Genomic DNA, 56445 nt, shown 5'->3' on the forward strand with positions numbered 1-56445 from the left:
TGAAACAGACAGCGGAAGACACCGCCGTGATCCTGTTTACGTCGGGTTCGGAAGGTGCACCAAAGGGTGTGGTGCTGACTCACAGCAACATCCTGTCAAATGCAGCCCAGGCAGCATCGCGTATTGACTTCCACTCGGGCGACAAGGTGTTCAATATTCTGCCAGTCTTCCATTCTTTCGGCCTGACGGCGGGAACCGTCCTGCCGCTGGTCGCCGGTGTCCCGGTCTATTTCTATCCGTCGCCGCTGCATTACCGCATCGTGCCGGAGCTGATCTACACGTCCAATGCCACCATCATTTTTGGCACCGACACTTTCCTCAACGGTTACGCGCGCACCGCACATCCCTATGACTTCCGTTCAATTCGCTACATCTTTTCCGGTGCTGAACCGGTCAAGGCATCGACCCGCGAAACCTATATGGAAAAATTCGGTCTGCGCATTCTGGAAGGTTACGGCGTCACTGAAACGGCGCCAGTCATTTCGCTCAACACACCAATGTTCAATCGTTCCGGCACCGTCGGCAAGATCATGCCGGGCATGGAATGGAAACTGGAACAGGTGCCCGGCATTGATGAAGGTGGTCGTCTGTTCATCCGTGGCGCCAATGTCATGGCCGGTTATCTGAGGGCCGAAAACCCCGGTGTGATCGAACCGCTGGTAGACGGCTGGCACGATACGGGCGATATCGTCACCATTGATGAGGACGGTTTTGTCACCATTCGCGGCCGTGCCAAGCGCTTTGCCAAGATAGGGGGTGAGATGGTGTCGCAGGCAGCGGTGGAAGCACTGGCAGGCCAGTTGTGGCCGGGCAGTCTTTCGGTCGTCTCATCCGTGCCGGACGCCAAAAAGGGTGAGCGTCTCATCCTGCTGACGGATGCCCCCAGTGCGACGCGTGCAGCCTTTGCAAGCTTTGCGAAGTCGAAGGGCGCTATGGATATGATGGTACCCGCCGAAGTGACTATTGGCGCCGTGCCGGTCCTTGGTTCGGGCAAGGTCGACTTTGTTGCAGCGAGAAAACTTGCTTTGTCGTCGCAGCCGGGTAGCAACGCGGCCTAATGTTTCAAACCCTGCGGACGGCAAGCAATATTTGGCCGTCCGTATCCATGTCTCATCGCACATGAAGGGGGAAGTGGGCGCTCGCTTAAAGCGTGCTCGGCCACTTCCGCGATGAATGCATCAAACACCGGCCGATTTAATGCCGCCGTCTCTTACCGCGGCGGCATCCTGAAACATCTGACGACGCGATCAGATTTCCTTGATTAGCTGCTCGGCAATCCGCACGCTGAGTGCTGCGCCTGTCAGCGTCGGGTTCATGCACGATGCAGATGGCATGACGCTTGTCCCGGCAATGAACATGTTTGGATGGTCGTGTGTACGACAGTCACGATCAACAACGGAATCTGTCGGGTCATCACCCATGCGGGTCGTGCCCATGACGTGCTGGCGGTTCTGCCATTTCACATCAGTGGACAGCACTTCGGCATCCAGCAGTTCGGCTATCTTGTTGAGATCCTGCAATCCGCGATCACGACCCGCATTCCAGTAGTCGGTCACGCTGTAATAGAGGACCGGGACAGGAATGCCGAGTGCATCGAACTTTGTTTTCGATGGCGTGACGCGGTTTTCGGCCAGCGGCAGCGGTTCGAAATCAATCGCCCAGTTCAAGGAACGTGCCGAATATTTGCGGATCTGTTCATCCAGCTTGGAGCCGAGAATACCCTTTTTGATAAAACCTTCAGTCATCTGCGCGGTCGGAACAGTGTTGCGCACCTTGATCTTGTAACTGGGGTAGTCCTTGCGGAATTCGCCATCACGCTGGTTGAGATACACCAGCAGTTCGGTTGGGCCTTCACCCGGCCACATATCTTCCTTGGTCAGCATGTTCATGCTGATACCGGTATGGTCCATCAGGTTGCGACCAACCTGATCCGAGGAGTTGGCGATACCGTTTGGATATTTTTCTGATGTCGAAATCAGCAACAGCTTGGCGGATTCAATGCCATAGGCAGCCAGCACGAAATATTTTGCCGTCAGACGATGCTCGGAATTGTCGGGCTTCTTGTACCAGATGGCGGTGATCTTGCCGTCGTCACCCGCTTCGATCTTGTAGACCGGCGAGTTGTCGAGCAATTTGGCGCCGTGACGTTCCGCCTCGTCGATATGCATCGAACCATCGTATTTTGCGCCGATCGGACAGACCGGATTGCAATTGTTGTTGCCGGCGCATATCGGACGATTGCCGTAAGGACGCGAAGCGCGACCATGGGGCTCCAGAACCGGGTTGAAGCCACCGACCAGCAGCTTTTCCGCCAACGTGTCGAACATATAAGTGGAGTTCAACTGCTTCATCGGGAACGGCATGGAGCGTGGTGGCATAGGGCCACCGCCCTGACCGCTTTCGTCCTGTCCGTCGGTGCCGGTGACGCCCAGTTCCAGTTCGGCCTTGTTGTAATATTGTTCTAGATCGTCGTAGGCAATCGGCCAGTCACGACCGCGGCCGTAAAGGCTCTGGATCTTGAAGTCGTTGGGTATCATGCGCCACAGCGCCGAGCCGAAATGCCAGGTCGTGCCACCGACCACACGCAGATAGGAGGTGTTGTATTTGACCGGCCCCTCATACTGCAGATAGTCACCATAGGTGGATGGCGCCCATGGCATACTTGGAAAGGGAGAGCCCGCACCTTGCAGCTTGGCGTTGGCGAGCGACAGTTTGACCGGTGCATTACGGTAGGTCTCGACGATTTCGCGGCGGTTGACGCGGGGACCAGCCTCCAGCACGATCACCTTCTTGCCTGCCTTGGCGAGATTGGCGGCGACAATGCCGCCCATTACGCCAGAGCCGATAACGATCAGGTCGGCATCATAAGATGTGTTTGCCATTTCAAGTGTTCCTGTCAAATCTTGCTGCCGGGCTTAGGTCCCCAGGCATTGGGGCCTGGACCATAAGACGGAATGGTGAGAAGGCCCTTGGTCGGGCGGTACATCAGGGAATCGGCATATGTGATAAGCTCGGCATCTTCCGGCTCGCCAACCACACCGAGATACCAGGCGGAAACGATCTTGGTTGCAGTCTTCATCAACGCGGGGTCGGTGCCGGAAAGGGCGAGAAAACCATCCATATTCGACACGCCGGATTGTTTGATGAGGTTTGACAATGCCGCCATGCTTGCATCCAGCTCGGCATCACGTTTTTTCAGTGCGGCCAGAAAACGGCCGCCGATGACCGGATCGAGTGTGTAGCCGGTCAGGAACTCTGACAGCTGTGTAAAGGACGTGACAGCGTCATCTGTGGCAGCGGCCGAAAGTGGGCCAGTCAGGTCGGCAAATACCGCCAGACCGGCAATTGCGACAGTGGTACGCAGGAAGCCGCGACGCGAGACATGTCCTGTGGCAGACGGGGAAAAATTATCGAGAGGCATCAGGATCTCCGAGGGAGCTGTAATGCAAAAAGGAAGGGAGGGTCTTAAGCCTTAAGAGGCAGGCGAACGACGACGTCGGATCAACAGCCAGGAGATCAACCCGACCACAAAGACACCACCGGCAATTGCTACCGGAGCAGCAAGCGGCGCGAGCCTGACAATCAACGGCTTTTCGCCCCCCTCACGAACAAGAGCGACATCTGCAGCACTGACCTTGATGGCGGGATTACCGTAATTGGTCAGAACATAATTGCTGACATCGGCAATATCTTCGTCAGACAGACGATCCGTGTAGGAGGCATCAGGTCCAAAAGCCGGCATGAAGGCAACGTTGTCGCCAACTGTGCGATGGACGCCGTAAAGGACTGTTGCAATCAGATTGTCGGCTCGGTGCGCAGCAGTTGCGGTATTTTTAAACAGCGATGGGTAGTGCAGGTTACCCTGGCCTTCCGGCTGATGGCAGGAAGCGCAGCTGCCACTGAAAATATGGAAACCGTTTTCGTTCGGCTCCTGTCCAGGCAGTCCACGCAGCGATGCTTCGATTTCTGTCGACGGCTTGCCGAGATCGGCACGCGATTGTTCGTCGCCGGACGCACTGGCGGGCACATCCCTCAGATAGGTGACGATGGCCTTAAGGTCTTCGTCAGGCAGGTGCTGCAGGCTGTTCTCAACAGCTTCGGCCATAGGCCCGGCGGCCTGTGCCTTGCCGGGGACATTGCCGGTCTTGAGATACTGTAAAAGGTCGGCATCCGACCAGCCGCCAATGCCGGCCACCTTGTCAGAGGTGATGTTTGGCGCAAACCACGGACCGATCGCTCCGCCAGCCAAAGGCAGGCTGCCGTCTTCGGCCATAAAACCATTTCGCGGTGTATGGCAGGTTCCACAGTGCTCAAGTGCCTCGGCGAGATAGGCGCCGTGGTTCCATTCCGCTGACTTAGCCGGGTTAGGTTCAAACCGCGTCTTGTCGAGGAACAACATGTTCCACACGGCCATCGATGTGCGGATGGAGAACGGGAAGGGCAGTTCGGTCTGCTGCGGCCTATGGTCGTCCGCTTTCACCTCATTCATGAAATAAGCGTAGAGCGCCTTCATGTCTTCATCGGTGATCTTGGCATAGGCCGTATAGGGCATGGCCGGATAAAGATGGCTGCCATCCTTGGCGACACCGTCACGCACGGCGCGCGCGAATTCCTCCTCGCTGTAATTGCCGATGCCATCCGCTTTTGACGGTGTGATATTGGTCGAGAAAATCTTGCCAAGCGGTGTGTCGATGCCATAGCCACCGGCAAAAGGCGTTCCGCCATGCGGTCCGGTATGACAGGCAGCACAGTCGGCAGCAGTCGCCAGATAACGACCACGCGCAATGAGGTCGGAAGAGGCGCTGTTGGTGTCTTCCGCAAGCGCTAGACCGGACGTAGCGGCCAGCGCGGTCAGACAGAGAAATATGGGTGACAAGGCGGGAAGAAGCTTGGGCATAAACAACGTGCTTTCATCAAGCATGAACGATAAGTGCCAAACCGTGCTTCTCCTCCCACGAGCAAGGCCGATACGTGTCGCCGCGGCCCAGATAGCAACATCGCGGAAAACACCAGTCTTTCCGAAGCAATTCTTGCGCGAAAACGCTTAATTGGATAATTCCTTACGGAAATATCAGCGTGTCGATGTGTCGCGGGTACGACTTGACGAGTGTCATAACGCCGCCCTCGCCATCTTGACTAGGCAGTTTTTTCTATAATCAGATTTCACAATACGTGAAAGGTTGGATGCGATGAAATTTGATCTGACGGACCTTCGTATCTTCCTGTCAGCAGTTGAAGGCGGTAGCCTGACAGCTGCGGCAGCGAAGAACAATATTGTTGTGGCAGCGGTGAGTGCCCGGCTAAAAAAGCTGGAAGAATCATTCGACCTGCCCCTGTTAGAACGCACGGGAAGAGGTATTCGCCCGACACTTGCCGGAGACATGCTGACGCGGCATGCCCGACAGGTTTTAAGCAGCGCACAGCGCATCGAAATCGAACTGAGCAATTTCTCGCACGGGCGCAGCGGTAATATCCGTTTTCTCTCCAACACAAATATGCTGGCAGAACATCTGCCAGCAGTCATGGGGCGATTTCTGGCCGAACATCCTGACATCAGCATCTCAGTTGCCGATAAACCAAGCCTCGAAGTGGTGGCGCTGCTGAGAAACGGTGAGGCTGATATTGGCATCGTTGCGGCATCTGCCGACATGAGCGGTTTGGAGCGATGGCGTTTTGTGCCCGACAGACTGGTGCTGGTTGTGCCAAAGGATCACGCGCTGCTGGACGCCACCGATTTTTCACGCGTACTCAGCGAGCGTATGATTACCCTGCAACAGAAGGTCGCCTTGTCACAGTTCCTGCGAAGGCGAGCCGTCGAGCTTGGACGAGATGTCGATATTCGCATGCGCATGGATGGGTTTGAGGGCGTCTGCGCCATGGTCGCGCAAGGGGCAGGCGTTGCAATCGTGCCGGAAAGCGCTGCCCTCCGTTATGGTCGCTTCATGGATTTTCGCATGGTGCAAATCCTCGACGATTGGTCCGACCGCGAACTTTATCTATGCGTTCGAAGGGAAGAACATCTTCCCCACCATGGAAAGAAGTTTCTTGCCCATTTGCTGTCTTATGTCAGCGAAGCATCCGCAACTGCTTGAACAGTGCCCTGTCCTGATCTGATGTAAATAGACGAGGTTCCAGCCATATGAGTGGCACAATCATATACCGCAGTTAGGTAGCGCAGTAGTTGAGCTTTTCAGCATGCACGCGTAAAAATCTCTACATCCGTGTTATACAGAATCGCGCATAGGAAGAACAGCGATGACCGAGATTTCTCCATTGCCCGTGAGCACCTTGCGTCTTGTGCTTGCCTATCTGGCAGCCTTCGTCGGCGCGACGGTCCTGTTTTACATCATCATCGTGGTAATGGCAGAGCTGTTCAATATTGAGTTTCAAAAAAGTGCAATGGGCTTCATTGTCGCCTTTGTCTCGGCAAATTATGTCGGCCAGTTCTGGTATTCGCGTGAGGCAAACCTGCCTGTTAAAGCCCGAATCTGGAAGATCACATTGCTTTGCGCATTGATCACCCTTGCCCTGTCAGGATTGATATTCTGGGGTGTCTATCACCTGATAGGCCTCGATAGTCAGGGAAGCCCTTTCTCGTTGAGTGGCGATGACGCAACGATCATCGGCGGGTTTGTCGTAGGGCTGGTTCTGCTGCAGGTACTTGTTATTCGTTTCGGCATTGGTATGGGGCTGAAACAGGCTGCCAAACCGCAGGCGCAGAAACTTGCCAAAAGCGGGTCCTGACAGCCTCATAAGGAACTCGGCTGTCAGGCGTTGATAATGCCTATCAGTTATAGACCGCCGTGATACGGGCGCTTTCAATGCTGTTGGCGTGAACCATAAATCCGGTCAACGCATTGCTTGTATTCTCCGGCAGATCAAGCTTGTAGACCGACAGGGCGTGGACCGTGAAAATGTAGCGGTGCACTTCACCCGGTGGCGGGCAAGCGCCGCCGAAACCGGCAACGCCGTAATCATTGCTGATCTGCGTGGCACCCGCTGGCATCTTGCCGTTCGCGCTGGCATTGAGCTCAAGGGAAGTTGCCGTGGCCACGACATTCCAGTGCCACCAGCCTGAGCCGGTTGGCGCATCCGGATCATAAGCCGTGATCGCAAAGCTTTTTGTACCTTGGGGTTTGTCGTAACTGCAATGACAGCGGGACAGACCGTGTCTGGCGTCATCCAAAGACAAAGCGTTGCATTAAGAAATCTGGCCGGGCGGAGTGTTTTTCCGAGATCGCATTCAATTCAGGTTCGGTACTGCGCTCCAATATGCCGGTTCGTACAAGGCAGGAACTCAGGCCTGCGCCGGTAGCACCTGCAATGTCATGCTCGATACTGTCGCCAATACAGATGATGCGATCTGAGGCGACACCGCCCAACAGAGATTGCGCCTTCTGGTAGATTGCCGGATAGGGTTTTCCAAACCAGCGCACGACACCGCCAAGCTCCTGATAGGTTAGCGCAATACTGCCAGCACCGGGTGCCGTAACACCGCCCTTGGCAAGCTTGTGCCGGTCAGGATTGGTGCAATAGCAAGGGACACCTCGGCGGGCTGCCGGTTCCAGCTGCAGGCGGTAAGTGGACAGGGGGATTTTTTCCGCCTCGCTACCGGAGATGATCACCACATCGGCCAGCGCCGCATCGTCAACGCTTCTAAAACCGAGGGAATCAGCCAGATTGCGATCGTCGCCGCTCGATATCGTCAGGCAACGCGTCGTGCTTTTCCCTGCCGTTTCGTCTGCCAGAATATCATGGGCAACATCGCCTGATGTCAGAAAGCGATCGAAACCGGAACGGTTAAAGCCGAGCTTTACAAGGCGGTCGGCATTGTAGTCACCGCTTCGGCCAGAGTTGGAGAGGATAATGATGGATTTTCCCAAAGCCTTCAGTCGCACCAACGCGTCATTGGCGCCAGGGTAAGCCCGCTCGTCATCCCGTAACACACCGAACTGGTCGACGAGAAAGGCGTCATATCGTTCAGCCAGATCAGCCAGCGTCGTCCATGTAGGAAGGCTCATAACCATCGTGCCTTTCCGGCCAGCGCCAAGGAGGCAGTGCCGACAGCCGCCTCGGCTGACCGCGCGGCAAGCAAAGGCACACCGAGCGTCTTTTGGCGCATGTTTGTCCAAGCGGGATTGGCAGCTCCGCCGCCGACACTGCGCACAGATTGAAGTTTCGGACCGCCAAGTTCGACCAAACGGTCGTACCCCGATTTTTCGATGGAGGTGATACCTTCCAGAATTGCCTGGAAAAACACCATATCATCGGCCGGGCGAGGTTCCAGACGCGGCGGATAGGACGGATCATTGATGGGAAAACGTTCGCCGGGCTTGTTCAACGGGTAATAATTAAGGCCGGTCGGCTTATCTGGCTGCAGAAGGGGCGTCATGAACTTTAACTGTTGGGCATCAAAGAAGCTGCCGATAACCGCCCCTCCGGAATTCGAGGCTCCGCCGGCGAGCCAAAAGTCCAGAATGCGGTGCGAATAAATGCCATAATCAGCAGCATCGATCGGATTGGCTGAGGCCAACTTGACAACCAGTGTCGAACCAAGAGCGGTAACACCGTCTCCAATTGCCGATGCGCCGGTTGCGAGAAATGACGCGCAGCCATCCGTCGTTCCGGCATGATAACGGCAAGTCGCGGGAATGCCGAACAAGCGAGTTGCGGCACCGATTTCCGAAATAGGAGCGCCAGCACGTTTGACCTCGGGCAGCAATGCGATATCCATGCCACAGGCATCCAGCCAATCCGGCCAACGCTCGTTGACGAGATCATATCCGGTTTTCAGCGCATTGTTTTCGTCACTGGTTGCTGCCGACACGCCAAGCTTAAGCAAAATCCAGTCGGCCTGATGCACGACTTTGCTTACACCGGGTTGGCGCGACAGATGAATAGCACGGGCCAGTGCGGAGGTTGCACCCCGAGCGGGGCTGTTGGTTGGGGCTTCTGACGCGATCTTCTCGACAATCCCAAGGTCGGGGCAGGGGTCGTTATACATCAACGCATCGCCAACCGGCTCACCGCTGGCATCCAGCGCCACCACAGTACCTGAGGTGCCATCAACCGCTACGCCTTCAATTTCCTTGAACGGCAGGCGAGCGGAAAGTTCTGCCAGACAGGATTGTACCCCGGCCCACCACACGGAGGGCAAACGCCCCGCTGCTGCATTTGGAAATGAAAATGCAGCCATATCCAAAAGAGTGCCATCGTCCGCAAGCGCCGCAGCACGAACCCCTGAGGTGCCGAGATCAATGCCCAGCGCTTTGGCTGGTTTTGCCGTCGCAGTCATGTGCGCTGACTCGCCTTGCGATCCAGAGCCTGACGGTATTGTTCGGCTTCCCAATGGGTCAGTTCATATTCCTGATCCGGCCCGAGATAGACAACGGGTGCATCTTCGGGAATGCGAGCAACCACTTCAGCAAGGCAACGCGCCATGACGCGACCACCATCCGTCAACTCATTTGCCAGGAGGACACCGACATCTGGAGCGAGAAGCATTTTCGGTACTGTCCGATTTTGCGCCAAACGTGCTTCACAATAGGCGTTTACCGTCTGCCCCTTGGCAAGGACACCAATTTCCGTACCCAGGAAAATGACGTGATCCGGATAAAGAGACCCACTGGTCGCCAGCTTGATGCTCGAGGGATCAAGGGCAGTCTTGTGGCTGCCGCGATCTTCCGCAGCATGGAAATTCGAACCCGCCGCTCGCGCTGTCAAAGCTGCGACATCGACCTCTGCGACAGGGCGTTCCAGCATCGTCAAGGCCTCCGTGACGCGGGTTATGCGATCGCGCACCTGTTCCACGGTCTCACCCGTAACGATAATGCCGTGATTGTAGAGGATGAGAACGTCCGGCCGGTTTGCGGCAACCAATTCGATTTCCCGGGCAAGCGGTGTGCCGGGGCGACGATAGGGAATGGTTGTCCAGGTCAAATCCGTCAGCTTTTCCATGCGCTCAGCGATCCGTTTTTCACGATTTTCCAAGACGGACAGCGCGATTGCATTGACGCAGTGATAATGCGCCACCACCGTTTGCGGCAATGCCGCATGAAAGCTCGCCTCGATTGAGGGGCGCAGCCCCGACGCATTCAGGTCGGAGATGATGAAATCAGTTGCTTTTTCGGCGCTGGGATCCCGTGCCCTGAGCGCGTCCACCAGCGGAGCGACCTCAAGAGGCACCATGATTTCGCGTGCTCCGGCATGGGCAAGCCATGTGCCCGACGCCTTAACCCACATCATGCCGTCGTGCTTGATGGACGTGTTGCCGCCGGCGCCCTGTGTTTTCAGCACATCACTGCCGATCTGCCGCGAAAGATCGAGAAATGCCTCGAAGCCTGGAATGTCCTGCGTCCGATTGCCCGAAGTCATACCGGCCTCCTCCTATGCCGTAGCGTCGCATCATCGTCGTTTAACGACAATTATGAGCGAACTTTTCTGCAAAAGGTATTTTCATGATTACAAAACGTCAATAGTGAATAATTTTCGTCACAACTATTGATTAGGCAGATTGATTATGATTATCTTCATTCATCGGCGAGGGAGACGCCGGGAGGAAACGTCTTGAACGACACCGAACGCCATAAAGCCATTACTGACCTTTTGCGCGAGACACCGTTCGCTTCGGTACGGGATCTGCAGGAGCAACTCGGCGTTTCTCCAGCCACAATCCGTCGTGATATCGACAAGCTGCATGAGCTTGGCCGTGCACGCAAAGTTTATGGCGGTATTTCTGCGATGGAGCCGGGTGACAGCGTCCGCCTCTCAGCACGCCCCTATGACGAAAATCGTGACATTGCCGTCGAGGCAAAACGGGCCATTGCAGCCATGGCTGCTGATCTGGTGCGCGATGGCGATTCCATCATCGTGCATGCGGGTTCGACCTGCTACCAGCTTGGTATTCTACTGGCGCAGCGCAATCTGCGGCTCTGGACCAACTCCATGCCGCTTGCAGCCTATCTCGGCGAACATGGCACCTGCCAGCTTTCACTTGCAGGCGGCGATCTATACCGCGAACCGGGCATCATCCATGATCCGACAGCCGGCTCCCCGGGCTTTTTTGCCTCACGTTTCTTTGTGGGCACGCAGGGCATCAGCGGCAAGGGGCTGCTTGAATCCCATCCCCTGCTGGTCAAGGTGATTGGAGAACTTGCAGCCTGTGCTGACGAGATTGTTCTTCTGGCTGACAGCCGCAAATTTTCCATTCAGCCACGCAATGCCGTGCTACCGCTGTCGCGCATCGGCACCATCATCACCGACGACGGCTTGACGGACACTGCCTCGAAAATGCTGGAAGATGCTGGCGTCAGCATCATGATCGCCAAGGTGGGAGGTGCAACATGAGCGCCAATCCTCTTGCAGTCTTTGATCTTGGCAAGACCAATTCGAAACTCTTCGTCGTATCGGCGGAGGGTCAGGTGATTGACGAGGCCCGCACGCGTCCCATCTGGCGCGAGCAGGATGACCTGCGTGTGCTAGATGATGGTGCACTTTTCGACTGGATGAAAGGTGAGCTTGCTCGCGTTGTTACCGCGCATGGCGTCGACCGCATCACCTTTTCCGGCCATGGCTGCACATTTGCACTGACGCGCGGCGACCAGCTGGTTCACGCCATCCTCGACTATGAACAGGAACCACCTGCCGATATCGCCGCACGTATTGATGCTATGGCACCGGAGTTCAGCGAAACCTTTTCGCCACCGCTGCCGCTCGGCTTCAATTGCGGACGACACCTGCTCTGGCTTGATGCCCGCGATCCGGCACTGATCGGCAAGGCAGAGGCCATTCTTTGTTACCCGCAATTCTGGAGTTGGAAATTTTCTGGTCGCGCAGTGAGCGAAGTCTCTTATCTCGGCTGCCATTCCAATCTGTGGGCACCATTAAAAGACGATTTCAGCAGCCTCGTTGACCGCATGGATTGGCGGAAAAAAATGCCTGAATTTGCAAGCGCAGGCAGTGTCATTGGAACATATGCTGTGCGGTTGGAAGACGGCCGAACCGTTGACGTTGCCGTGCATAATGGCGTGCATGACAGCAATAGCGCGCTTTATTTTTACCGCTCGCTTGGCTTCTCCGATTTCACGTTGGTTTCAACCGGCACCTGGGTCATCATCTTCAATCCGGCAAGCTCGCTGCAAACACTGAATGCCAAGCGCGACATGCTTGCCAACGTAACAGTCGATCACCAACCAGTGGCCACGATCCGCTTCATGGGTGGCCGCGAATACGATGTTGCCAGCGGCGGGTGGACGAAGCCTGTATCGGCCGAAGCCGTTGCGTCTGTTATCGCCAAAAAGGCGTTTGCTTTGCCATCCTTTGCGCCGGGCGGTCCCATGCCCGGCCAAACCGGCCACTTCATTGGCCCCGTGGTGGATGGCGAAGAGCGCGCCGCCGTTGCCATGCTCTATGTCGCCCTGATGACCGACCTGTCACTCGACCTCATTGGTTCGAAGAACACGATTGTCATTGATGGCGGTCTGGTCAAAACAGGGCTTTATGCCTCGGTTCTTGCAGCCCTCAGACCGGATCAGACCGTGCACACCAGTGCCAACCCTGAGGGTAGTGCCTTTGGTGCGGCTGCTCTCGTCTTTGATGCAGGTGGCCACAATCCTTTCGTCAATGATTGCGCCACGGCAACTGCGGCGACCATAGCCGGACTTGAGGACTATCGCCTTAGATGGCGTCAGCATGTCGATGCCCTGACAGGCCAAACGCAAGACGATGCAAAGGAGAAGTGCGCATGACCTTGACGGCAAGCCAGCAGCACCCGCTCCTTGAAATGCGCGAGATCAGCAAGACATTCGGCGCCTCAAAAGCCCTGTCCCAAGTCAGCCTGACCGTACATGCCGGTGAAGTCCATTCACTGATGGGCGAAAACGGTGCTGGCAAATCGACCTTGATGAAAATCCTGTCCGGCGCCTATACGGCTGATCCCGGTGGGTCGGTGCTGATCGATGGAGCGCCCGCCTTGCTTGGTGATCCACAGAGGGCTAAGGCACTAGGCATTGCCGTTATCTATCAGGAACTTTCACTCGCACCCAACCTAACCGTTGCGCAAAACATGTTCCTCGGTAACGAGCCTTCCCGCTTCGGTGTCGCAGACCGGGCAGAGATGCGCCGTCGCGCAGAACCCATCTTGCAACAACTCGGTATTGGTTTCGGCCCAGGGCGGCGCGTGGCCGAACTCTCACTTGGCGAACGGCAAATGGTGGAGATTGCGCGGGCGCTAACGACCAATGCGCGTATCATTGTGATGGACGAGCCAACGACCTCCCTGACAACACGCGAGACCGACCGGCTATTTGACGTAATTGCCCGCCTGAAGGCGAAGGGCATCGGGATCATCTATATCAGCCACCGCATGGAAGAGATCTATCAGCTCTCGGACCGGGTGAGTGTGCTGCGTGACGGCGCCTATGTCGGCACCCTGGAACGATCCGAACTGTCGGCAAACAAGCTTGTCTCGATGATGGTCGGACGCGATCTGTCGTCTTTCTACAAAAAAGAGCACCGGCAAGTGACGGGCGAACGCGCTGCTGTCCTGTCGGTCAACAATGTCGGCGACGGCGTCAGAGTGCATGACTGCTCTTTTGATGTGCGTGCCGGTGAAGTGCTTGGTGTTGCCGGGCTGGTTGGATCAGGCCGGACAGAACTTGCCCGCCTCGTTTATGGTGCCGACCACAAGACAACAGGCAGCATTACGCTCAACGGCAAACCGGTCGCAATCACATCACCTCGCGCAGCGCTCGATGCTGGTATTGCCTATCTGACAGAGGACCGCAAATCGCTCGGCCTGTTCCTCGACATGTCGATCAGCGACAACATCAATATCGGCGTCATTGCGGGTGATGCCAAGTCCGGCGGCGTACTCAATTTTTCGAAGGCGAGGGAACGGGCCGCCCATGCGGTAAAATCCCTGTCGATCCGCACCGCCGGTACGCAGATCAATGTCGGCGCCCTCTCTGGCGGCAACCAGCAAAAGGCACTGCTTGCGCGCCTGCTGGAGACAAAACCGAAGGTCATCATTCTGGATGAACCGACCCGTGGCGTGGATGTCGGCGCGAAATCGGAGATCTACCGGATCATTGATGAGCTTGCCCATAACGGCATCGCCATCGTCGCCATATCAAGCGATTTGCCTGAAATCCTCGGCATTGCTGACCGAGTGCTGGTCATGCGTGAAGGCCGCATCGCCGGCGAGGTCACCGGATCACCGGAAGAACCGATCGGACAGGAAGCGATCATGGCACTGGCAACCGGCACGGCCGGCCACGCAGCCTGACAACGATAACAGAAAAAGAAGTGGGAGCGGAACAATGAGCGCAAGTGAGACCGAACAGAGCAGGATGGAAAAGCTGAAACTGCGCTCAACCCTGACGGCGCTCGGCATGTTGCCTGTTCTTGTTCTGCTGGCCATCGGCTTCCACTTGATCAGTGGTCGGTTCCTTTCAGCCAATAACCTTTCCATCGTCATGCAACAGGCATCGATCAATACGGTGCTTGCAGCTGGCATGACCTTCGTTATTCTGACCGGTGGTATCGATCTGTCCGTCGGGTCGATCCTCGCAGCTTCCGCGATGATTGCAGTGATTGTTTCTCTTGTGCCTGATCTCGGCATGCTGGGAATTCCGGCCGCGATTGCTGCCGGCCTTGCCTGCGGTTTCCTCAACGGTGCCATCATCGCCTGGTTGAAGCTGCCGCCCTTTATCGTCACACTGGGTTCACTGACAGCCATTCGTGGCGTTGCACGTCTGCTCGGCAACGACACCACTGTGTTTAATGCGGATCTGCCCTTTGATTTTATCGGCAATGGCACGCTGTTCGGCGTTCCGTGGCTGGCGGTTATCGCGCTGACGACCATCGTTGTGTCGTGGTTCATTCTCAAACGCACGGTGCTCGGCACATGGATTTATGCGGTGGGTGGCAACTCGGAAGCCGCCAGACTGACCGGCATCAAGGTGCCACTGGTTCTCCTGTTCGTCTATTCGATGTCTGGTCTGTTGTCCGGTGTTGGCGGTGCCATGTCTGCCGCACGCCTTTATGCGGCCAATGGCCTGCAGCTCGGCCAGGCCTACGAACTTGATGCCATCGCAGCGGTCATCCTTGGCGGCACGAGCTTTGTTGGCGGGGTCGGTTCGATCTGGGGCACCCTCATCGGCGCCCTCATTATCGCCGTGCTTTCCAACGGCCTCATCCTCGCCGGTGTCTCTGACATCTGGCAGTACATTATCAAAGGCCTTGTGATCATCGTCGCCGTCGGCCTCGATCGCTACAGGCTCCAAGGGCTTGGCCGGACCTGATTTCCGGCTGAACGAACCGGTTGGGAACCGGAAACAACCGCGCAAAACGCGCATTATGGAGGAAAACATGCGTCTTATGTCCAAGTTGCTTATCGGCACCGCCATGGCTGCCGCCCTTTGCATGCCCGCAGCCGCCAAGGACCTCAACAAGATCGGCATTTCGGTCGGTCTGCTTGGTAACCCGTTCTTTGTTGCCACCATCAAGGGTATCGAAGACCGCGCCAAGGAGATCAATCCAAACGTCGAAGTTATCTCCGTTTCCGCCGACTATGACCTCAACAAGCAGGTATCCCAAATCGACAGCTTCATTGCTGCCGGTGTCGACATCATCATGCTGAACGCTGTTGACGCCAAGGCCATCGCGCCAGCTGTCAAAAAGGCAGAGGCCGCTGGCGTTGTTGTGGCAGCGTTTGACGTTTCCGCTCCGGGCGCCAACGTCACCGTCATGACCAACAACGTCAAGGCTGGCGAAGAGGCCTGCAACTACATCGCCGAAAAGATCGGCGGCAAGGGCGACGTTGTCATCATCAACGGACCGGCCTCGTCCTCGATCCTCGACCGCGTTCAGGGTTGCAAGGAAGCTCTTGGCAAACATGCAGATATCAAAATCCTGTCCGACGACCAGAATGGCCAGGGTTCCCGTGAAGGCGGTCTTGCCGTAATGCAGGGTCTGTTGACCCGATTTGACAAGATTGATGCTGTTTTCGCGATCAACGACCCGACAGCAATTGGCGCTGAACTTGCCGCAAAGCAGCTCAACCGCAGTGAGTTCATCATTACCGCTGTCGACGGTGCACCAGACATCGAAAAGTCGCTCGCCAGCGGCAATTCCATGATCAAAGCATCCGCTTCGCAGGACCCATATGTCATGGCCGGCCAGGCATTGAAGCTTGGTGTGGACGTGCTGAACGGCAACAAGCCGGCTGAGCCAATCGTGCTGCTCGACCCGCAGCTGATCACCGCAGACAACGTCAAGGATTACAAGGGCTGGACTGCAGCTCGCTAATCTCCTCGAGACCGGACTGGCATCGTACGTATATGCGGTGCCAGTCCGACTTTTTTCCATTCAATTCAGAAAGTACCGGGATATGTCGAAGATCGGTGTGCATTCCTTTGTCTGGAGCGCGGGCTCCTCGCGCGATGAGCTTGAAAAGGCGCTCGAGAACACGCAAAAGCTGGGCTACAAGCTGATTGAGTTCTCTTATCTCGATCCCGCTCAGGTCGATGTTTCCTGGCTTGCAGGGCGTATCCGTGAACTCGGCCTCGACGTTGCCGTCAGCATGGGCCTGCCGCCCGAAGGCGATATCTCGAGCGATGACGCATCAGTGGTGGCCAACGGCGCCGATATCCTTGACCGGGCTGTCGCGCTGGTGCGCGATCTCGGCGGCAGCAAACTTGCAGGCATATTGAGTTCCTCCCATGGCAAGCAGGAACATGTGCTGACCAGAAGATCATGGGATAATAGCGTCTCAGCGCTGACCAAGGTGGCAGACCGCGCCAAAGCATCCGGCGTCACACTCAATCTCGAAATCGTCAATCGCTTCGAGAGCAACATGCTCAACACAGCGGCACAGGGCATGGCCTATATCAAGGATACAGGCGCCTCGAATGTGCTGCTGCATCTCGACACCTTCCACATGAACATTGAAGAGGCCGATGTCGGCCTTGCCATCCGTCACGCGGCAGACAAGATAGGCTACATCCACATTGGCGAAAGCCACCGAGGTTATCTGGGAACCGGCACAATCGACTTCCCGGCAATCTTTGATGCGCTGGTAGCAATTGGCTGGGATGACTATGTGACGTTCGAATCCTTCTCCACCACCATCGTCGATAAAGATCTGTCACTGAAGACGGCCATCTGGCGCAATTTGTGGGGCGATAACGTTGCTCTGGCCAAACATGCGCACCGCTTTATCGAACTTGGGCTGGAAACAGCCCACCTTAAAGGCCAACTGGTTCGTCAGGCTCATCTGCCAGTTTAACGAACAGACCCAACACGCCTTAAAGTTCGTCGGCGGCCCACACATCTGAGCCGCCGACTTCTTGGGTCGCGCTTATTCAGCGGTCGCTTCGATATCGATCCGGCCTAACAGATACATCGGATTTTGCGATGCGGCTGCCAGATCAAGAACACCAAGGCCGTTCGGACCCTTGGCCTTGATAGTGACAGTCAATGTGCCTGGCGCGTTGATGAAGCGAAGAACGGCATCAGCAGTGCCCTGCAGTTGTGGCTGGGTGGCCGTGATTTCCTGCAGGCCCATGGTCGCACCGACCGTCAAGATGCCCCGCACCTGATCTTCGGTCATGTTGTTTTGCGCCGCGTAGAGCTTCACGGCCTTGTCAATCAGACCTTCGTCCTTGATCGTCATCTTCACTTCGCGGCCAGCGAGGCCAAAAAGCGCGCCTTGCATGCGTGTGGTATCAAACGAGAAAAACTCCTCGCCAAAGCCACTCACCAGACCGGAAAAATTGATGCTGCCGATATCCTTGCCATTCGCAGATATTTCCTTGATGACGAGGTTCTTGTTTGCTTCATCCCAATTTGCAGCAAGCCCGTAGGAGACGGTCAGGACCTCCATACCCATCTTGCGCAACTGCACGAAGGTTTCATCCGAAGAATTCTCAGGGATTGGAAGCGTCAAATCTTCCTGTTTGATCGTGATGTCGGTTGGAATGCCGTTAAATGGCTTGGTCAGTGCCATCTCATAGTTCTTGAGCTGGAACTGAACGCGCTCAGGCACCGCCGCCGCCGCTTCATCACCTTCTGCCGTATCATCTGTCTTTGGGGTCGTCACATCAACGTTGATACCTGCAGCGCGAATGGTGCCCAATTCCGGCATCAGTTGGCTGAATGGAAAGCTGGCCATCTCGTCTTCTTCAAGACTCACAAACTTGCCGAAGCCCTCGAGCGACGAACCCCAGTCGAAACCTGTCAGGCTGGCCTCAGCAACTTCGATTTTGTCGTCGCCGTTACCCATTTTCAAGCCGTGCAGGCCGACATTGAGCGTGCGACCGTCCATTTGCAAAAAAGTACTATCAACGACCAGCTTTAGCTTCTTTCCTTCTTCATCGATCGCCGTGTCAGGGGCGTCGACAGTCAGGCCGCGCAGCTCCAAATCGGCCTTGCCCATCATGTCGACGAGAGAAAGAAACTTGCCAAAATATGCCTGCCTCTCTTTAGGTGAGAGATCGTCATAGTTTGTCGCTGTTGAAAGTGCCTTCAAAGTCTCCAGAAGGGGCTCCGATGGCATGCGCGAGCTGACCCCCTTGCTGATCATCTCATCATAAGTGAACTTCGTCTCACTGTCTGAGAAAGCAATTTTGCTGACCGTAACTGGTCCATAGACAAGCTTTGCGTCCTTGTCGTCAGGGCCAGCCTTTTCAGTGTACAGCCGGACAAGATAGGCAACATCAATGCTCTCACCTGCGATAGCACCGGTCGTGATCAGCATATTCTTCGTTTTGTTCGCGGCATCACTCTCCGGCAGATCGACCGTGACATCATAGCTGCTGCTATCGACCGAATATTGGGCGATCTTGCCATCGGCCACCCCTGTGAAGACAACATTTTTGTAAACTGTCTTCTGGCCGGTATTGGCGACCTTTTGAGTCGCGATGGTTTCAGGAATAAAAATACGCTTTGCGGAAAAGCTTGCAATCACGTCAGCAGGAGAGGCGTCGTGCGAGATATTTTTATTGAAAGCCGGCTCTTCCCAGCGGATATGCGGTATCGAAGCGTGGACCAATTGTGTCTCGACTTCAACGCCATTTACCTGCAGATCGCTTTTGAGGAACAGAAATTCCTGGCGGCCATCAGCCGCCGCAATACGCAGATTGCCGCCATCGGCTTGTGGCAGCACAAAGTTGCGAACATGAATGCGTCCGAGAAAATCGACCTTGACGACCTCAGCTGTGCCGCCTGTGCTGGCGATGAAATCCTTCACTTTACCTTCGTAGACAGTCTTAACCCCGACGACGCCGACGGCTGCAACTGCGATCACTGCAACGGCTGCCAATAGTCCTTTGCGCCGACCCTTGACGGTCTGGTTGTTTGCCTGTTCCACGAAGTTGGTCCTCTTACTATACAGAATTGAAACGAAACGTCTTTTAAGCACGCGAAAGTTGCTTCGCAAGCCTTGGGGGGCATGCATCAAGCGCTCTTGGTAAATCAATAGCTTGCGAAAATACGCATCCCCCACGCAGGATAGGTGGGTGTCGCGATGAGCGAGGCAGCCGCGATCTACGGCAGTGCGCCGTAAATCGCGATCGCACAATCAAGATCAGGCGGAAAACTTCACGGTCACGCCACGTTGGCGGAAATAGGCCTGCATCAGCTTACGGCCGGAGCGGTTGTTATGGGCCAATTTTGCCGGATCAAAAACCGCTTCCTTTGCACCTTCACGCGCCAGTGCCTGTTTGAGGTCCGCAATATGCAGGTCAATGTCAGAATTATCCGACTGGATCGATGCGTAAATCTTGTCAGTTACCTCAGCTACGGTCTGTTCGCTCACTGTACTTATCCTCTCATTCGTAAAACCGGCCGGATATCACAAATTTTCTGCCTGTCCTACTGGATGAGTGATGTTCACAGAACCTTAATAACGGAAGTCTTCCGCAAATTTCGACTGATCTTTTCTTTGAACCAAAAGTGATCGTCTATTTTTGCATAGCTCCACTGCGCTATTGGCTATTTCGAAGGCACGCATTTTATCGTATTCATTAACTCAACGAAGCGATGCACCTCCTCCCGCAAAGCTTCGTCATCAGACGGCCCACTCCTCCTCCCAAGGGACGTCTGGCAGAATAGCGGCATCCTCCTCCCAGTCGCTATTCAATTCTTTCGAAAGCCTGCCGCACCTCCTCCCGCGGCAGGCTTTTTCGTTTCTCGCTATAGTTTCAGATATTTTTCGAGGCAGCACTCTGCCAGCAAAGCAAAAAATCGCGCTTTTAGCGCGGTGGAGTTGGGCTGCAATCAACGATGTCGTGTGGCTTGCGGCCGGAATGCAGAAATCCTTCCCTTCGTTTTAGAAGGAAAGGACAGTCGTTAGACAGAAAAACGATCAGCCGCCAAAGCCGAAGCCATCAGGAATGTCTGTCAGCGTAATGCCGAATGGCTCAAGGCTTTTCAGGATCCAGGTCTGATTGTTGCCAATACGGCGGTTATATTCTGCCCAAGCGGACACGAATGTCTTGAAAGGCTCGTCCACACTGTAGTTGAGGGCAATCACCGACGGTGTCGACAATACCGGAGTAGGGACCTGTACGGACCCGATGTTTGGTGCCTTCTTTGAAATCACGAGCCCGTTCAACATGGTGTTGACCAAGCCCTCGGCCTTGCCCGTGGTAACAGCAACAATGGCTTCGTCGCGGGTCTTGAAACGCAGAATATTGGCCTTTGGAAGATATTGCTGGGTGATCAGGTCCTGTGCAGAGCCGAGATCCACCGCAAATGTGTATTTGGGATCGTTCAGCTCATTCCAGGTCTTGCCGCTGAGCTCATCTTTTGAGGAAACGATGACAAAGCTGTTGTAATAGGTCGGATCAGAGAACGACACCGACATGGCGCGAACTGGCGTTGCAGTAACCGCAAAAGCCATGTCGACCTTGCCGCTTTGTACATCGAGGATAGCGTTCGCCCAGCTGGATTCAACCACTTCAAGTTTGACGTCGAGCGTCTTGGCAATGTCATTCGCCATGTCGATGACAAATCCCTGCCACTCGCCCGTGCGGGGGTCCTTGTTGAAATAGGGCGTTTCATTGAGAATAGCCGGGATACGAAGGACGCCGCGCCTACGGATATCATCGATTGTCCCAGCTGAGGCAATGGTGCCGCCCAACAGTGACAGTGCCATCACTGCCGCACCACAGAGCTTGGAAAATAATTTCATAATCTCGTTCTCCTATGTTCCCCGGAATATTTTTTACTGTCCGCGACCCCGCTCCTGAAAGTCCAGTCCACGAGGCCAGGCGGTCGAGAACCAGCCTATCCGTGATTTGACAGGGGACAATGCTAGAGACGCGGACGTACTTATCGGCTTTTTTATATGTCGTGCTCACAGCGGGGGAAGCGAAAGCTCGCTAGCCCGTGGAGGGTCGAGCACCGGCCCGACAAGCTCGCGGCGACAGTCGTCGAACAACTGCTGTACCATCGGGTGTTTCTGCAGAAATCCTGCGGTTCCGAAATAGACGCGCACCTCTGGCAGATTGGTGAGTTTTTTACTGCGGATCGTGTGATCTTTCGGACCGACACACCACGATGGAATAATCGAAAAGCCCAGCCCCTCGGCCACACAACGTTTGACGCTGGAACTGCCTGAAGTGGACACAACAGGTTGCACGATTGCCCCGTCTCGCGCCAGAAAATCGACCGCAAGATTTCGAAGGGTCTGTCCGGGCTCGTAGGTTATAAATGGCCGCCCCTCCGCCCAGCTTGGTATATCCTGCGGGTCAGGAAGTTCGCCCCAGCTTTCAGGATAAACACAACTCAGCCTGTAACTGCCAAGCAATCGCTGCGGCACAACCGGATCACCAAAATATCGCTCGGAAATACAGACATCTAGACTACCGTTCTTGACGAGTTCGGCCAGCACGGTGTCACGTTCATACACCGCGAACTCGATTTCCGGAAAAACCTCGCGGAACCGCGACAATATGTTGGTGAAAAGGTAATAAAAAATCGCTTGTGGCATGCCGACACGAAGTGACGAACGTTGGTTCTCAATCAGCTTTGTCAACCGTTCGAGCATGATATCAAGCTCTGGATGCAACAGATTATAAAGTGCGCGCCCGCGCGGCGTGAGCGAAATCCGCTTGGCGCCCTGTTCTGAATCGATCAGCTTACCCTTCAGAATCTGCTCCAGCCGCCGGACATGATTGGCGGCTGATTGGTAACTCAAGTTGAGTTCTCGTGCCGCACCGGAAAACGATCCCAGGCGCGCCACCTGATAAAATGTCTGGATGAGTGTAAGGCTTATCTTGGCCATGACTTTGGTCCCCCTCCCTCTTTTCTAGAGAGTGATGAGTTTTTAGCGGATACAAATTTCGTGACCAAGTAACGTCATCATCTTGTATCGACGGACAAGGCCAGCCTCCGCCAATATCGGGCGACAAGCAACAAGGTCGGCCAGAAATTTATGCAATCCCGCTCTTCATTCAGCGTTATCGTCGTCGGATCCGGCATCGTCGGTGCTGCGACTGCCTACTTTCTGGCTCGGCGTGGCGCAGAGGTAAGGCTGCTTGACGCATCCGCACCTGCAGCCGAAGCAACCGGGGCTGCAGACGGCGCCGTCTCGGTCGCAAGCAAGCGTCCAGGCCCAATGATGACCGCAGCAATGAAGGGTGTCGCACTCTATGGGCAGCTGGCAGATGAGGGCCTGTTTGCAGGCGCGTTCAAACGACGCTCGACCTTCATCATTGCAGCGTCCGACGATGAATGTGCTGTGTTGGATGCCCATTCGGCAGCACTTGCAAGCGCCGGGGTAACTGTAAAGACGCTTAGTGACGCGGCCTTGCACCATTCATTTCCGGCACTTTCGCGACAGGCGAAAATGGCTGTCGAGGTGCATGGTGAAGGCCACGCCATCGGCTATCAGATCGTTCACCGGCTGCTGAGTGCCGCAAAAATCAAAGTCGACCGCGATACCCAGGTTGAGGGCATACGCGTTGAACAGGGCGGCAACCGCATCGCCTCTATTGCCACCAACCGCGGTGATCTCAGGGGCGACGCGGTTGTTATTGCGGCCGGCAACGGATCCGCCAAACTCCTTGGTTTGTCAGATGTGCTGACACCAAGAAAGGGTCAGCTTCTGGTGACCGAACGGGCAACGGCACTCAATGCCCTAATGCCCGGCGCCATCATGTCCGGCCGCTATCTCCTGAGCAAAGGCAGCCAAAAAGGTGCGCAGGCAGCAGCATCGCGTGGCCTCGGACTGGTTATCGATCCGCTCACCACAGGGCAGTTTCTGATCGGCGGTACCCGCGAAGATTTCGGCCGCCGCGAAACCAACGATATCGATGCGGTGACGCAGATATTGTCCAGCGCCGTCGATCTCGTTCCCGGTCTGGCCGGCGTCAGGCTGTTACGGAGTTTTTCGGGCGTTCGCACCGCTGTTATTGATGGTCTGCCGCTGGTAGGGCGAATTCCGGGTCTCGAAAACGGCTATGTCGCAACAGGTTTTGAAGGAGATGGCATTTGTCTTGGCCCGGTAACCGGCAAGGCTATCGCGCAACTGATTTGCGATCAAAAAACTGATCTTGATATCTCCGCGTTTAATCCTGCCCGCTTCAACAGTTGTGGAGTGGCAGCATGACCGCAATGACGTTTGAGTGGATGGGTCAGAATATTCCGTTTCGTGCGGGTGAAAGTGTCGCTGCAGCCTTGGACGCAGCCGGCATCCGCAGCTTCGGCCATGACACACTGGGACAGGAAACACGGTATTTTTGCGGTATCGGCGCCTGCCAATGTTGCATCATGCGCATTGACGGCACAGTCCGGGAAGCCTGCATCACTCCGGCCAAAGTTGGCATGCGGGTGGAGCCGATGGAGAACAGACATGGTTGAACCAGATGTTCTCGTGATTGGTGGTGGGCCTGCCGGCATGGCCGCGGCGACAGAGGTCGCGCGCGCCGGTTACATGGTTCAACTCGTTGAACAACGCGACACTCTCGGTGGTGCAATCTACCGCCAACCGATTGCCGGCGTTGAAAGGTCATGCCACACGGCGCAGATGCGGGCTCGTTGGCAGGCGATCCTGAATAGATTTTCGCAAGCCCGTATCCCGGTGCACCACAATTCGGTTTTCCTCGGCGTGGATGGCGACGGAGTGGTTTTGCTGGACAACAGGCGCACCGGACACATCGAGCAGCGCCGTCCACGGGGTGTCATCATTGCCTGTGGTGCTGTCGAAAAAGTCTTGCCGAGGCCGGGTTGGCATCTTCCCGGTGTGTCCACCGCCGGTGGTTTGCAAGTGATGATGAAAGAAACGGGCAGGGCACCGGAGGGGAATATCCTTCTTGCGGGAAGTGGTCCCTTGCTGATTGCAGTTGCCGCGCAGATGGCCAGGTTGGGCAATCCACCGGTTGCCATTGTCGAGGCGGGTGATCCACTCCAACAAGTGGGACCGTCTTTTGCAATGCTGCCCCATCTTTCACTGCTACGTGAGGCGGTCGGATATCTTGCGCATATATATGCCCGACGTATTCCGTGGATACGTGCCGCAAGCCTGGTGGCAATCGAGCCTAATGAAACTGTACTCCTTGCAACCCTTCGCCGTAACGATGGCAGATCCCAGACTATCGAAGCGGATCGCATCGGCCTGCATGATGGTATTCGCCCGAACGATTTTGGGCTGCCGCCAGAGGTCACCGACAGCCCGTCAGGTCCGTTCGTTCTGCGGGCCGGTGACTGCCGCGAAGCTTTGGGCGCCTTTGCAGCCGACGCAGATGGCAGGCGGGCAGGCCAGGCAGCCGTTACCATACTTTCGGGCAAAGGGACGGCGGCGAACATCTTCAAAACAATAAATCGTGCCCGCAAGGCGCAGGACACCCTGTCAGCCCTTTTTGCGCCATCCGATCAATCATCGGTCTTCAACCAGTTGCAGGATGAAACCGTGCTTTGCCGATGCGAAGGCAAGACAATCGGTGATCTTCGCCAGCTCTGTGACCGCGAAGATCTGCTGAGCGGACGCGAAGTCAAACACAATGGCCGGTTTGCCATGGGCGCCTGTCAGGGCCGTTTCTGCGCGGAAAATGCCGCCGCTCTCATGGCTGAACTCAACCCGGGCGACCGTGCTGCGACAGCACAGGACCTCACCGGCCGCCGCTGGCCGTTACGTCCGGTTTCCATCGCGGCGCTGACTGGCGCCAACTCCACTCCCCACGATAACAATTGAAAAGGTTTACCGAGATGACTCAAGCGCAGCGATTGATACTTGATACAGCCAAGGTGATCCTCGTCCGCAATCCATTCAACGATACACCGGTTGGTGAAATTGCCGTCAGTTCACCTCTCGAGATCGCCGCAGCCATCACACGTGCCAAGGCAGCCCAGAGCGAGTTTCGCCATTCAACACCGGCGGTCCGCCGCGCAATGCTGAATGCTCTGGCGCTGGAAATCGCCGCCGACGCGGAAAATCTTGCCAAGACCATTTCCAATGAAATGGGCAAGACAATCCGGGAGGCGCGTAACGAGGTTCGCAGAGCCCAAAACACGCTGCGGCTGTCAGGAGATGCGGCAACATTTCTGGATGGTGAAGCACTGCACTGCGCTATCGTCGAAGGCGGCGCCGACCGTCTTGCAACCATTACCTACGAACCAGTCGGCGTGATCGGCGCCATCACACCATTCAACTATCCGCTGAACCTGCTTTGCCACAAGTTGGGTCCGGCAATTGCTGCTGGAAATGCAGTCGTTGCAAAACCGTCTCCCAAGGCACCCCTCGCTGCAGCACGCCTGCGTGAACTTGCCTTGAAGGCCGGATGGCCCGCTGATCTTTTCCAGATTGTACATGGTGCAGCTGAGGCGGCTCTTTCATTGGCCATGTCACCGATTGATCTGCTGTCCTTCACCGGCGGTCCGGCTGCCGGCCTGGCGCTCAAGAATGCCAGCGGTTTGATCCGGTGCCTCATGGAATTGGGCGGCAACGATCCGCTGTTTGTCCTGCCCGACGCAGACCTCGACAAGGCAGTCGCCACCACCATCGGACATCGTTTTGAGATTGCCGGTCAGAGCTGTGCCGCTGTCAAAAAGCTCTATCTGCACCGCGACATCGAAAAAACCTTCACAGAAAAATTGCTGGCAGCCGTTGATGCCGTGGAGTTTGGAAACCCGTCGGATGAAGATACCGACATGGGCACTGTCATTGACCTTGCTGCAGCCATGAATGTGGCTGACCGGATCGCCGCAAGCGTTTCCGGATCCGGCGCAAGATTGCTGACCGGCGGTTCCCATGACGGCACGGTGTTTGCCCCGACCGTGTTGACCGATGTCACGGCAGATGCGCCAGTCATTGCCGATGAAACATTCGGTCCGGTTATTGCAATCCGGTCGTTTTCCGACCCGGCTGAAGCGATCGCAGAGGTTAATGCCGGTGCCTATGGATTGCAGGCGGGCATTTTCACCAATGACCATGCGCTGATCAAGACCTTCTCAAGGGATCTTATTGTCGGGGGTGTCATGGTCAATGAAGGACCAGACTTCCGGGCGGAACACGTGCCGTTTGGCGGCGTAAAGCGCTCCGGACTTGGCCGTGAAGGTGTTCGCATTGCTCTTCGCGAGATGTCGGAACCAAAAGTCGTCATCGACTGAGGAGAAACGCTATGCGCATTGCTATTCTCGGCGCATCCGGCAGGGTTGGTACTCGTCTCATTGAGCTCACCCTTGCCAATCCCGGACTGGAACTGGTTGCGGCACTCGTTTCGCCGCACTCGAGGCTGGTTGGTACGCCAGTTGCCGGTGGCAGCATTGAATATCGCCCGGCGGAACGCTGGATAAAGACCCGCAGCGATGTGATGATCGACTTTTCCACTCCTGCGGCAAGTCTTGCGATGCAGGACCTTCTTGGCACGAAGAGCATTCCAGTGGTCATCGGCACCACTGGTTTCACATCGGAAGATGATGCGCATTTGACGGCATTTTCCACCAGCCGACCGTTGATGATCAGCGCGAATTTCGCCCATGGTTTTGAATCATTCCGGCGTTCAGTGATCGATTTTGCCCGCCGCATGCCAGACGCCACAGTGACGATCAGCGAAACCTATCATGCCCGCAAGAAGGCGGAGCCATCCGGCACGTCGCGGCTTCTGGCACGGGATCTGTTTGAAGCACAGAGCCTTGCCATGGGGTTTCCCGCACCAGAGCCGGTCATCCTGATTGATCGTATCGGTGAAACAGTCGGTATCAACGAAGTACGCTTCACCATGGGATCGGCCCGTACAGTTTTCAGCTACCGCGTCGAAACACTGGCGGCTTACGCGGAAGGCGCGCTGGCCGCCGCGCAGTGGCTGGTTTCAAGGCAACACCTCGCAGGGCGCTACAGCCTGGCCAACAGTCTGGCCGATTGAACGAGATAAAGAGAGGAACTTGGACCATGCAGAACATTCATGACCGTTTCAACGGAGTTTTCACTGCCCTCATTACCCCTTTCAAGGATGGCAGCGTCGATCTGCTCGCCTACGATGCATTGGTTGAGCGCCAGCTCGAAGCCGGTGTCGCGGGACTTGTGCCTGTTGGCACAACCGGTGAGGCCGCGACACTGAGTGACGATGAAGCCGATATGCTGATTGCGCGCACCGTCAAGCTGGCCGCTGGCCGCGCGATTGTCATGGCTGGAGCAGGCGCCAATGACACCAGGAAAACGATCGAAAAAGTGAAGCGCGCCGAAGAAGCTGGCGCCGACGTGTTGCTGATCGTTACGCCCTACTACAACAAACCGACGCAGGCCGGACTTCTGGCTCACTACAGTGCAGCCGCAGAAGAAACATCGTTGCCGATCATGCTTTACTCGGTTCCGGGTCGTTGCGGTGTCGAGATTGCGCCGGAAACCTGCGCCGAACTCATGCACCGTCATGACAACATCATTGCCATCAAGGAAGCTGGCGGCTCAGCATCGCGTGTGACGCAGCTTCGCGCGGCATGTGGGGAGGGATTGATCATCCATTCCGGCGACGATGGCCTGACCCTTCCGTTCCTGTCTCTCGGTGCCGCCGGCGTTACAAGCGTTGTCTCCAATGTTGCCCCGCGCGAAATGGTCCAGCTTGTCGAAGCCTGGAAGTCGGGTGACACGGCGCGCGCGCTGGCGCTTCACGAACTAATCGCCGAACTGACGGACGGAATGTTCATCGAGTCCAATCCCGGCCCGGTCAAGGCTGCGCTGGCGCTCTCCAATTTGGCGGGACCAGAAATGCGCCTGCCGATGGTACCTGTATCGGACGTGAATCGCGAAAAGCTCATTGGAATTCTCGGTCGTTTTGCCAGTGCGTCTGTCGCCTTCCAAGAAATGCGATAAGCAGCGCCATCAGCTTTGCATTGTTCGCTTGTGGCGGACATAGCACTATCAAATTGTCAGCTGCTGTTACCTTGCGGCGGCTGACGCAAAAAACAAGGGAACAACAATGACAAAACCAACCGATGAGAAGCTGCGGTCCTCGCACGGGTATTGCCCGTTTTTATGCGCGGCCGTGACAGCCGGAGGTGAGCGATGAATTACAGCTGGGACTTCCATTCCGTATGGCAGTACTGGGATCTCTTTCTCTGGGGCCTCTGGATCACTGTCGTCTATACATTCGCCTCGATATTTTTTGGCATCATCATCGGTTTTGTGACCTGTGCGGCGCGGCTTTCCGGCTGGAAAATCTTCTCGGCCATTGCCCGCATCTATCAGGAAATTTTTCGCTGTACGCCGCTCTTGGTGCAGCTATTATGGTTCTATTACGCGTTTCCACTGCTGATCGGCGGTTCGATCGACAATAGCCTGGCAGCCATGTTGACGCTGTCGCTTTATGTCGGTGCGTTTTACGCTGAAATCTTCCGCGGCGGCATTGTTTCGATCGACAAGGGACAGCGCGAAGCGGCATCCGCTATCGGCATGAGCCCGTGGCAGTCGATGATCCGCATCATCCTGCCGCAAGCGATGAAAAGGGTGCTGCCATCCTTTATCAACCAGTCGGTCATCCAGTTCAAAAACACATCGCTGGTGTCGGTGATTTCGGTTGCTGACCTCGCCTACATGGCAGCGGTGGTCAACGGCCAGACCTACCGGCCGCTGGAATCCTACACTTTAATGGCTGGCCTCTACATCGCCATGCTCCTGCCGCTTACCCAGGCTGCAGACTGGATCGAACGACGCCTCAGAGTCAGCGACTAACGGAACGGATGCATGAACATGACACAGCACACACACGACAATGTCCCTGTCATCGAAACGCAAGCGCTTCGTAAGGCATATGGCACACATGAGGTTCTCATGGGGCTGGATCTCAGCCTCAAGCGCGGTGAAGTCGTCGCACTGATCGGACCCTCGGGCTCTGGCAAGTCAACCTTCATTCGTTGTCTCAACATGATGGAAACACCGACCGGCGGCACGGTTCGCTTTCGCGGGAAAGTCGTAGGCCAGAGTTTTCGTGACAAGGGAGAGGCGGTCGGCATCGGTACCTTGCGTCGTCATGTCGGCATGGTCTTCCAGCATTTCAATCTATTCCCGCATAAAACTGTGCTGCAAAACGTTACCGAAGGGCCAATTGTCGTCTGCAAGCGGCCAAAACGCGAAGCGGAAGAACTTGCGATGGATTTGCTCGGGCAGGTGGGATTGGCCGAGAAACACGCCTCATATCCGGCTCATCTGTCGGGTGGCCAGAAACAGCGTGTGGCAATTGCCCGGGCACTGGCTATGGAACCCGAAGTCCTGCTGCTTGACGAAGTGACGAGCGCGCTTGACCCGGAATTGGTCGGCGAGGTTCTGGCGGTTATTCGTGGGCTGGCCGACAAGGGCATGACCATGGCAATCGTGACGCATGAAATGGCTTTTGCCGCAGACGTGGCAAGCCGCGTGCTGTTTCTCGACGGCGGCGTAATTGCTGAAACCGGAACGGCAGATGAAGTCATTCTGCGTCCAAAAAATCCGCGCTTGCAAGGCTTTGTCCAGCGTTTCAGGGGGCAGACATTGTGACAAAACTCAACGTCAGCATCGTCGGCGCTGGAGAAATCGGCGTCGCCATGGCCCGAACCCTGTCGAAAAGTGGCGAATTTTCCATTCAGGTCGTTGACCGCTCGGAAGAAGCTCTGTCACGCTTGCAACAGATGGAGATAGATGCCTCTGTCAAAGCTGTTCGACACGGAGAGGATTTGCAGACCCATCTGAGAGGGCAGGATGTTGTCGTTGCAGCCGTGCCGGAACCGGCGGTCGCAGATGTTGCAAAAGCCGCAGCCAGAGCCGGCGTTCATTACCTCGATTTCACCTGCCCAAGGCCGGAAACACAGGTGATACTGGACCCCTTGTCAAAATACCGGGCAGTTTTCAGCGGATGTGGCGTGTCTCCCGGGCTGATTGGCAATGTCACCTGCGGCCTGCTCAAATCATTTTCACCTGTCACCGACGTCATCATGCGTGTCGGCGCCATCCCGCGTTATCCCACCAATCGTCTCGGTTACGGGCAAATCTGGAACGTTGACGGGCTGATCGATGAATATACCCGGCCGAGTGCCGCGATCCGGGATGGGCAGCCGGTTATGCTGACACCCCTGGAAGATTACGGCCGGTTGAGTATTGACGGAGTGAGCTACGAAGAGTTCATCACATCCGGCGGAGTAGAGGCGCTGTCGATCTTCTCGCATGCCGCACCGAAAAACCTGACCTTTAAGACCATCCGCTATCCGGGCCATCTCGATTATATTCGTTTTATGCTTGATGATCTCAACCTTCGTCACCGGCGCGATATGCTGCGTTCGCTGCTCTACAATGGCCTACCGGTTATTGAAGACGACATTCTGCTTCTTGTGGTGACTGCACGCGGCTATCGTGGCAGGTTGCCGACCGAGCGGACTAAGTCCTATCGGTTTGCACCAAACAAGGACGTTGGCCCGTTCAACGCATTGATATCAGGCGCAACAGGTTATGCGGCCGCTCTGTTGTCTATGTTAAGCCAAGGCAAGATTGAACCGCACGGGCATGTCGCACATCACCTCATTGATACGGATGCGCTTCTGGCATCACCGTTTCTCAAGCCACTTTTGCACTAACTGGTAGTCGACTCTTCATGCAAAGGTTTGGACGATATTCTTGACCGGTTGCCATGGCGACAGGTGCCATCCTCATGGCCGTGGCGGACCTCGTCGGTCGTAGTATTATTGCACCGCTTGAACTGCCTGCGGGGGTCGTTACCGCAGTTCTCGGCGCACCTTTTTTTTGCTGTGAATGCGCCCACCGGCATCCAGAAAACCTCCGTTTCTGGAGGATTTGTCAGCGACAAAAATGACGCCATTTGAAATTGCGCATCAACAGTCTCACTAGAAAGCTTCGTCGTACTGTTTCCATAACCACCTCAACCCAATTCGAGTGTTGTCACACCGAAAACACACCCGGTTTCGAATAAAGGTGGTGTTCCACGATACATCCTCGTCGTCTGGAAACCTCGCCGAAAACCGTGTTCTTGTAAAACAGCGGAAAATTTGGCCTGATCGGCAGGCACGTCGACGTGGATCAACTGACCATCCATCTCGGCGCCACACGCAAGAATCAATGTCGTTGCAGCGCCAGTGTCTGCGGCGAAAAGCGGTCCGATCTTATAACCCTCATGGCATTGACGCATAACAGCATAACCGCAGATCACACCATCGCGGATAAGCACTTTTGTCCGTCTCGGCAACGCCAGCCACGCTTGCAGAAAAGCCGCCCGGCTCTCTGCAAAACACCTACTGTCGAACGCGATCAGGCTGATCGGATCAATCTCCTCAGGTGAGCAGATGTCAGGATCGATCCGGCCTTGCAGCTTTCCGCTCCAGCGAAAGGTCTCATAGTCGGGGACAAAACCCATGGATCGATAACTCGCCAGTTGCTCCGGCACGCCATCAAGACCGATCGTTCGGTTTTTCAGATGCGCCATGCCCGCATCCCAAACGCGCCGCCCGTATCCGAGCCCGCGAAAATCAGGATGCGCGATATAAAGACCGATAAATCCGAAATCAGAACCATAGCGGATGGCGGATATGCCAGCGGCCATCTGCCCATCGACAAAACAGCCGATAAACCCTTCGGGATCAGCAGCCTGAAATGGTGCCGCATCGGCAAGCCCAGGGTTCCAGCCTTCGGCCTTCACCCAGCCAATCAGCATTTCGATCTCCGCCAGATCGAGCGACCGGATCACAACGTCACTCATAAGCCTGTCAGCCGCTCAGGTTGGAAGGGCTCCAACATGCCTCGATAGGGTTTCGAGATCGGTGTTGCATAAGCACCGCGCTTGGCGGTCGTCAGGCCAAGCGTGACCAGCGATTCCGCCTGTTTTACTGCCGCGGCAACGCCATCCACGACAGGCACACCGAATTCGGCCCTCAGCTCAGCGGTCAGATCCGCCATGCCGGCGCAGCCGAGCACAATCGCTTCAGCCCTGTCTTCCTTCAGCGCCAGCGCAATCTCGCTGCGCAACCGGTCGCGGGCATTGGAGTTCGGGTCTTCAAGAGACAGGACGGGAATATCTGCGGCTCTTACCTTACATCGCGACGACATGCCGTAGCGTTGGACGAGGTGCTCAAGCGGCAGCCGCGATCGTTCCATCGTCGTCACAACAGTGAATTTCTGGGCAATGAAGGCCGTGGCAGAAACCGCTGCCTCGCAGATTCCGATCACTGGCACGTTGGCAAGCGCCCGCGCAGCATCAAGACCAGTATCGTCGAAACAGGCGATGACGACGGCATCGATACCCTGTTTTTCGCCTGCGGCGATTTCCTTCAACAGGCCAGGAACAGCAAAGACCTCGTCATAATAGCCTTCAATGGAAACCGGCCCCATCGATGAGGTAACGGCGACGATCTCCGTCTGGTGCCCTGCAACACGGCACGCACTGTCGGCGATGGTTGCGGTCATGCTGGCTGTTGTGTTGGGATTGATGATCAGGATGCGCATCGGTGTCTCATCAACTCCGCTGTCTGCGACGATTAAGATGGACGATCAGGCCGAGCGTGCCAGCAATCACCAGGAAGGAGAAGACTGTTGTGACCGTGCCAAGCGCATAAAGCACCGGTGTCGTCACATTAGTGGTCATGCCGTAGATTTCCAGCGGCAGCGTATTGAACGATCCTGCCGTCATCAGCGTGCGGGCAAATTCGTCATAAGACAGCGTGAAGCCGAACAGCCCAACGCCGATCAGGCTCGGAGCGATCATCGGCAAAACAACATTCGAGAATGTCTGCCAGGAGGATGCGCCGAGATCCCGTGCCGCTTCCTCGTAAGCAGGTGAGAAGCGGTTGAACACGGCAAACATGATCAACACACCAAAGGGCAGCGTCCAGGTCAGGTGCGCGCCGAAGGCCGAGGAGTACCATGCCGGCTGCAGGCCGAGCTGGCTGAACAGCACGCCGATGCCGAGCGAAACGATGATCGAGGGTACAACGAGGCTTGCGACTGCCAGATAAAAGAGCGCCGTCGCGCCGATGAATTTTCGGCGAAAGGCCAGTCCTGCCAGCAGCGACACAACAACCGTTACCAGCATGACCATGATGCCAAGCATGGCCGAGCGGCGGAACGAACCGCCGAAATCACCCACCGCCTGGGTTTCGAACAGGTTGGCGAACCAGCGCAGCGACACACCGTTGAGCGGGAAGGTGAGGCCGCCATTCGGCCCCTGAAAGGACAGGATCAGGATTGCCGACAGCGGGCCATAGAGGAACAGCACGAAGACGGCAAAGAAGATGGCGAGAAAGTAGAACTCACGGGAGCGTTTTTCGCGGTACATCTTAAAGCTCCTTCCGGATATCAACGATCCGCAATATGCCAGCGACCATCATCAACACGAGCACCAGCAGCACCACGGCATTGGCGGCCGCGGCAGGGTATTGCAGCAGCGACATCTGGTTCTTCATCATCAGCGCGACGGAGGCGCTCTGTCCGCCAGACATCACCTGCACGGTGGAAAAATCGGCCATGACCAGAGTTACGACAAAAATCGTGCCGATCGCCATGCCGGGTTTGGCAAGCGGAATGATGACGTTCGACAGGATCTGCCAAGAAGAAGCGCCTGCATCACGCGCTGCCTCTACCAGCGATTTGTCAATGCGCATCAATGTGTTGAAGATCGGCGTCACCATGAAGAGCGTGTAGAGATGCACCATGGCCAAGACGACAGCGAAATCGGAATAGAGCAGCCATTCCACCGGTTCGGAAATCACTCCGGACCCCACCAGCGTAGAATTGATCAGGCCGTTTCGTCCAAGAACCGGGATCCATGAAATCATCCGGATGATATTCGATGTCAGAAACGGCACGGTGCAGATCAGGAACAGTACCATTTGCATTGATGTGGTGCGGATGTGGAAGGCAAGGAAGTAGGCGACCCAGAAACCGATGAAAAGCGTGATCAGCCAGACCAGAGCCGCATATTTAAGTGTGTTGAGATAGGTCTTCCAGGTAACCCATGACCCAAGCGTTTCAGCATAGTTCATCGTCAGGAAGTCGGGATACATTTGGGCGAAATCATAATCCCAGAAACTGACAACTGCGATCATGATGATCGGTAGCAGCAAAAAGAAACCAAGAATGAGCGTCAGCGGCACCGCCTGTAGGTAGGAGATGACGGCAATCGGCAGCTGAAAGCCTTTTGGGCGAGCCTGCTCGGCATTTTCCGTATCCGTCGATGTGATCGTCGCCATTGCTTGGCTTCTCCCTATGGGCCTCTGGACCTTCCCGCAACGAAAAGGCGAAGCTGTCGGCTACATCATCAGGCCTACCGGCCATCTTCTCCACGACTGCGAATAAGCCGTGGCCGCGTTCGCCTGTCACGATCGCGCCTGGCGGTGCGGCTGGGTTAAGCCCTCCCCCTTGCGGGGGGAGGGTGATCTGTTTGTCTGTTAGGCTGCGATAAACTCGTTCCAGCGGCGGACCATGTAACGGTCTTCGTCCATCACCGAGTTCCAGCAAGCGACATGGCCCATGCGTTCCTCGAAGGAGCCACCGTCGCGCACTGCGCCGGCCTTTTCCATGACCTTGCCATCCGGCGCAACGATATCGCCGGTCGCGGCCTTGCCTTCGATCCAGTAGCCCCATTCATCGGCCGACATGTGTTCCTTGGCGGTTTCCATGCAGGCAGAGTAGTAACCCTGACGGTTGAGATAGGCGCCAACCCAGCCGGAGGTGTACCAATTGATATATTCGTAAGCCGCGTCGAGCTGTGCACCGGTAAGATGTGCTGCGAGACCCAGACCGCCACCCCACGAACGATAGCCTTCCTTCAGTGGCTGGTATTTGCAGTCGATGCCTTTGGAACGAACGGCGGCAACCGCTGGCGACCACATGGACTGGATGATCACTTCGCCAGACGCCATCAGGTTGACCGACTCGTCGAACGACTTCCAGAAGGCACGGAACTGGCCATCCTGCTTGGCCTTGATCAGGAAGTCGATTGTCTTGTCGATCTCTTCCTTGGTCATGTTGCCCTTGTCGGCATATTTGATGTTGCCGAGCGCTTCCATGATCATCGCCGCATCCATTATGCCGATCGACGGGATGTTGAGGATCGAGGTCTTGCCCTTGAACTCAGGATCCATGATGTCGGCCCAAGTGGTGATGTCGCGGCCAACCAGGTCAGGACGAATACCGAGCGTATCGGCATTGTAGATCGTTGGCATCATGGTGAAGTACTGGGTCTCTTCCTTCGCAAAGGTTTTGTCGCCCGGCTTTTCAACGAACCCGACCGTGTGCGGCGCGGTGCCCTGTGCAATCACGCTGTCGGGTGTCAACTTGCCGTTTTTGAACAGGGGAACGACCTTGTCGTAATATTTCAGCTTCTTTGTATCCATCGGCTGGATCACGCCCGCCGCATAGACCTTCTTCAAGATCCAATATTCTATGTCTGCAACGTCATAGGACTTCGGTTGGGTGACTGCACGTTGGGCGGCGGCATCCGAATCCGTCGCCGTCATCTCGAGCGTGATGCCGAGATCGGCCTTGCACTTCTCGGCAATCGCATTGAGGTTTGACACGCCAGTGCCAAACTGGCGAAGCGTAATCGGGTTCTGTGCCCAGATGGTCGGGAAACCGGTAATCGCGCCCGAACCGGCTGCGAGGCCGGCCGCAGCCGATGCCGTTTTCAAAAGCGAACGGCGGGAAATACCCTTGGCCGTCTTCTCGATTCCCGTTTTTTTTGTATCGGTCATGCCAGTTCTCCTCTTGAGGTTTATTGTTGTAGTTTCAGTGCTTCAGCCGCCCCAGCACGAGCGCGTCTTCACGCTCCCACGAAAGCGGAATCGCGTCGCCAACCTTCACCGGATTGGCGAAATAGTCCTTGTCACTGAGGATCGCGGTAAAATCCTCCACACCGGAGCCATTGATGGTGAGTTTCACCGATGAGCCGCGATATTCGACGTTTGAAACGGAACCGGTGAAGCCGAGGCCCTTTTCGGTCGCAGGTGCAACACGCACGTGGTCGGTCCGAACCGCAACGTCGGCAGTGTCGTTCAGGCCGGCAGCTTCGGCGCCGATCGCCAGAAAATCGCCGCCAGCCGGGACCGAAATCATCAGCTCATCGCCCGCGCTTTTTATCACTCGCCCGGAAATCACATTATGATCGCCCATGAACTTCGCTACGAAAGCAGTTGCCGGGCGCTCAAACACCGTGCGTGGGTGCGCTGCCTGCTCGATGCGACCATCATTCATGATGACGATGATATCGGCGAGCGCCATTGCCTCTTCCTGGCTGTGCGTCACATGGACGAAGGTGATGCCAAGCGAGGTCTGGAGCTTTTTAAGCTCCGCCCGCATACGGATTTTCAGGAATGGGTCGAGGGCTGAAAGCGGCTCATCGAGCAGAAGCGCTTCCGGATCGGTGATCAAAGCGCGGGCAAGCGCCACGCGCTGCTGCTGGCCGCCGGAAAGCTGGGCCGGACGCCGCGGCGCATAGGCTTCGAGCTGCATCAGTTTCAGCATGTCGAGCGCCTTGGCGCGCCGCACGTCTTTGTCCACGCCCTTCATCTTCAAGGAGAAGGCGACGTTGTCGACGAGGTCGAGATGCGGAAACAGCGCGTAGGACTGAAACATCATCGCCGTGCCACGCTTGGCCGGCGGCAGGTCAGTGACAACGGCATTGCCAAGACGGATATCACCTGTCGAGATGCTCTCGTGTCCGGCGATCATCCTGAGCGTCGAGGTCTTGCCGCAACCTGAGGGTCCAAGCAGGCAGCAATAGGTGCCAGCGGGGATCTTGAGGCTGATCTCATGGACGGCCGTGGTGGCACCATAGATCTTGGAAACGGATACGATGTCTATTTCAGCGGCTTTGCTCATAGGCACTCTCCTGAGATTATTTTTGGTGATGCAGGAGCTGTGCCAGTTCAATTTACCGTTGAAGATCAACGATATTCTGGCGCCAAACAGTTTTTGTCATTTAAGGCTGCGCAAATTTGCATCGATTGTTTTCGATCTCTTGGTCAAATCGTATGCAATCTAAGTTATGGATTGCTAAATATCCTACTAGGCAGGTGGCCCCGCAACGCGCTACAAGAAGTCATGCTGGACAAAACCAATGACCTTGCTTGAACATACATCCGCCTCTGCTGGTCCATTGGTCGAGGACCGCTCAATGGCGATCCGCGAGTCCCTGCGCAATGCCATCATTGATCGGCGGCTCGCGCCGGGAACAAAACTGTCCGAAGCGGAAGTTGGCGCGCTTTTTGATGTCAGCCGGACGGTGGCACGCGCTGCGCTTCAAATGCTGACCTTCGAAGGCCTTGTAAAGACCGAGCGTAACCGTGGTGCCTTCGTGTCCAATCCGACGCCAGAAGAGGCGCGGCAAATCTTTGCATCCCGCCGGCTGATTGAGCCAGGCATTGTTACCGCCGCCGCAGAACGGATCACGCCGCAGGATATCGCTCGTTTTCGCGAACAATTGGTTGAGGAAGAGCGCTATATGAATGAGCGCGGCCCAGCAGCACGGCGGGCGGAAATCAAGGCATCCGGTGATTTCCACCTCATGCTGGCCTCTGTTGCTGGCAATGCCATCCTGCAACGTTTTATGGATGAGTTGGTGGCGCGGTCTTCGCTGGTCATCGCGCTTTACGGCCGTTCAGGTGTGTCGAGCTGCGGCCATAGCGAACATTTCGCCATTCTGGACCTGATCGAACGCGGTGACGCCAAGCGCGCCGCAGACCTGATGCTGCACCATATCGATCACATCGAGGCCGATCTCGACTTGCAGCCCAAGCAGGGCGTGGCGCTCAAAGATGCGCTGTCAATCGGCTGAAGGATGAGTTCATCGTGAAAATGACGCCGACCGAAAGGGTCGGCGTCTTTTTTCTTACTTCTTGATCGCTTCCAGATCGACATCCAATAACAGGTCTGGTCCCAGACCAAAGTCTGCCAGCTTGGTGATGCCAAAATCAGCGCCGGTGATTGCACCGGTTGCAGAAAAACCTGTCTTGATGGTCTTTGCATCCCAAGGAAGCGGCGATTCAGAATTCCATGTCACATCAAGTGTAACCGGCTTCGTCGTGCCTGCGAGGCTCAGATCGCCGGTAACCTTTGCAGTCTTGTCGCCGGTCTTTTCAATCGCGGTGCTTTTGAAGGTGACGTCAGGGAACTCTTCAACGTTCAGGAAGTCCGGGCTTTTGAGGTGCGTGTCACGCTGTTCGTGGTTGGTATCGATGCTGGCAGCATCGATCTTCAGCTCGATCGAGCTTTTCGTGACATCGTCCTTGTCGAATGAAATTTCACCGGACACGGTGCGGAACACACCATGCGCATTTGCCCAGCCAGCATGATTGGTCTTGAAGCTGACCCATGCATGGGTCGGATCAATCTCGTAGCTGTCGGCAGCAAAAGCAGTTCCGGCGGCAAGCAGACCGAAAAGGGCTGCGGTTGTTGCAATAAATTTCATAAAATTCTCCTATGAACTGGCATCGGAATGATACCCGGGGCTGGGGATCGTCAGCTGGCGAATTGCAGGCCAGCAATGAGGATTGCGATGATTGCCGGAACGGCAACGACCAAACCGCAAACCAGCGGGCGCAGTGCCGGGGCAAGTTTCAAGCGGTTTGCAAGGGTCGAGGTGAAAGGCAGCAAAACCAGAGTGAGGCCAGCAACAATGAGGCCAGCACTAGACGCTTGCGGAGCAAGTATGGCCGTTGCCAGCAGGCCAAGAAATGCAGTCCAGGACATGGCAAATCCGCCTGGACCCGCAAGGCTGAAGGCTCCGCCGTTGCCACGCAAATGGGCGATGTAGGCAATGAGAAGGTAACCGCCAAACAATGCCGTCAGCGCACCGTTGAACATCGCCATGCCCATGTAGCCACCGAAAATAGCAACCAGTGCTGCCGAAAGCGACGTGGCAAATGCAGCCTGCGGCAGAACCGGTTGGCGGTCCTGCGTTTCATCCGAGGTGCGCAAAGCAACCCAGATACTACCGGCAACGGCGATGGCGATCAGGATCAGCGTAACGACGAGTTTCCGTTCGCTATTGGCAAGAATGACGCTGCCCATCCACCAGGCAGGCGCAGCCAAAGCAACCAATGCTGCAACGCCCGCCAAAAGCCATGAGCGGGTGCGGATGACAGGGGCAAGGACAGCGAAGACAACACCAAAAACCAGCAGGACATAAGGCAGCTTGTGCGCCGCCCTTACAGGTGGAAATGCAGGCAGTCCGTCCAGACCGACCAGCACCACAGCTGCAAAAACCGGGATCAGCGCGCTGGCCAGAACCAGCCCCACCCCGCTCGCCTTGCGGGCCAAAAGGCTTGCCACGACACCAAGTGCGAAAGGAATTGCAACGATTGTGAGGAGCATCGTCTGAAGCATGTAGAAAACTGGCTTTCCGTATCACTATCTGAAAATTGGGTCTGTAATGGCGGCGACGCTAATCCGACTGTTCTGCGCCACGCAAGCGGGGCAACGGGGCTGATACGTCACATTGACGTGATAGAAATAGTAATCGAGGGGTGACACTTCGTTCACAAATATTGAACGATGAAACATCACGTGTCCGGGATCGGTTCGGTTGCCGAACACGAAAATTGTGGGCGTATAGCCGACGAATGACGCTCCGATTTGCCCGGCGCGCCACTCTATCCGTCGCCTATATGATTTTTGTCCATCTGCCCTTGAGGGTGAGAAACGTTAAATCGGGCTGCGTTATCGCGGCATAGACATAGCCGGTCTCAAAATCTTCCACATGCGTGACTGTGGTGCCGTCAGCTTCTTTCCAGGTTAAACACAACGGCGCCTTAGTCGGCCCGGTGACGGTGACCGACACCTGGGGAGGTTTCATTCGCCATTTTCTCTGCCTCGATCTGTTGTCGATCTGTCCCCGTTTTCAACCCCACTTCATCTCGCCCTTGGCAACCTTGGCACCCAGTTCCAGCGAGCTGGCATCCTTGAGGTCCGGATAACGTTTGAGCATAGCGGCAATCACCTCTGCGCTATCCTTGCCCTTGGACACTTCTTCCTCGAAAGCCATGAGGTAATCGCGTGTGAACTTAATGGCCTCGACGCCTTGCGGTGCACCCTCGGACTGGTGACCGGGAATAACGATCTTCGGGTTACGGGCAATCAGATCATCAAGCGCCTTGATCCATGCCGCACGCTTTTCAGCAGTACCTTCATCAGCCACCCAGACGTGAATACCGGAAGACACAAGAACGCCGCCAAAAACAGCTTCAAGTGATGGTACCCACAGGTAGCGACGATCATGCATTGTGGGAATTTCGACGATTTCTATTCTGTTGCCGTCGAGCTCCAGTGCTTCGAGGTCGGACACGGAGGGAATGACGACATCCGCCAGCTTTTGCGGGCCATTTTCCTTGAGTTGTGGACCCCAAACCTCCAGCTTGCCCTGGACATTGCTATTGATAGCGTCAACGGTGGCTTTCCGGGCAATGACCTTCGCATCAGGAAAAATGTCAACGACCGGCCGCAGGCTGAAATAGTAATCAGGATCGTTGCAGCTCACATAAATTGTCGACAGGTTTTTTCCTGTTGCCTTGATGGCGGCTGCCAGAGCACTACCGTCTGACAAGGTAAAACCGCCATCGATCAGGATGGCATCTTTTTCCCCGGTCAAAAGAACGGGTGTGCGCCGAAAGCCGGTCTCATCCGCCTGGAAAAACGTCCATTTCAAAGTTGTGGCAAATGCCCTTGATACTGAGACTGGCAGTGCCGCAAGGCTGGCGGCGGCGACTGTGAGCTTGAGCGTGTTACGTCGTGTAAACATGGATATGTCCTCTGAGTAGAATTGTTAGGCGGCTTCGACATGAGCCTTGAGGTTCTGGAAATTGCTAAAAAGGGCGCTCGAATCCACCAGGCGACGGCTTTCGCCTTTTTCGATGATGAGCGCAGGAACGCCGTTGGCGTTGGACTGGTGGAACAACCGCTTGCCGATTTTCACGAGATCGGCGACGGCTAATCGAAGTCCGTCATCTGGCTGGCGAACACGGGCGGCAGCCTCAGATAATCCTGCCTCTTCCAACAGGTTTGCGACGACGGTCTGATCACTTGTGTCCAATCCCCTGACATACCGGCCGTGCTGCAAGGTCTGCAGAGCCGAAAAGCGTGTCTGCGGCGTATGCGAGCCCGCCGCCACGACACCTCTTGTGGTAGCAGTTGAATCAAACATCGAGCCTTGCTTCCGGAGGACTTTTTCAAGGTAATCCCTGGAAAATTCCTGGCCGGTAAGCCGCTGGATACGTTGGTCATTCGCCCATGCGTATGCTGAGAACGCTTCATCCAGCGGGCGGGCTCCCGAACCTGAAAACAACCCTGTCGGGATTGCTTCGATAGACGTTCCTTCCGCCATCAACCTCGTCAGCATTGGCGATGCGCCATAACACCAGCCACAGAGGGGATCGAATAAATAAATGATGCGGTCTGGCTGCATGTCTTTGATCCCGTTTCGATGGTCAACATCATCCATTGACTTTGACAGGGAATAAAGATCGGTTATTCGTACAGACTGTATGATTGAATGAGACAATGATGAGTGATCTTCTCAACCTCAACCGTCTGATATTTTTTACAACCGTGGTGGAAAGCGGCTCGTTTACTGCGGCGGGCGAACGTCTGGGCGTGGCGAAAGCTGTTGTCAGCCATCACGTGGCAAGGCTTGAGGAGGAACTCGGCGTTACGCTTCTGTCGCGAACAACGCGACGGCTGGCCACCACGGAGGAGGGGCGGATATTCTACGACCGCTGTGCCGTCATTCTGAGAGAGGCCGAGGCCGCTTATGGGGAAATGTCCCACCATACAAGCGAACCCTCTGGCACCCTGACATTGACCGCACCGCTCGACTACGGCGCGGTGATTGTCGCCCCTGTCATAACAGCCTATCTCGCTCGTTATCCAACTATGAAAGTCGACCTGGTCTTCGACGATACGGTTATCGATCCCGCGACCCAGCAGCTTGATCTTGCCATTCGCGCTGGCTGGCTGACCGATACAAGCCATCAGTCACGACGGCTTGGGGCGTTTGAACAATATCTTGTCGCCACACCATCCGTGGCAGAGCGGTTTTCCTCACTCCAGACACCAGCCGACGCGGCCAATTTGCCGTGGATCGAAAATTCAGTACTGCGTCACCCGCTTCGCTGGATGTTTTCCCGTGACGGCTTTCCCCCCGAAATGGTCGAGGTATCGTCTGCCATCCGTACGGATAAAACACCGGCCGCCTATGCCTGTGTGCTGGCCGGAGCAGGGGTTTCGGTTTTTCCTGATTATATGCTGGGCAAAGATTTAGCGCAGGGCAGACTGGTGCGGCTGCTGCCCGATTGGAGCCTGCCAGCTGGCGGCCTGCATGCCGTTTTTCCGGTCGCCCGCTTTCGACCGGCAAAGGTGCGACGTTTTGTGGAGATGATGCTGTCGGCCGAACGCAAACGTGCGCTTGAGGCCTAATGCGCATCCCTACTCACTGTGGCAACCTGAAGTGATCATCGATGTGGCGGCGATGGCGGGTTTCCTTGTGCCAGCCGATTGCCTTGCGATAACTGCCAAACAATTGTTTGCCATGAACATCCTCGACCGTGAGGCCATGGACCATTTCTGCATCGGGCTCGACATAGAGAGCATCAACAGGACAATAGAGTTCGCACATGAAGCATGTCTGGCAGGAATCCTGCCTGAGAATTTGGGGAGGCCCCTCCGGCATCGCCTCAAAAACATTTGTCGGGCAGACCTGAACACAGAGATTGCAATCGGTGCAGGTTTGCGGATCAAGAACTTCAATCATTACTCGGCCACCTCCGGCAACAGGTCTGAACCTACCGGTTCGGAACGAATGAGAATGTCATCAAGCCCACTGAGAACAAGGCGATGATGTTGGGCCGGATCCTGCTTGGGAAAATCATCGCGACGATGCATGCCACGCGTTTCCGTCCTTGAAATTGCGGCCTTGTACATGTAGCGCGCCGTTGCGGTCATCGCCTGCGCCTGGCGCAGCCGTAAGGTTCCGTTTTCATCCACCGGCACGGCAGTTTTGATGTCATCCCACAGACTATCCAGCCGTTTCAAGGCCGCTGACAGCACGTCGTGGGTACGGAAATAGTTGATATCGAGCGGAAAGACCTCATTTTGCACCGCGGCCAAAATGGCGGTGGGATCCGCATAATGTGACGGATTTCTCGCAAGGTTCTCAGCTTGTGGATCTGATATAGAATGGGGTCTGGCGTTGGCTTTTGCGAAACCGGCGGCCGCGACACCGGCAAAGGATCCTGACGCAATCGCCCAGGCAGCGTTATGGCTGCCGCCACCGGTAAACCCGCCACAGATCGGTTCGCGCGTGGCATTGTCACCGGCCGCATAAAGGCCGGGCACCGTGGTGGCACAATCAAGCCCGGTCAACCGCAGCCCACCTGTTCCACGAACCGTTCCTTCAAGGCGAAGCTTGACCTCGAACATCTGGGTAAACGGATCAATGCCACGTCGGTCAAAGGGGACAAAGAAGTTCGGTTGCGCCTGCCGCAATATCGTTCTGACCTCATCGGTTTCAGCCAGATCAAGTCGGGCGAATACAGGCTCCGACAGCAACGTGCGGGCAATGATCGAGCGGCCGCGTGCGGAGCCAGCCCCTTCAATCAGGCTCTCATCCCTACGGTAAAACTGCGCAAAACGATAAAGCGCTGTCTTGGTAATGGAGGCAAAGGCCGGCGATATCGCATAGGCCGATGAGAATTCCATGCCCGACAATTCGGCACCAACCTCTGCCCCCATCAGATAACCGTCACCGGTCAACACGTCACATCCAAGTGCCTTGCTCATGAAAGCACAGCCTCCGGCAGCCAGCACAACAGCACCGGCCGTCACCTGCCATTCGCCACCACCCTGTTGCACGATACCGGTTGCACCCGTCACCCTGTCGCCATCAACAAGCAAATGTGTCGCGGGATGATGATCCAGGATGGTGACGCCAGTGTTTTTGACCTTTCGCCGTAACAACCGCATATATTCCGGTCCCTGCACCGAGATACGCTGTTGTTCTCCACTTTCATCACGCGGGAAGGGGTAACCCCAGTCGGCCAGCCGATTGACGCTTTCAAAGGTCTTGTCGAGTACCGGTCGCATCCAGTCACGGTCTGAAAGATAGCCGCCCATCGCTTCACGGCTGGCCATGGCAGCCTCGCGCTCTTCCGGGTCCGGTTTCACGTACCAGATCTGCGTGCCAGCGGATGCCGTTGCACCAGAGCTGCCGCAATATCCCTTCTCGACAAGCACCACACTGGCGTTTGTCGCCACGGCCTCCAGTGCCGCCCAGCAACCGGCCGGACCACCGCCGATAACCAGAACATCACAGTCAAAATCTGATTGCCGGTTCTTTGAGGGGGAAATGTTTGTCAGGGATAAGTTCATATCATCCGTCCTAAATGAAACCATTGCACTGCAGATCAAACCAGTTTCAACATAGATTTTATGTTGTTTATCGGAGTGCTTTTATGACCCTGGCCAGCCTTGCCATGTATGTCAGCCCGCCACAGGTGGCGCAGGCGACCCATCAGTTCTGGCTGGCGCTCGGTGCGCGGTTGCGCGACTTCGGGCTCAATGCGCCTGATGTGCTTGATGACACGGTGCGATATGACGAAGCCTGGCTTCGCCCGGATCTCATTTTTGGGCAAACCTGCGGATACCCCTATGTGCAACATCTCAGGGACAAGGTTCAGCTGGTTGCCACGCCCAATTACGATCTGCCGGGATGTGATGGGCCGATTAAATGCAGCTTTGTCATCGTCAATGCGCAGTCTTCGGCGCAGTCCATCGAGGATTTGCGCGGTGCCCGTGCGGCGATCAATGAACCCGGAAGCAATTCCGGCTATAATCTCTTCCGTGCCTTCATCGCACCACATGCCGAAAACGGGCGTTTCTTTTCCTCTGTTATTGAAACCGGTGGCCATCGTGCCAGCATCGACGCCGTTGCAAGCGGCAAAGCGGATATCGCCTCCATCGATTGTGTGACCTTTGGCAACACCCTGCGCTTTGACGCGGAACGCCTTGCAGGTGTTCGTGTCTTCGCCGAAACACCGCGGGGTCCCGGCCTGCCATTCATCACCTCGATTGAGACCTCGGCCAAAGATCTGGTGATCCTGCGTCGGGCGCTTGCAGAAACAATTGCCGATCCAGCGCTCGACGACATCTGTGACGTGCTGTCGCTGCGCGGCATCACGTTTCTCGGGGACGCCGATTATCAAATCTTGGCCAAATTGGATCGAGACGCTGAAGCTCAAGGTTACCCCGCAATCGCTTGACGCGGGATCGGCGCCGCAGAAACCAACGGGAAATGACAGGCCACGCTGCGCGCTCCCGTGCCCGCCAGTAATGGCGGCGCATCGGCGGCGCATTTCGGCTGAGCCAAGGGACAGCGTTTGTGAAAGCGGCAGCCGCTTGGCGGGTTACTGGGGTTTGGCAATTCACCTGTTAGAACAATCCGTTCACGCTGCCGACTGGGGTCAAGCGTCAGATTGGCGGAAAGCAGCGCCTGCGTGTATGGATGAGCTGGCTCTCTAAACAGGCTGGCGGTTGGCCCGCTTTCGACAATCTGTCCAAGATACATCACCGCCACTCGATCCGTAACGCGCCCCACCACGTTCAGATTGTGTGAGATCAGCAGGTAACTGAGGCCAAGTCGATCTCGCAGGCTACGCAGCAGATTAAGCAGTTCACCCTGAACAGAGATATCAAGGCCAGCGGTTGGCTCATCCGCGACGATAATGGAAGGATTGGCCGCCAGTGCACGCACAAGTGCCACACGCCGAGCCTGTCCACCGCTCAATTGATGCGGATAACGCGTCAGCAATTGCTGGCCAAGGCCAAGACTTTCCGCAAGAGCGACAATCTCTGCAAAACGTTCGGCGGTGTAAACATTCCTGATTTTCAACGGTTCGGCGAGAAGCGTTTTGACGGTAAGCCGCGGCGAAAGTGAAGCCGCCGGGTCCTGAAACAGCAACTGGATTCGGCTTTGCGCATCGCCAGCCTTACGACGGGTGCCTGCACGAACGGTTTCGCCATCGACCGAAAGCGTGCCAGAGGCGAGCGGCTGAAGACCGACAATAGACCGTGCAACGGAAGATTTACCGCAGCCGCTTTCGCCCACGAGACCAAGCGTTTCACCACGCCGCAACTCCAGCGAAACACCATCTACAGCGGTAAGTCTGTGATAACGGACAACTGCGTCTTTCAGAACAAGTGCAGGCTCCTCCATTACGCGGCCTCCCGCCAACAGGCATAATGGTGCCCATGGTCCACTTCACGTTGTGGTGGTTTCTGGTGACATTGCACCTGCCGCGACGGACAGCGGGCGGCAAAAATGCAGCCGTCAGGCCGGTTCGTCAGGTCGGGAACATTGCCCGGTATGGTCGACAGATCCTGCGTCGCATCAAACGGCGCATTGGGGTCGATTTCGCAGGCAAGAAGCGCTTGCGTGTAAGGGTGGCGGGGATTGTGCAACACCTCGCGCACCGGGCCGGTCTCAACCACGGTCCCCGCATACATCACCACAACGCTGTCACACAATTCGGCGATCAGGCCCATGCTGTGGCTGACGATCAGCATGGAAACCTTTGTTCGCTGCCGCATTTCATGCAGCACCTCAACGACCTGTGCCTCAATCGTTGCATCGAGCGCTGTTGTCGGTTCATCGGCAATCAGCAGTTTCGGCTCCACCAGCAAGGCCATCGCAATGACAACGCGCTGGCGCATGCCGCCGGAGAACTCATGCGGATAGCGGTGCATACGGCCGGCCGCATCCTGGACGCCGACATCGGCCAGCACCGCTTCGCCACGCTGCCAGAGTTGTCGTTTGCTCGATTTGGGAAAACGTCGCCGCTGTATGTCGACCAGCTGTTCGCCGATCGTGAACATCGGGTTTAATGCTGTCATGGGATCCTGAAAGATCATGGCGATGTCAGTGCCACGAAGGGAGGCTGTACCCTTGGGATCAAGCCGCAGTATCCTGTCATCAAACCTTGCGCTATCTGTCTCGACTGTTGCGTTGTCGGCGAGAAGGCCAAGTAGCGCAAAGGCAATTGTCGACTTGCCGCTGCCACTTTCTCCGACAAGGCCGACCGATTTGCCTCTGTTGATGGTCAGGTTGACGCCATCGAGAATATGAGCGCTGCGTCCTTTGCCTCGATAGGAAACGTGCAGGTTTTCGATGGAAAGGAGTGCCTCGGTCATAGGGTTTTCCTGAGCTTCGGATCCAGCGTATCGCGCAGCGCTTCACCCAAAAGCGCAAAACCAAGCGTGGCAAGGATCAGGGAAATGCCTGAGAAGGTGGCAAGCCAGGGAGACTGGTCGAGGTAGACGTAACCGTCATTGAGCAGATTTCCCCAGCTGGCGAGGGGAGGGCGCACGCCGAGCCCAAGAAAACTGAGACCAGCCTCAATGGTGATGACAACGGGAATATCCATGCAGGCTAATACGAAGATGGGGCCGATGATGTTGGGAATGACGTGATGCAGGATAATGCGCCATGTCTGCGCACCAAGTACCTTCTCAGCTTCGATGAAAGGGCTGTTGCGCAACGTGATCGTCTGGCTGCGCGCCACCCGTCCGAAATGCGGAATGAACACGATGCTGACCAGCAAAACAACGTTGCCAAGTCCGGGGCCGAACACCGCAACGAGCGCAAGAGCAAGAATGATGCTGGGGAATGACGTCACCACGTCGAAAATGCCGACAATCAATAAGTCCACCGGACGCGGTGACAGCGCCGCGACAATTCCAAGCACCACCCCGGCGGTAAGGGAAATGGCAATCACCGAAAGCGAGATGCCAAGGGCAATTCGGGCCCCATATATCAGGCGGCTCAAAATATCGCGGCCAAGGTGATCGGTGCCCAGTATATGCTGGAGAGACGGATCCATCAGGCGGTTGGCGGGTGCGATGGCGTTCGGCGCATAGGGTGCAATCAGCGGGGCCGCAATGGCCAAAAGACAGAGCAATGTCACGGCCAGCAGGGCAAAGGTACCGCCGGGGCGGCGGGAGAGATCAGCAAACATCGTCATCTCAAGGCTCACTTTTGCGGGCCAGCCGCGAACGTTCGCGTGGGTCGGTGAGTGTTTGAGATAGCTCCGCAACAAGATTTGTCAGCACATAGAGCAGAACGATCACGAACACGCCGCCTTGGACAACAGGATAATTGCGGGTGCGGATGGAATCGTAGATGAGGGAGCCAAGGCCGGGCCTGTTGAAGATAACCTCGGCAAAAACTGCCCCGCCTAACAGTTCGCCAAATCCCATGCCAAGCACAGCGATGGTTGGCAAAATTGCCGGTTTGAGCGTGTATTTGATCAGGATTTTCGCTTCACTGACACCATAGGCGCGTAGCGTGCGGATATGGCTTTCACTCAGCACTTCCAGCAGCGAGGAACGGAGCAGGCGGGCAATGTAACCCACCCAGCCAGCAGCGAGCGCAAGTGTCGGAAGCACAAGATGCCAGAGCTGATCCAATGTATCCCCACGTTCTCCCGCGCCCAGAACCGGAAACCATCCGAGCTTGACCGAGAAAATCATCAGTAGGAACACCGAAACAACGAAGCTGGGTGTCGAGATAAAACCCACGCTGACAAAGGCGATCAACCGGTCTATGCGGCCACCTGGGCGATGGGCAGATATCAGCGCGAGCGGCACGCCAATGGCAATTGCCAGAAGCATCGCCGAGGTGGCGAGGGCAACCGTATTGGGCAGGGCCGCCGCCACCAGTTGCAAAACTGGTCGGTCGTTAAAGACATCCTGGCCAAGATCGCCGACGATCAGTCGACTGAAAAATGTCAACACCTGCATTTGCAGCGGTTTGTCGAGGCCAATGCGCGCGTTCAATGCTGCTACGGTTTCAGGCGTGGCACGCGGACCGAGAATGACGGTTGTCGGATCGCCGGGTATCAGGCGTGTCAACGCAATTAACAAAACAACAGAGCCAGCGACAGCGAGAGCTGCTGTCACCAGCTTGAAAACCAGATGGCTTTGAAGAGGTGCGCTGCTCATCGCAGCGCCTCCCTATATTTGATATTGGTCGTCACAGGCTCAGACCGCCGCGTCGGTGAAAGCCGTATAGAGCCAGTTATTGCCGTTCGGCAGCACACCGGGCTTCAGCCATTTGCGTGAGGCAAAGGCATTGAGATTGTGAGTGATCCAGATAAAGGCCGCGGATTCGTCGAGCAGTTTCTGCGCCGCGATATAGATCTTTTCCCGCTCTGCCGGATCAACGGTGACGCCACCTTTCTGGTGCAGGGCGTCATAATCGGCGTTCTTGTAACGTTGCCAGTTCCACTGGCCGACCTGTTCCGACGTAAACCACTGCGTCTGGAAACCTGGGTCGAACTTGCCATTGAACTTGACCAGCGAGAGTTCGAGATCCTTGCTGGCGTCGTTTTTGCCAAGTGCCCAATAGGCCGCAGATTCGAGCGCTTCAATCTCCACCTCAATCCCGACATCGGCGAGATTTGCCTGAATGATCTGTGCGATTGCCTCGTAACGGGCGCCAGCTTCAACCGTCAGCTTGGTCTTGAAGCCACCGGAATGGCCAGCTTCGTCCAGCAGCGCCTGCGCCTTTTCCAGATCACGTTTGTAAACCGGCGCGTCTTTCCATGCACCGAGCAAACTTGGAGCGAGAAGTGCGTTGGCACGTGGGTAAATGCCGGAATAGGCACCTTGAAGAATGGCATCGACATCAACAGCATAACGGATGGCCTGGCGTACCCTGATGTCGTCAAACGGTGCCTTTTCGATGTTCGGCCCAAACCAGACGTAATCGATCGCCGGAATTTCCGTGACGCTTGCGTCAGGCAGAGCAGAAAGTGCCTTGCCATTCTCCGGGTCGATAGCGGTGAAGTCGATTTCGCCAGACTGGAAGGCAATTTCAGCCGTCTTCTGTTCGCCAATCGGCTTGCCGACAATCTGCTGGAAATGTGGTTTGATCGGTCCCTTGTAATCCGGATTGATCTCAAGCACGAACTGTTCGCGCGGCGTCCATTCCTTCAACACGTACGGGCCGCTGCCAACAATCTTGGTGGCAAAATCCTTGCCTAGAGCTTCAAATGCCTTTTTGGACACGATACGACCGGAGCCATCGGCCAGCGCAATGGTATAGAGTGCCGGTGCCGGGTTCTTGAGGATGATACGACCCTCAAGCGGACCGGTAACCTCAACATGATCCAGTGCCGACCAGTCCTTGGCATAGGTGACGGATTTGCCTTCTGCATCAGGCTTGATGAAACGTTCGAAGGAGAATTTTACGTCCTCCGCCGTCAGATCGCCATAGCCGCCGGTAAAGGCGAGGCCGGATCGCAGCTTGAAGCGGATTTCGGTGTCGCTGACCTGCTCGAGTTCTTCTGCGGCGTCCAATTCCCACTCGGTTGAACCGGGTTTGAAGGAAATCAGCCCCTGCTGCACAGACCAGATGACATTGAGGTCAATCGGGCCAGAGCGGTTGGCGGGATCAAGGTTGACGAGATCCTTTTCCACGCGGACGGTAATCTTGGTGCGGTCAGCATTGGCAAAAGCCGGGCTGATACCTCCGAAAGCGACCACAGTGGCAATGGTGGCGCCGCCCGCGAGAAACTGTCGGCGTGTTGAATTCAGTGTCATGGATGTCCCCTGTCCAAAGCGGCTTTGTGCCGTATATGCCTCTATGGCCAGGATTAGATCGTATAATCTATGGTTTTAGTAGAATTGATATTCTCCTGCGAACCATCATCGGCAAACTAGTTTTCCGTTTTTCAATTCCGTTGCGCAAAGCCATGTGGCGCGTCCGGACGTTATGCGACCTATAGTTCGGCTCTCAATTCCAACAGCATTTCCAATGCGCGGAGCCGCCATGTTGCGCCATTCCACCCTGTCTCAACTCAGCCAGTCGTCGATCGCGCGCCTTGAATGGCAGACGGTTGTTTTAGCAATCGTCATCTACGGCGGGTTCATCGGCCTGACATTGTTCTGGCAATCGCTGCCTCTGCTTCTCGTCATCGCGCTGGGCGGTTGGCTGGTGGCATGGCAGGGATCCTTGCAGCACGAAGTCATGCATGGACATCCAACACGGCTACAGGCAATCAATGATGCCATTGGTTGGCCTCCGATTTCCCTGTGGTTGCCTTATGCTATCTACAAAGAAGGCCATCTGCTCCACCACCGCGACGAGCATCTGACGGATCCGATTGAGGATCCGGAATCCTCCTATCATACGCAGGCAGCGTGGGAACGCATGGGAGCCTTTGGCAAATTGCTGTCAAATCTCAATATGACGCTTCTGGGACGCCTCACCATTGGTCCTGCCGTGATGATCCTGAGTTTTCTGTTTCAGGAGTTTTTGCTCATTCGTGCCGGAGACCGGCGCAGAGCATTTATCTGGGGAAGGCATAGCCTGGGTGTCGCCGTGGTGCTGACATGGGTGGTCCTAGTCTGCCAAATGCCGCTTTGGATCTATCTACTCGGGTTTGTTTATTTTGGAGCAGCACTCAGCAGATTACGGTCTTTCGCTGAGCACCGCTTTGCCGATCACCATGATGAGCGCACGGCAATTGTCGAAAACAGCCCACTGTTGGGTCTGCTGTTCCTCTACAACAACCTCCACGTTCTGCATCACAAACGGCCGGGTATTCCCTGGTACCAGATTCCCCGTTTATATCGTCGGCACAGAGAGTTTCTAGTCAATCTCAATGGTGGACTGGTCTATAATGGCTACCGGGAAGTTGCGCGTCGTTTTCTGGTAAAACCGCACGATGATCCCCGACATCCAAACCACCGTGAGCGATAAGCCGTCACCACTTCTCTCGCGGACGGCATGGAACGATAGCCCTTGATGTCCGTTAGTCCTGCCGTAAAGCAAGCCCGCTCACGGGCGCTCCATCAGCTATTAAGCATTGCGGAAGCCGCACACCGATATATTGTTGCCGCTTTCAGCAGGACATTTCTCCGGAGGAACACCTCATGAAATCTCAGCAGATCGTTCTTGCCAGCCGACCAGTGGGTACGCCGAAACCACAAAATTTCCGGCTTGAGGAAGTCGACTTACCGCAGGCAGAGGAAGGTGAGGTTACAGTACGGGTGCTGTTTCTGTCGCTTGACCCCTACATGAGGGGCCGCATGAGTGATGCGAAATCCTATGCTGCGCCGGTCCCCATTGATGGCATCATGGAAGGCGAAACCATTTGTGAGGTCCTGAAATCACGAAGCAGCAATTTCGCGCCGGGCGATATTGTGCGAGGTCGAACCGGCTGGCGAACCCACGCGGTCGTGGCTGGCAATGCTCTACGAAGGGTCGAGACACATGGTGCACCGCTGACGACCGCGGTCGGTGCACTTGGCATGCCGGGTTTCACTGCATGGAGCGGCCTGAAATTTATCGGCCAGCCGAAAGCGGGCGAGACCGTTGCAGTCGCCGCGGCGTCCGGCCCTGTCGGCTCAATGGTTGGACAGCTCGCAAAACTCTGGGGTGCAAGGGCGATTGGCATCGCCGGTGGTTCAGAAAAATGCACCTATGTGAAGGATGAGCTTCACTTCGACGCGGTCATTGATCACCGCTCCGATGACCTTGTCTCTCGATTGGAGGCGGCGACACCCGACGGTATCGATGTCTATTTCGAAAATGTCGGCGGACATGTCTGGGATGCCGTCCTGCCACGGCTCAACAAGTTTGGACGAGTTCCGGTGTGCGGACTTGTCGCCCATTATAATGGCGCTTCAACATCCGATAATGACCGGTTGCCGGCGACCATGTCTGCAATTCTGCGGCAAAGCCTGCTCGTGCGTGGTTTCATTCAGACCGAATTTGCAGCAGATCATTTTGACGAATTTCTTGCTGAGGTCGGTCCGCGCGTTGCCGCAGGCGAGATACGGTATCGCGAAGATATTGTTGACGGTCTCGAAAATGCACCAGACGCCTTCACCGCAATGCTGACCGGTGGCAATTTTGGAAAGCTGATCATCAAGGTCGCCTAAAGCGGCGTAGCGTTGTTTAATTCTGGCACGCTTGCGATCGGTTGAACACCCCAACCGAAGCAGCGTTCCGCCGCAGTATACGCTGAGCAAGTCAGAAAATTTGCATTGACCGTTTTCGATCGCGAGGTGAAACTTCGACCTTATAAAACAGGAGGTAACACATGGAAGAACCAGACCGCTGGCGACATATGCGAAACGCTCCGAGAGACGGCAGTCGCATTCTCGTTACCATCCGCCCCACGGAACAGGGGCCAGGTGCAGTTGATCTCGCCTATTGGTCAAATGGCGATCAGTTCGGAGGCGAAGCCTGGCGCTCTTCTGATTCCGCTCCCGGCCGCATCATCGAATATGCCGAACCCGAGTTGAAGTGTTGGATGCCGATCCCGTCGGCCGACCCAGACCGCATGAGCTTGCCCTCTCCGTGGAAAGGAAAAGACACACAAGAGCTGGAGGTTGACGGGTCGGGAATCTAACCACCCCACACAAAATTCCGCTGACCCGTGCGGTGCCTATCTCGTCGTATTCAGCACAGCGAGGCGTTCTATTGCTTGTCGGGGATTTTCTGCGGCCAGCGTATGAGCGCTTCGCGGCCAGCACCTGTCAGACCGTAAATCCCTCGTTCCAGCCGCTCAAACCAGCCATAAACATTTGAAAGCAATATCTTTCCTGCGTCCGGCACAGATGTCGTGACATCACGAACACGCAACGGTCCTGCAGCCAGAGCGGCCGCGCAACCGAGTGCCTGCTGGCGATAGGCTGTCATGACAGGTTGGCGTGTGCTGCCGCCGAGTGCAGGATCACCCCGCCTGTTGCGGTGTTCGCGCATCAACCGGGAGCGTCTTTTCGGATTGGTGCGCGGCATCGGGGTAACCGAGCCGACGATAACGCTGACATCGCCCGCATCGGAAACACCTAGCATGCCAATCCCAAGCCTGCGGCAAAGATCTCTGTAACGTTTGTCCGCTTCGCGCCCTCTGCCTTTGGCTGAAATCCGAGCCGCAATCCACACCTCGTCAGAAACCGCGGCGCGGTCAACGGCCTGTAAGATAAGTTCAAGATTGAAGGAAAGTTTCAGCTCACAAACCACGACGATGGTCGGATCACTATCGCTGAGGCCAACGAGATCGCAGCCACCAATTTCGCCTTTCACGGCGTAGCCTGCCTGTTCGAGAAAGTCTTTTACTGGCAGATAAAGGGAGGTTTCCATAGGACTGCTGTTAGATGTGGAGAATCGCATCACAAGCTACAGTGATTGCTCGCTTGCGTCACCACAGAAGCAGGCAACCAATATCCACCCAGCGATCCGAACGAATGGATGCAGTTAGAATATCTGGCGAATTTTGCAGACAGAAATACCGTCTTTAGAAAACAGCTCCCGTCACTCAGCGTGCCGGAACAACTGATATTAATCGAAAGATCACATATCGAAGGCCACGACGAAAAGACGGGCTGTTTTCACAGCCCGTCAATCCAATCGATACCACGACGTGTCGCAGTAATTATCTGGTCTTCTTTGGCTTCGAAGGCAGAAGGCCTTCGCGCTGCAGCTGCTTGCGAGCGAGCTTACGCTGACGGCTTACAGCTTCAGCCTTTTCACGAGCCTTCTTGATAGATGGCTTTTCAAAAGCTTCACGCAGACGCATTTCGCGGAAAATGCCTTCACGCTGCAGTTTCTTCTTGAGAACTCGAAGCGCCTGATCGACATTATTGTCGCGCACTAATACTTGCATTTGCCCCTCTTGAGCTAAAAATCGAAAATCGTGCGCCACCATACTCATTTTCGCGGCGATTCCAAGATCGATAACAGCTTTCTTTTGGCATTTTTTTCAAAGAATCGGACGAATTTTGCAGTTTTTGCAGTTATTGTCATGGTTGACCGGTAAAAAATGGAATCCGACCCGTCACCCTGACGGAATCACGTCACCAGTAAGGTCCCCAAACCTGAAAATTACGTGTGAAACAGTCCAATCAATGGAATCGCTATCGGTCGTAACTGAAGAACCCGAAATACACGCAACATGATCACGTCGAAGTTCGTTGACGAATCTGCTGATAACATGTCCAAATCCTATCAACTTACGTCTACCCACCTGATTGATTGAATGCCCTATATCATCCGCAAACGCCGACTTGGTAACACATCCCTGGAACTCAGTGAACTGGGTTATGGCTGTGCCGCTATCGGCGGCATGTATAGAAGTGTCAATCGAGCGGAGGCCACGGAAGCGCTGACAGCCGCCTGGGAGGCGGGGATCCGCTATTTTGATACCGCTCCCGGTTACGGCGTTGGCATATCAGAGCGTATTGTCGGTGACTTCCTTCGCGACATCCGCCCCGATGACTATGTGCTGTCCACCAAGGTCGGCAAACTTCTAAAACCCGCCAAGTCTGCTGCGACAGGCTCTATGCCCTTCGAGATCACGTTCGACTATAGTTATGACGGCATCATGCGGTCCTACGAGTTCAGTCTGGCCCGGCTCGGCCTCGCCAAGATCGATCTGCTGCTTGTCGACGACCTCGATCCGCAAACGCTGGGTTTGCTCGAATACCGCAGGCATTTCCCAAAATTTCTCGACAGCGGCATTAGGGCCATGGAGGAGTTGCGATCCAGCGGTGACATCGCGGCATTTGGGTTGGGTGTCAGTGATGTTGGGGCATGCATTGATATCATGCAGAGAGTGAAGCTCGACTGTCTGTTGATCAACGGCCGCTATACACTCCTTGATCGCACAGTCGGCACGCGCGTTCTGGGAATGTGCAGACAATCTGCCACACCACTGATCGTCGGCAGCCTCTTCAACTCTGGCACTCTCGTTAGACCCACTGGGAATATGGACGAGATCGATTTCATCGCAAATCGCGCGCGCGAGGTTGCCACAACAGCAGGCGTGGACATTGCGTCCGCTGCGACGCAGTTTCCGTTGAGAGACGAGCTTGTGACGTCTGCGATTTTGGGAAGCGCACGCCCATCCCGTATTCGCGCGGCGATTGCCGGATTGTCCGATACGATACCTGAGACGGTGTGGACGCAGTTCTCGTCATCC

Annotated in this window: 57 protein-coding genes (2 of these 57 running past the window's edge); 26 read left to right on the top strand and 31 right to left on the bottom strand. The window is 55.9% G+C overall.

Annotated elements, in window-relative coordinates; all coding sequences use genetic code 11:
- Positions 1-1058, top strand: partial view of an acyl-[ACP]--phospholipid O-acyltransferase gene (locus IB237_RS21380; RefSeq protein ID WP_192490748.1) — the final stretch only. The gene continues 2338 nt to the left of window position 1, outside the view; 1058 of the gene's 3396 nt are visible here — the last part of the coding sequence; its start codon lies beyond the left edge, outside the window; its stop codon occupies positions 1056-1058.
- Between the two features lie 189 nt (positions 1059-1247).
- Here the strand turns inward: IB237_RS21380 and IB237_RS21385 are convergent, their stop codons facing one another.
- The 3 genes from IB237_RS21385 to IB237_RS21395 are packed head-to-tail and all read right to left on the bottom strand — an operon-like array spanning position 1248 to position 4897.
- A complete protein-coding gene (locus IB237_RS21385; RefSeq protein ID WP_192490749.1) occupies positions 1248-2882 on the bottom strand; it encodes a GMC family oxidoreductase in 1635 nt (544 codons plus the stop codon).
- 14 nt (positions 2883-2896) lie between these two features.
- Positions 2897-3421 (bottom strand): sorbitol dehydrogenase family protein, encoded by a 525-nt coding sequence (locus IB237_RS21390; protein WP_192490750.1) that lies wholly within the window; start codon positions 3419-3421, stop codon positions 2897-2899.
- Positions 3422-3472: 51 nt separating this feature from the next.
- Entirely contained in the window at positions 3473-4897 is a 1425-nt protein-coding gene (locus IB237_RS21395) for a cytochrome c (protein ID WP_192490751.1), read from the bottom strand.
- Positions 4898-5189: 292 nt separating this feature from the next.
- On the opposite strand from IB237_RS21395, the gene IB237_RS21400 reads away from it, so the two are divergent.
- Entirely contained in the window at positions 5190-6092 is a 903-nt protein-coding gene (locus IB237_RS21400; protein WP_192490752.1) for a LysR family transcriptional regulator, read from the top strand.
- A 163-nt stretch (positions 6093-6255) separates the two neighbouring features.
- Complete coding sequence (locus IB237_RS21405; RefSeq protein ID WP_192490753.1) at positions 6256-6744, top strand: ABZJ_00895 family protein; 489 nt, start codon at positions 6256-6258, stop codon at positions 6742-6744.
- 43 nt (positions 6745-6787) lie between these two features.
- Here the strand turns inward: IB237_RS21405 and IB237_RS21410 are convergent, their stop codons facing one another.
- From IB237_RS21410 to IB237_RS21425, 4 genes are read right to left on the bottom strand one after another with little or no spacing between them, the layout of a single operon-like run.
- A complete protein-coding gene (locus IB237_RS21410) occupies positions 6788-7192 on the bottom strand; it encodes a YbhB/YbcL family Raf kinase inhibitor-like protein (protein WP_192490754.1) in 405 nt (134 codons plus the stop codon).
- Positions 7179-8021, bottom strand: a complete 843-nt coding sequence (locus tag IB237_RS21415; protein ID WP_192490755.1) for a TIGR01459 family HAD-type hydrolase — start codon at positions 8019-8021, stop codon at positions 7179-7181. The genes IB237_RS21410 and IB237_RS21415 overlap by 14 nt, the downstream gene beginning before the upstream one ends.
- Positions 8018-9295, bottom strand: coding sequence for an FGGY-family carbohydrate kinase (locus IB237_RS21420; RefSeq protein ID WP_192490756.1), 1278 nt, complete (start codon positions 9293-9295; stop codon positions 8018-8020). The genes IB237_RS21415 and IB237_RS21420 overlap by 4 nt, the downstream gene beginning before the upstream one ends.
- Positions 9292-10374: a class II aldolase/adducin family protein gene (locus tag IB237_RS21425; protein WP_192490757.1), complete on the bottom strand. Its 1083-nt coding sequence runs from the start codon at positions 10372-10374 to the stop codon at positions 9292-9294. Before IB237_RS21425 ends, IB237_RS21420 begins: the two co-directional genes overlap by 4 nt.
- Positions 10375-10566: 192 nt before the next feature.
- Between IB237_RS21425 and IB237_RS21430 the strand changes: the two genes are divergently transcribed.
- From IB237_RS21430 to IB237_RS21455, 6 genes are all read left to right on the top strand, one after another.
- Positions 10567-11346, top strand: coding sequence for a DeoR/GlpR family DNA-binding transcription regulator (locus IB237_RS21430; RefSeq protein ID WP_192490758.1), 780 nt, complete (start codon positions 10567-10569; stop codon positions 11344-11346).
- Entirely contained in the window at positions 11343-12746 is a 1404-nt protein-coding gene (locus IB237_RS21435; RefSeq protein WP_192490759.1) for an FGGY-family carbohydrate kinase, read from the top strand. Before IB237_RS21430 ends, IB237_RS21435 begins: the two co-directional genes overlap by 4 nt.
- Positions 12743-14284, top strand: coding sequence for a sugar ABC transporter ATP-binding protein (locus tag IB237_RS21440; RefSeq protein ID WP_192490760.1), 1542 nt, complete (start codon positions 12743-12745; stop codon positions 14282-14284). The genes IB237_RS21435 and IB237_RS21440 overlap by 4 nt, the downstream gene beginning before the upstream one ends.
- 34 nt (positions 14285-14318) lie before the next feature.
- On the top strand, positions 14319-15302 hold the full coding sequence (locus IB237_RS21445) for a ribose ABC transporter permease (protein WP_192490761.1): 984 nt from the start codon (positions 14319-14321) through the stop codon (positions 15300-15302).
- A gap of 67 nt (positions 15303-15369) precedes the next feature.
- On the top strand, positions 15370-16308 hold the full coding sequence (locus tag IB237_RS21450) for an ABC transporter substrate-binding protein (protein ID WP_192490762.1): 939 nt from the start codon (positions 15370-15372) through the stop codon (positions 16306-16308).
- 82 nt (positions 16309-16390) lie between these two features.
- Positions 16391-17287, top strand: coding sequence for a sugar phosphate isomerase/epimerase (locus tag IB237_RS21455; RefSeq protein ID WP_192490763.1), 897 nt, complete (start codon positions 16391-16393; stop codon positions 17285-17287).
- Positions 17288-17359: 72 nt separating this feature from the next.
- Here IB237_RS21455 and IB237_RS21460 read toward each other — a convergent pair whose 3' ends face one another.
- From IB237_RS21460 to IB237_RS21475, 4 genes are all read right to left on the bottom strand, one after another.
- The gene (locus IB237_RS21460; RefSeq protein WP_192490764.1) at positions 17360-19369 is read right to left on the bottom strand and encodes a hypothetical protein; all 2010 of its coding nucleotides are present in this window, start codon (positions 19367-19369) and stop codon (positions 17360-17362) included.
- Positions 19370-19585: 216 nt separating this feature from the next.
- Entirely contained in the window at positions 19586-19816 is a 231-nt protein-coding gene (locus tag IB237_RS21465; protein WP_192490765.1) for a hypothetical protein, read from the bottom strand.
- Between the two features lie 549 nt (positions 19817-20365).
- Positions 20366-21193, bottom strand: a complete 828-nt coding sequence (locus IB237_RS21470) for a transporter substrate-binding domain-containing protein (protein WP_192490766.1) — start codon at positions 21191-21193, stop codon at positions 20366-20368.
- A gap of 165 nt (positions 21194-21358) precedes the next feature.
- A complete protein-coding gene (locus IB237_RS21475; RefSeq protein ID WP_192490767.1) occupies positions 21359-22288 on the bottom strand; it encodes a LysR family transcriptional regulator in 930 nt (309 codons plus the stop codon).
- A 150-nt stretch (positions 22289-22438) separates the two neighbouring features.
- Here IB237_RS21475 and IB237_RS21480 point away from each other — a divergent pair, with 150 nt between their 5' ends.
- The 10 genes from IB237_RS21480 to IB237_RS21525 all read left to right on the top strand — a co-directional run bounded on the left by IB237_RS21480 (position 22439) and on the right by IB237_RS21525 (position 31274).
- Complete coding sequence (locus IB237_RS21480) at positions 22439-23614, top strand: FAD-binding oxidoreductase (protein WP_192490768.1); 1176 nt, start codon at positions 22439-22441, stop codon at positions 23612-23614.
- Positions 23611-23865, top strand: a complete 255-nt coding sequence (locus IB237_RS21485) for a 2Fe-2S iron-sulfur cluster-binding protein (protein ID WP_192490769.1) — start codon at positions 23611-23613, stop codon at positions 23863-23865. The genes IB237_RS21480 and IB237_RS21485 overlap by 4 nt, the downstream gene beginning before the upstream one ends.
- On the top strand, positions 23858-25195 hold the full coding sequence (locus IB237_RS21490; protein WP_192490770.1) for an FAD-dependent oxidoreductase: 1338 nt from the start codon (positions 23858-23860) through the stop codon (positions 25193-25195). Before IB237_RS21485 ends, IB237_RS21490 begins: the two co-directional genes overlap by 8 nt.
- A gap of 14 nt (positions 25196-25209) precedes the next feature.
- Complete coding sequence (locus tag IB237_RS21495) at positions 25210-26610, top strand: aldehyde dehydrogenase family protein (protein ID WP_192490771.1); 1401 nt, start codon at positions 25210-25212, stop codon at positions 26608-26610.
- A gap of 11 nt (positions 26611-26621) precedes the next feature.
- Entirely contained in the window at positions 26622-27365 is a 744-nt protein-coding gene (locus tag IB237_RS21500; RefSeq protein ID WP_192490772.1) for a dihydrodipicolinate reductase C-terminal domain-containing protein, read from the top strand.
- Between the two features lie 26 nt (positions 27366-27391).
- A complete protein-coding gene (dapA, locus tag IB237_RS21505; protein WP_192490773.1) occupies positions 27392-28309 on the top strand; it encodes a 4-hydroxy-tetrahydrodipicolinate synthase in 918 nt (305 codons plus the stop codon).
- A gap of 192 nt (positions 28310-28501) precedes the next feature.
- On the top strand, positions 28502-29167 hold the full coding sequence (locus tag IB237_RS21510; RefSeq protein WP_192490774.1) for an amino acid ABC transporter permease: 666 nt from the start codon (positions 28502-28504) through the stop codon (positions 29165-29167).
- 12 nt (positions 29168-29179) lie between these two features.
- Positions 29180-29968: an amino acid ABC transporter ATP-binding protein gene (locus IB237_RS21515; protein WP_192490775.1), complete on the top strand. Its 789-nt coding sequence runs from the start codon at positions 29180-29182 to the stop codon at positions 29966-29968.
- A complete protein-coding gene (locus tag IB237_RS21520; protein WP_192490776.1) occupies positions 29965-31038 on the top strand; it encodes a saccharopine dehydrogenase NADP-binding domain-containing protein in 1074 nt (357 codons plus the stop codon). Before IB237_RS21515 ends, IB237_RS21520 begins: the two co-directional genes overlap by 4 nt.
- Before the next feature lie 53 nt (positions 31039-31091).
- Positions 31092-31274 (top strand): iron chelate uptake ABC transporter family permease subunit, encoded by a 183-nt coding sequence (locus tag IB237_RS21525; protein ID WP_192490777.1) that lies wholly within the window; start codon positions 31092-31094, stop codon positions 31272-31274.
- 66 nt (positions 31275-31340) lie between these two features.
- Here the strand turns inward: IB237_RS21525 and IB237_RS21530 are convergent, their stop codons facing one another.
- The 6 genes from IB237_RS21530 to IB237_RS21555 form a co-directional block, all read right to left on the bottom strand.
- Positions 31341-32174 carry a GNAT family N-acetyltransferase gene (locus IB237_RS21530; protein WP_192490778.1) on the bottom strand — a complete coding sequence of 278 codons (834 nt, stop codon included), beginning with the start codon at positions 32172-32174 and terminating at the stop codon, positions 31341-31343.
- Positions 32171-32917, bottom strand: a complete 747-nt coding sequence (locus IB237_RS21535; protein ID WP_192490779.1) for an aspartate/glutamate racemase family protein — start codon at positions 32915-32917, stop codon at positions 32171-32173. The genes IB237_RS21530 and IB237_RS21535 overlap by 4 nt, the downstream gene beginning before the upstream one ends.
- 10 nt (positions 32918-32927) lie before the next feature.
- Positions 32928-33746, bottom strand: coding sequence for an ABC transporter permease (locus IB237_RS21540; protein ID WP_192490780.1), 819 nt, complete (start codon positions 33744-33746; stop codon positions 32928-32930).
- A gap of 1 nt (position 33747) precedes the next feature.
- Positions 33748-34659 (bottom strand): ABC transporter permease, encoded by a 912-nt coding sequence (locus tag IB237_RS21545; protein WP_192490781.1) that lies wholly within the window; start codon positions 34657-34659, stop codon positions 33748-33750.
- Positions 34660-34857: 198 nt separating this feature from the next.
- Positions 34858-36162, bottom strand: coding sequence for a PotD/PotF family extracellular solute-binding protein (locus tag IB237_RS21550; protein ID WP_192490782.1), 1305 nt, complete (start codon positions 36160-36162; stop codon positions 34858-34860).
- Positions 36163-36196: 34 nt separating this feature from the next.
- Positions 36197-37288 carry an ABC transporter ATP-binding protein gene (locus IB237_RS21555; protein ID WP_192490783.1) on the bottom strand — a complete coding sequence of 364 codons (1092 nt, stop codon included), beginning with the start codon at positions 37286-37288 and terminating at the stop codon, positions 36197-36199.
- A gap of 238 nt (positions 37289-37526) precedes the next feature.
- Between IB237_RS21555 and IB237_RS21560 the strand changes: the two genes are divergently transcribed.
- Complete coding sequence (locus tag IB237_RS21560; RefSeq protein ID WP_192490784.1) at positions 37527-38243, top strand: GntR family transcriptional regulator; 717 nt, start codon at positions 37527-37529, stop codon at positions 38241-38243.
- A 54-nt stretch (positions 38244-38297) separates the two neighbouring features.
- On the opposite strand, the gene IB237_RS21565 is transcribed toward IB237_RS21560, so the two are convergent.
- The 5 genes from IB237_RS21565 to IB237_RS21585 all read right to left on the bottom strand — a co-directional run bounded on the left by IB237_RS21565 (position 38298) and on the right by IB237_RS21585 (position 41903).
- Positions 38298-38876 carry a YceI family protein gene (locus IB237_RS21565; protein WP_192490785.1) on the bottom strand — a complete coding sequence of 193 codons (579 nt, stop codon included), beginning with the start codon at positions 38874-38876 and terminating at the stop codon, positions 38298-38300.
- A gap of 50 nt (positions 38877-38926) precedes the next feature.
- The gene (locus tag IB237_RS21570; protein ID WP_192490786.1) at positions 38927-39781 is read right to left on the bottom strand and encodes a hypothetical protein; all 855 of its coding nucleotides are present in this window, start codon (positions 39779-39781) and stop codon (positions 38927-38929) included.
- 289 nt (positions 39782-40070) lie between these two features.
- Complete coding sequence (locus IB237_RS21575) at positions 40071-40262, bottom strand: hypothetical protein (protein WP_192490787.1); 192 nt, start codon at positions 40260-40262, stop codon at positions 40071-40073.
- 45 nt (positions 40263-40307) lie between these two features.
- Positions 40308-41204: an MBL fold metallo-hydrolase gene (locus IB237_RS21580; protein WP_192490788.1), complete on the bottom strand. Its 897-nt coding sequence runs from the start codon at positions 41202-41204 to the stop codon at positions 40308-40310.
- Between the two features lie 24 nt (positions 41205-41228).
- Positions 41229-41903, bottom strand: a complete 675-nt coding sequence (locus tag IB237_RS21585) for a DsbA family protein (RefSeq protein WP_246788173.1) — start codon at positions 41901-41903, stop codon at positions 41229-41231.
- Positions 41904-41965: 62 nt separating this feature from the next.
- On the opposite strand from IB237_RS21585, the gene IB237_RS21590 reads away from it, so the two are divergent.
- Positions 41966-42877, top strand: coding sequence for a LysR family transcriptional regulator (locus IB237_RS21590; RefSeq protein WP_192490789.1), 912 nt, complete (start codon positions 41966-41968; stop codon positions 42875-42877).
- 13 nt (positions 42878-42890) lie between these two features.
- On the opposite strand, the gene IB237_RS21595 is transcribed toward IB237_RS21590, so the two are convergent.
- Both IB237_RS21595 and IB237_RS21600 read right to left on the bottom strand, forming a co-directional pair.
- Complete coding sequence (locus IB237_RS21595; protein WP_192490790.1) at positions 42891-43211, bottom strand: ferredoxin family protein; 321 nt, start codon at positions 43209-43211, stop codon at positions 42891-42893.
- Positions 43211-44827, bottom strand: coding sequence for an FAD-dependent oxidoreductase (locus IB237_RS21600; RefSeq protein ID WP_192490791.1), 1617 nt, complete (start codon positions 44825-44827; stop codon positions 43211-43213). The genes IB237_RS21595 and IB237_RS21600 overlap by 1 nt, the downstream gene beginning before the upstream one ends.
- Before the next feature lie 83 nt (positions 44828-44910).
- Here IB237_RS21600 and IB237_RS21605 point away from each other — a divergent pair, with 83 nt between their 5' ends.
- A complete protein-coding gene (locus tag IB237_RS21605) occupies positions 44911-45717 on the top strand; it encodes a phosphate/phosphite/phosphonate ABC transporter substrate-binding protein (protein ID WP_192490792.1) in 807 nt (268 codons plus the stop codon).
- Here the strand turns inward: IB237_RS21605 and IB237_RS21610 are convergent.
- Genes IB237_RS21610 through IB237_RS21630 form a run of 5 tightly spaced genes read right to left on the bottom strand, consistent with a single transcriptional unit; the run spans position 45699 to position 51055 of the window.
- Positions 45699-46670 (bottom strand): oligopeptide/dipeptide ABC transporter ATP-binding protein, encoded by a 972-nt coding sequence (locus tag IB237_RS21610; RefSeq protein WP_192490793.1) that lies wholly within the window; start codon positions 46668-46670, stop codon positions 45699-45701. The genes IB237_RS21605 and IB237_RS21610 overlap by 19 nt on opposite strands.
- Positions 46670-47644 (bottom strand): ABC transporter ATP-binding protein, encoded by a 975-nt coding sequence (locus IB237_RS21615; RefSeq protein WP_192490794.1) that lies wholly within the window; start codon positions 47642-47644, stop codon positions 46670-46672. The genes IB237_RS21610 and IB237_RS21615 overlap by 1 nt, the downstream gene beginning before the upstream one ends.
- The gene (locus IB237_RS21620) at positions 47641-48468 is read right to left on the bottom strand and encodes an ABC transporter permease (RefSeq protein ID WP_246788174.1); all 828 of its coding nucleotides are present in this window, start codon (positions 48466-48468) and stop codon (positions 47641-47643) included. The genes IB237_RS21615 and IB237_RS21620 overlap by 4 nt, the downstream gene beginning before the upstream one ends.
- A 7-nt stretch (positions 48469-48475) precedes the next feature.
- A complete protein-coding gene (locus IB237_RS21625) occupies positions 48476-49453 on the bottom strand; it encodes an ABC transporter permease (protein WP_192490796.1) in 978 nt (325 codons plus the stop codon).
- A gap of 39 nt (positions 49454-49492) precedes the next feature.
- Positions 49493-51055: an ABC transporter substrate-binding protein gene (locus IB237_RS21630; RefSeq protein WP_192490797.1), complete on the bottom strand. Its 1563-nt coding sequence runs from the start codon at positions 51053-51055 to the stop codon at positions 49493-49495.
- A gap of 229 nt (positions 51056-51284) precedes the next feature.
- On the opposite strand from IB237_RS21630, the gene IB237_RS21635 reads away from it, so the two are divergent.
- The 3 genes from IB237_RS21635 to IB237_RS21645 all read left to right on the top strand — a co-directional run bounded on the left by IB237_RS21635 (position 51285) and on the right by IB237_RS21645 (position 53874).
- Entirely contained in the window at positions 51285-52217 is a 933-nt protein-coding gene (locus IB237_RS21635) for a fatty acid desaturase (protein WP_192490798.1), read from the top strand.
- A 173-nt stretch (positions 52218-52390) separates the two neighbouring features.
- Positions 52391-53401 carry an NADP-dependent oxidoreductase gene (locus tag IB237_RS21640; protein ID WP_192490799.1) on the top strand — a complete coding sequence of 337 codons (1011 nt, stop codon included), beginning with the start codon at positions 52391-52393 and terminating at the stop codon, positions 53399-53401.
- 161 nt (positions 53402-53562) lie between these two features.
- On the top strand, positions 53563-53874 hold the full coding sequence (locus IB237_RS21645) for a hypothetical protein (RefSeq protein ID WP_192490800.1): 312 nt from the start codon (positions 53563-53565) through the stop codon (positions 53872-53874).
- A gap of 68 nt (positions 53875-53942) precedes the next feature.
- Here the strand turns inward: IB237_RS21645 and IB237_RS21650 are convergent, their stop codons facing one another.
- Positions 53943-54608, bottom strand: a complete 666-nt coding sequence (locus IB237_RS21650) for a DUF2161 domain-containing phosphodiesterase (RefSeq protein ID WP_192490801.1) — start codon at positions 54606-54608, stop codon at positions 53943-53945.
- Between the two features lie 292 nt (positions 54609-54900).
- Positions 54901-55131, bottom strand: a complete 231-nt coding sequence (rpsU, locus tag IB237_RS21655) for a 30S ribosomal protein S21 (RefSeq protein WP_192490802.1) — start codon at positions 55129-55131, stop codon at positions 54901-54903.
- A gap of 372 nt (positions 55132-55503) precedes the next feature.
- On the opposite strand from rpsU, the gene IB237_RS21660 reads away from it, so the two are divergent.
- Positions 55504-56445, top strand: partial view of an aldo/keto reductase gene (locus IB237_RS21660; protein ID WP_192490803.1) — the 5' portion only. It continues 12 nt past the right edge of the window; the window shows 942 of its 954 coding nt (coding positions 1-942); its start codon is at positions 55504-55506; its stop codon lies off the right edge, out of view.

This window comes from Agrobacterium sp. AGB01 (assembly GCF_014851585.1).
In the GTDB taxonomy this organism is placed as follows: Bacteria; Pseudomonadota; Alphaproteobacteria; order Rhizobiales; family Rhizobiaceae; genus Agrobacterium.

Excerpts from the sequence above, each read along its gene's own strand:
- IB237_RS21385 (WP_192490749.1), bottom strand. The coding sequence starts at position 2,882 with ATGGCAAACACATCTTATGATGCCGACCTGATCGTTATCGGCTCTGGC.
- IB237_RS21390 (WP_192490750.1), bottom strand. The coding sequence starts at position 3,421 with ATGCCTCTCGATAATTTTTCCCCGTCTGCCACAGGACATGTCTCGCGT.
- IB237_RS21395 (WP_192490751.1), bottom strand. The coding sequence starts at position 4,897 with ATGCCCAAGCTTCTTCCCGCCTTGTCACCCATATTTCTCTGTCTGACC.
- IB237_RS21400 (WP_192490752.1), top strand. The coding sequence starts at position 5,190 with ATGAAATTTGATCTGACGGACCTTCGTATCTTCCTGTCAGCAGTTGAA.
- IB237_RS21405 (WP_192490753.1), top strand. The coding sequence starts at position 6,256 with ATGACCGAGATTTCTCCATTGCCCGTGAGCACCTTGCGTCTTGTGCTT.
- IB237_RS21415 (WP_192490755.1), bottom strand. The coding sequence starts at position 8,021 with ATGAGCCTTCCTACATGGACGACGCTGGCTGATCTGGCTGAACGATAT.
- IB237_RS21420 (WP_192490756.1), bottom strand. The coding sequence starts at position 9,295 with ATGACTGCGACGGCAAAACCAGCCAAAGCGCTGGGCATTGATCTCGGC.
- IB237_RS21425 (WP_192490757.1), bottom strand. The coding sequence starts at position 10,374 with ATGACTTCGGGCAATCGGACGCAGGACATTCCAGGCTTCGAGGCATTT.
- IB237_RS21435 (WP_192490759.1), top strand. The coding sequence starts at position 11,343 with ATGAGCGCCAATCCTCTTGCAGTCTTTGATCTTGGCAAGACCAATTCG.
- IB237_RS21440 (WP_192490760.1), top strand. The coding sequence starts at position 12,743 with ATGACCTTGACGGCAAGCCAGCAGCACCCGCTCCTTGAAATGCGCGAG.
- IB237_RS21445 (WP_192490761.1), top strand. The coding sequence starts at position 14,319 with ATGAGCGCAAGTGAGACCGAACAGAGCAGGATGGAAAAGCTGAAACTG.
- IB237_RS21450 (WP_192490762.1), top strand. The coding sequence starts at position 15,370 with ATGCGTCTTATGTCCAAGTTGCTTATCGGCACCGCCATGGCTGCCGCC.
- IB237_RS21455 (WP_192490763.1), top strand. The coding sequence starts at position 16,391 with ATGTCGAAGATCGGTGTGCATTCCTTTGTCTGGAGCGCGGGCTCCTCG.
- IB237_RS21470 (WP_192490766.1), bottom strand. The coding sequence starts at position 21,193 with ATGAAATTATTTTCCAAGCTCTGTGGTGCGGCAGTGATGGCACTGTCA.
- IB237_RS21475 (WP_192490767.1), bottom strand. The coding sequence starts at position 22,288 with ATGGCCAAGATAAGCCTTACACTCATCCAGACATTTTATCAGGTGGCG.
- IB237_RS21480 (WP_192490768.1), top strand. The coding sequence starts at position 22,439 with ATGCAATCCCGCTCTTCATTCAGCGTTATCGTCGTCGGATCCGGCATC.
- IB237_RS21485 (WP_192490769.1), top strand. The coding sequence starts at position 23,611 with ATGACCGCAATGACGTTTGAGTGGATGGGTCAGAATATTCCGTTTCGT.
- IB237_RS21490 (WP_192490770.1), top strand. The coding sequence starts at position 23,858 with ATGGTTGAACCAGATGTTCTCGTGATTGGTGGTGGGCCTGCCGGCATG.
- IB237_RS21495 (WP_192490771.1), top strand. The coding sequence starts at position 25,210 with ATGACTCAAGCGCAGCGATTGATACTTGATACAGCCAAGGTGATCCTC.
- IB237_RS21500 (WP_192490772.1), top strand. The coding sequence starts at position 26,622 with ATGCGCATTGCTATTCTCGGCGCATCCGGCAGGGTTGGTACTCGTCTC.
- dapA (WP_192490773.1), top strand. The coding sequence starts at position 27,392 with ATGCAGAACATTCATGACCGTTTCAACGGAGTTTTCACTGCCCTCATT.
- IB237_RS21510 (WP_192490774.1), top strand. The coding sequence starts at position 28,502 with ATGAATTACAGCTGGGACTTCCATTCCGTATGGCAGTACTGGGATCTC.
- IB237_RS21515 (WP_192490775.1), top strand. The coding sequence starts at position 29,180 with ATGAACATGACACAGCACACACACGACAATGTCCCTGTCATCGAAACG.
- IB237_RS21525 (WP_192490777.1), top strand. The coding sequence starts at position 31,092 with ATGGCGACAGGTGCCATCCTCATGGCCGTGGCGGACCTCGTCGGTCGT.
- IB237_RS21530 (WP_192490778.1), bottom strand. The coding sequence starts at position 32,174 with ATGAGTGACGTTGTGATCCGGTCGCTCGATCTGGCGGAGATCGAAATG.
- IB237_RS21535 (WP_192490779.1), bottom strand. The coding sequence starts at position 32,917 with ATGCGCATCCTGATCATCAATCCCAACACAACAGCCAGCATGACCGCA.
- IB237_RS21540 (WP_192490780.1), bottom strand. The coding sequence starts at position 33,746 with ATGTACCGCGAAAAACGCTCCCGTGAGTTCTACTTTCTCGCCATCTTC.
- IB237_RS21545 (WP_192490781.1), bottom strand. The coding sequence starts at position 34,659 with ATGGCGACGATCACATCGACGGATACGGAAAATGCCGAGCAGGCTCGC.
- IB237_RS21550 (WP_192490782.1), bottom strand. The coding sequence starts at position 36,162 with ATGACCGATACAAAAAAAACGGGAATCGAGAAGACGGCCAAGGGTATT.
- IB237_RS21555 (WP_192490783.1), bottom strand. The coding sequence starts at position 37,288 with ATGAGCAAAGCCGCTGAAATAGACATCGTATCCGTTTCCAAGATCTAT.
- IB237_RS21560 (WP_192490784.1), top strand. The coding sequence starts at position 37,527 with ATGACCTTGCTTGAACATACATCCGCCTCTGCTGGTCCATTGGTCGAG.
- IB237_RS21565 (WP_192490785.1), bottom strand. The coding sequence starts at position 38,876 with ATGAAATTTATTGCAACAACCGCAGCCCTTTTCGGTCTGCTTGCCGCC.
- IB237_RS21570 (WP_192490786.1), bottom strand. The coding sequence starts at position 39,781 with ATGCTCCTCACAATCGTTGCAATTCCTTTCGCACTTGGTGTCGTGGCA.
- IB237_RS21575 (WP_192490787.1), bottom strand. The coding sequence starts at position 40,262 with ATGAAACCTCCCCAGGTGTCGGTCACCGTCACCGGGCCGACTAAGGCG.
- IB237_RS21580 (WP_192490788.1), bottom strand. The coding sequence starts at position 41,204 with ATGTTTACACGACGTAACACGCTCAAGCTCACAGTCGCCGCCGCCAGC.
- IB237_RS21585 (WP_246788173.1), bottom strand. The coding sequence starts at position 41,903 with ATGGATGATGTTGACCATCGAAACGGGATCAAAGACATGCAGCCAGAC.
- IB237_RS21590 (WP_192490789.1), top strand. The coding sequence starts at position 41,966 with ATGAGTGATCTTCTCAACCTCAACCGTCTGATATTTTTTACAACCGTG.
- IB237_RS21595 (WP_192490790.1), bottom strand. The coding sequence starts at position 43,211 with ATGATTGAAGTTCTTGATCCGCAAACCTGCACCGATTGCAATCTCTGT.
- IB237_RS21600 (WP_192490791.1), bottom strand. The coding sequence starts at position 44,827 with ATGAACTTATCCCTGACAAACATTTCCCCCTCAAAGAACCGGCAATCA.
- IB237_RS21605 (WP_192490792.1), top strand. The coding sequence starts at position 44,911 with ATGACCCTGGCCAGCCTTGCCATGTATGTCAGCCCGCCACAGGTGGCG.
- IB237_RS21610 (WP_192490793.1), bottom strand. The coding sequence starts at position 46,670 with ATGGAGGAGCCTGCACTTGTTCTGAAAGACGCAGTTGTCCGTTATCAC.
- IB237_RS21615 (WP_192490794.1), bottom strand. The coding sequence starts at position 47,644 with ATGACCGAGGCACTCCTTTCCATCGAAAACCTGCACGTTTCCTATCGA.
- IB237_RS21620 (WP_246788174.1), bottom strand. The coding sequence starts at position 48,468 with ATGTTTGCTGATCTCTCCCGCCGCCCCGGCGGTACCTTTGCCCTGCTG.
- IB237_RS21625 (WP_192490796.1), bottom strand. The coding sequence starts at position 49,453 with ATGAGCAGCGCACCTCTTCAAAGCCATCTGGTTTTCAAGCTGGTGACA.
- IB237_RS21630 (WP_192490797.1), bottom strand. The coding sequence starts at position 51,055 with ATGACACTGAATTCAACACGCCGACAGTTTCTCGCGGGCGGCGCCACC.
- IB237_RS21635 (WP_192490798.1), top strand. The coding sequence starts at position 51,285 with ATGTTGCGCCATTCCACCCTGTCTCAACTCAGCCAGTCGTCGATCGCG.
- IB237_RS21640 (WP_192490799.1), top strand. The coding sequence starts at position 52,391 with ATGAAATCTCAGCAGATCGTTCTTGCCAGCCGACCAGTGGGTACGCCG.
- IB237_RS21645 (WP_192490800.1), top strand. The coding sequence starts at position 53,563 with ATGGAAGAACCAGACCGCTGGCGACATATGCGAAACGCTCCGAGAGAC.
- IB237_RS21650 (WP_192490801.1), bottom strand. The coding sequence starts at position 54,608 with ATGGAAACCTCCCTTTATCTGCCAGTAAAAGACTTTCTCGAACAGGCA.
- rpsU (WP_192490802.1), bottom strand. The coding sequence starts at position 55,131 with ATGCAAGTATTAGTGCGCGACAATAATGTCGATCAGGCGCTTCGAGTT.